At 69.3% G+C, this 56541-nt stretch carries 39 protein-coding genes and 1 pseudogene; 17 read left to right on the forward strand and 23 right to left on the reverse strand.

All coding sequences use genetic code 11. The features are described 5' to 3' along the window. The first annotated feature begins 1092 nt into the window (after positions 1-1092). Positions 1093-2127 carry an AAA domain-containing protein gene (locus tag FrCorBMG51_RS25135; RefSeq protein WP_086055401.1) on the forward strand — a complete coding sequence of 345 codons (1035 nt, stop codon included), beginning with the start codon at positions 1093-1095 and terminating at the stop codon, positions 2125-2127. A 17-nt stretch (positions 2128-2144) separates the two neighbouring features. On the opposite strand, the gene FrCorBMG51_RS11870 is transcribed toward FrCorBMG51_RS25135, so the two are convergent. The 7 genes from FrCorBMG51_RS11870 to FrCorBMG51_RS11900 form a co-directional block, all read right to left on the reverse strand. Next, entirely contained in the window at positions 2145-3635 is a 1491-nt protein-coding gene (locus FrCorBMG51_RS11870; RefSeq protein WP_047223144.1) for an FMN-binding glutamate synthase family protein, read from the reverse strand. A gap of 267 nt (positions 3636-3902) precedes the next feature. Continuing rightward, positions 3903-4586 carry a hypothetical protein gene (locus FrCorBMG51_RS11875; protein WP_047223145.1) on the reverse strand — a complete coding sequence of 228 codons (684 nt, stop codon included), beginning with the start codon at positions 4584-4586 and terminating at the stop codon, positions 3903-3905. A gap of 290 nt (positions 4587-4876) precedes the next feature. Then, the gene (locus FrCorBMG51_RS11880; RefSeq protein WP_047223146.1) at positions 4877-7069 is read right to left on the reverse strand and encodes a transglutaminase TgpA family protein; all 2193 of its coding nucleotides are present in this window, start codon (positions 7067-7069) and stop codon (positions 4877-4879) included. Between the two features lie 188 nt (positions 7070-7257). Beyond that, positions 7258-8466, reverse strand: a complete 1209-nt coding sequence (locus FrCorBMG51_RS11885; RefSeq protein WP_200902416.1) for a DUF58 domain-containing protein — start codon at positions 8464-8466, stop codon at positions 7258-7260. A gap of 38 nt (positions 8467-8504) precedes the next feature. Then, positions 8505-9497, reverse strand: a complete 993-nt coding sequence (locus tag FrCorBMG51_RS11890) for an AAA family ATPase (protein ID WP_047223184.1) — start codon at positions 9495-9497, stop codon at positions 8505-8507. Between the two features lie 28 nt (positions 9498-9525). After that, complete coding sequence (locus FrCorBMG51_RS25140) at positions 9526-11760, reverse strand: serine/threonine-protein kinase (protein WP_157180478.1); 2235 nt, start codon at positions 11758-11760, stop codon at positions 9526-9528. Positions 11761-12117: 357 nt separating this feature from the next. Continuing rightward, positions 12118-12828, reverse strand: coding sequence for an FHA domain-containing protein (locus FrCorBMG51_RS11900; protein ID WP_047223147.1), 711 nt, complete (start codon positions 12826-12828; stop codon positions 12118-12120). Positions 12829-12919: 91 nt separating this feature from the next. Here FrCorBMG51_RS11900 and FrCorBMG51_RS11905 point away from each other — a divergent pair, with 91 nt between their 5' ends. After that, positions 12920-15709, forward strand: a complete 2790-nt coding sequence (locus tag FrCorBMG51_RS11905; RefSeq protein ID WP_086055404.1) for a PASTA domain-containing protein — start codon at positions 12920-12922, stop codon at positions 15707-15709. A 55-nt stretch (positions 15710-15764) separates the two neighbouring features. Here FrCorBMG51_RS11905 and FrCorBMG51_RS34660 read toward each other — a convergent pair whose 3' ends face one another. From FrCorBMG51_RS34660 to FrCorBMG51_RS11930, 5 genes are all read right to left on the reverse strand, one after another. After that, positions 15765-15878 carry a ribbon-helix-helix protein, CopG family gene (locus FrCorBMG51_RS34660; protein WP_235433512.1) on the reverse strand — a complete coding sequence of 38 codons (114 nt, stop codon included), beginning with the start codon at positions 15876-15878 and terminating at the stop codon, positions 15765-15767. 189 nt (positions 15879-16067) lie between these two features. Then, positions 16068-16307 carry a hypothetical protein gene (locus FrCorBMG51_RS11915; RefSeq protein WP_047223149.1) on the reverse strand — a complete coding sequence of 80 codons (240 nt, stop codon included), beginning with the start codon at positions 16305-16307 and terminating at the stop codon, positions 16068-16070. A gap of 162 nt (positions 16308-16469) precedes the next feature. Continuing rightward, the gene (locus FrCorBMG51_RS11920) at positions 16470-17234 is read right to left on the reverse strand and encodes a hypothetical protein (RefSeq protein WP_047223150.1); all 765 of its coding nucleotides are present in this window, start codon (positions 17232-17234) and stop codon (positions 16470-16472) included. Beyond that, on the reverse strand, positions 17231-18409 hold the full coding sequence (locus FrCorBMG51_RS11925; protein ID WP_047223151.1) for a hypothetical protein: 1179 nt from the start codon (positions 18407-18409) through the stop codon (positions 17231-17233). The genes FrCorBMG51_RS11920 and FrCorBMG51_RS11925 overlap by 4 nt, the downstream gene beginning before the upstream one ends. Beyond that, complete coding sequence (locus FrCorBMG51_RS11930; protein WP_139342309.1) at positions 18406-18780, reverse strand: hypothetical protein; 375 nt, start codon at positions 18778-18780, stop codon at positions 18406-18408. The genes FrCorBMG51_RS11925 and FrCorBMG51_RS11930 overlap by 4 nt, the downstream gene beginning before the upstream one ends. A gap of 187 nt (positions 18781-18967) precedes the next feature. Between FrCorBMG51_RS11930 and FrCorBMG51_RS11935 the strand changes: the two genes are divergently transcribed. The 3 genes and pseudogenes from FrCorBMG51_RS11935 (at position 18968) to FrCorBMG51_RS34665 (ending at position 24061) form a co-directional block, all read left to right on the forward strand. After that, positions 18968-19318, forward strand: a complete 351-nt coding sequence (locus FrCorBMG51_RS11935; RefSeq protein WP_157180479.1) for a WXG100 family type VII secretion target — start codon at positions 18968-18970, stop codon at positions 19316-19318. Positions 19319-19712: 394 nt separating this feature from the next. After that, a pseudogene (locus FrCorBMG51_RS11940) lies at positions 19713-22811 on the forward strand (FtsK/SpoIIIE domain-containing protein); the annotation flags it as partial. Between the two features lie 140 nt (positions 22812-22951). Further along, entirely contained in the window at positions 22952-24061 is a 1110-nt protein-coding gene (locus FrCorBMG51_RS34665; RefSeq protein ID WP_476742149.1) for a hypothetical protein, read from the forward strand. Positions 24062-24234: 173 nt separating this feature from the next. Here FrCorBMG51_RS34665 and FrCorBMG51_RS11945 read toward each other — a convergent pair whose 3' ends face one another. Together FrCorBMG51_RS11945 and FrCorBMG51_RS11950 are read right to left on the reverse strand one after the other, a co-directional pair. Then, on the reverse strand, positions 24235-25845 hold the full coding sequence (locus FrCorBMG51_RS11945) for an acyl-CoA carboxylase subunit beta (RefSeq protein WP_047223154.1): 1611 nt from the start codon (positions 25843-25845) through the stop codon (positions 24235-24237). Between the two features lie 384 nt (positions 25846-26229). Next, positions 26230-26457, reverse strand: coding sequence for an acyl carrier protein (locus FrCorBMG51_RS11950; RefSeq protein ID WP_013873331.1), 228 nt, complete (start codon positions 26455-26457; stop codon positions 26230-26232). A gap of 447 nt (positions 26458-26904) precedes the next feature. On the opposite strand from FrCorBMG51_RS11950, the gene FrCorBMG51_RS11955 reads away from it, so the two are divergent. Further along, positions 26905-28875, forward strand: a complete 1971-nt coding sequence (locus tag FrCorBMG51_RS11955) for an HAD-IIIC family phosphatase (RefSeq protein WP_086055413.1) — start codon at positions 26905-26907, stop codon at positions 28873-28875. Positions 28876-28924: 49 nt separating this feature from the next. Here the strand turns inward: FrCorBMG51_RS11955 and FrCorBMG51_RS28205 are convergent, their stop codons facing one another. After that, positions 28925-29197: a hypothetical protein gene (locus FrCorBMG51_RS28205; protein WP_139342311.1), complete on the reverse strand. Its 273-nt coding sequence runs from the start codon at positions 29195-29197 to the stop codon at positions 28925-28927. 169 nt (positions 29198-29366) lie between these two features. On the opposite strand from FrCorBMG51_RS28205, the gene FrCorBMG51_RS11960 reads away from it, so the two are divergent. After that, positions 29367-29939 carry an allene oxide cyclase barrel-like domain-containing protein gene (locus FrCorBMG51_RS11960; protein WP_162233207.1) on the forward strand — a complete coding sequence of 191 codons (573 nt, stop codon included), beginning with the start codon at positions 29367-29369 and terminating at the stop codon, positions 29937-29939. A gap of 43 nt (positions 29940-29982) precedes the next feature. Here FrCorBMG51_RS11960 and FrCorBMG51_RS11965 read toward each other — a convergent pair whose 3' ends face one another. From FrCorBMG51_RS11965 to FrCorBMG51_RS11985, 4 genes are read right to left on the reverse strand one after another with little or no spacing between them, the layout of a single operon-like run. Then, a complete protein-coding gene (locus FrCorBMG51_RS11965; protein WP_083731087.1) occupies positions 29983-31044 on the reverse strand; it encodes an ABC transporter ATP-binding protein in 1062 nt (353 codons plus the stop codon). After that, entirely contained in the window at positions 31031-33124 is a 2094-nt protein-coding gene (locus tag FrCorBMG51_RS25145) for a dipeptide/oligopeptide/nickel ABC transporter permease/ATP-binding protein (RefSeq protein WP_052914602.1), read from the reverse strand. The genes FrCorBMG51_RS11965 and FrCorBMG51_RS25145 overlap by 14 nt, the downstream gene beginning before the upstream one ends. After that, positions 33121-34134 (reverse strand): ABC transporter permease, encoded by a 1014-nt coding sequence (locus FrCorBMG51_RS11980; RefSeq protein WP_047223155.1) that lies wholly within the window; start codon positions 34132-34134, stop codon positions 33121-33123. Before FrCorBMG51_RS11980 ends, FrCorBMG51_RS25145 begins: the two co-directional genes overlap by 4 nt. A gap of 16 nt (positions 34135-34150) precedes the next feature. Next, on the reverse strand, positions 34151-35722 hold the full coding sequence (locus FrCorBMG51_RS11985; RefSeq protein ID WP_047223156.1) for an ABC transporter substrate-binding protein: 1572 nt from the start codon (positions 35720-35722) through the stop codon (positions 34151-34153). A gap of 1238 nt (positions 35723-36960) precedes the next feature. Between FrCorBMG51_RS11985 and FrCorBMG51_RS11990 the strand changes: the two genes are divergently transcribed. Next, positions 36961-37662, forward strand: a complete 702-nt coding sequence (locus FrCorBMG51_RS11990; RefSeq protein ID WP_047223157.1) for an HAD family hydrolase — start codon at positions 36961-36963, stop codon at positions 37660-37662. Positions 37663-37672: 10 nt separating this feature from the next. Here the strand turns inward: FrCorBMG51_RS11990 and FrCorBMG51_RS11995 are convergent, their stop codons facing one another. Beyond that, a complete protein-coding gene (locus tag FrCorBMG51_RS11995) occupies positions 37673-38974 on the reverse strand; it encodes a helix-turn-helix domain-containing protein (RefSeq protein ID WP_235433513.1) in 1302 nt (433 codons plus the stop codon). A gap of 370 nt (positions 38975-39344) precedes the next feature. Between FrCorBMG51_RS11995 and FrCorBMG51_RS12000 the strand changes: the two genes are divergently transcribed. The 4 genes from FrCorBMG51_RS12000 to tmk are packed head-to-tail and all read left to right on the forward strand — an operon-like array spanning position 39345 to position 43115. Then, positions 39345-40184 carry an ATP-binding protein gene (locus FrCorBMG51_RS12000; RefSeq protein ID WP_235433514.1) on the forward strand — a complete coding sequence of 280 codons (840 nt, stop codon included), beginning with the start codon at positions 39345-39347 and terminating at the stop codon, positions 40182-40184. 45 nt (positions 40185-40229) lie between these two features. Then, the gene (locus FrCorBMG51_RS12005; protein WP_217699289.1) at positions 40230-41036 is read left to right on the forward strand and encodes a DNA glycosylase family protein; all 807 of its coding nucleotides are present in this window, start codon (positions 40230-40232) and stop codon (positions 41034-41036) included. Continuing rightward, positions 41020-42486, forward strand: a complete 1467-nt coding sequence (locus FrCorBMG51_RS12010) for a B12-binding domain-containing radical SAM protein (protein ID WP_047223159.1) — start codon at positions 41020-41022, stop codon at positions 42484-42486. Before FrCorBMG51_RS12005 ends, FrCorBMG51_RS12010 begins: the two co-directional genes overlap by 17 nt. Then, positions 42483-43115 (forward strand): dTMP kinase, encoded by a 633-nt coding sequence (tmk, locus tag FrCorBMG51_RS25150; protein WP_052914603.1) that lies wholly within the window; start codon positions 42483-42485, stop codon positions 43113-43115. Before FrCorBMG51_RS12010 ends, tmk begins: the two co-directional genes overlap by 4 nt. On the opposite strand, the gene cyaB is transcribed toward tmk, so the two are convergent. Both cyaB and FrCorBMG51_RS25155 read right to left on the reverse strand, forming a co-directional pair. Then, positions 43031-43642 carry a class IV adenylate cyclase gene (cyaB, locus tag FrCorBMG51_RS12020; protein WP_076843543.1) on the reverse strand — a complete coding sequence of 204 codons (612 nt, stop codon included), beginning with the start codon at positions 43640-43642 and terminating at the stop codon, positions 43031-43033. The genes tmk and cyaB overlap by 85 nt on opposite strands. A gap of 211 nt (positions 43643-43853) precedes the next feature. Next, on the reverse strand, positions 43854-44327 hold the full coding sequence (locus FrCorBMG51_RS25155) for a helix-turn-helix domain-containing protein (RefSeq protein ID WP_052914604.1): 474 nt from the start codon (positions 44325-44327) through the stop codon (positions 43854-43856). 443 nt (positions 44328-44770) lie between these two features. Between FrCorBMG51_RS25155 and FrCorBMG51_RS12030 the strand changes: the two genes are divergently transcribed. The 5 genes from FrCorBMG51_RS12030 to FrCorBMG51_RS12045 all read left to right on the forward strand — a co-directional run bounded on the left by FrCorBMG51_RS12030 (position 44771) and on the right by FrCorBMG51_RS12045 (position 54491). Beyond that, a complete protein-coding gene (locus tag FrCorBMG51_RS12030) occupies positions 44771-47830 on the forward strand; it encodes a BPTD_3080 family restriction endonuclease (RefSeq protein WP_052914605.1) in 3060 nt (1019 codons plus the stop codon). Between the two features lie 45 nt (positions 47831-47875). After that, positions 47876-48958 carry a DNA methyltransferase gene (locus FrCorBMG51_RS34670; RefSeq protein WP_200902417.1) on the forward strand — a complete coding sequence of 361 codons (1083 nt, stop codon included), beginning with the start codon at positions 47876-47878 and terminating at the stop codon, positions 48956-48958. Between the two features lie 62 nt (positions 48959-49020). After that, positions 49021-50571, forward strand: coding sequence for a DNA methyltransferase (locus tag FrCorBMG51_RS34675; RefSeq protein WP_268760555.1), 1551 nt, complete (start codon positions 49021-49023; stop codon positions 50569-50571). 23 nt (positions 50572-50594) lie between these two features. Further along, positions 50595-53363 (forward strand): ATP-dependent helicase, encoded by a 2769-nt coding sequence (locus tag FrCorBMG51_RS12040; protein WP_047223160.1) that lies wholly within the window; start codon positions 50595-50597, stop codon positions 53361-53363. 69 nt (positions 53364-53432) lie between these two features. Beyond that, on the forward strand, positions 53433-54491 hold the full coding sequence (locus FrCorBMG51_RS12045; RefSeq protein ID WP_157180480.1) for a hypothetical protein: 1059 nt from the start codon (positions 53433-53435) through the stop codon (positions 54489-54491). A 200-nt stretch (positions 54492-54691) separates the two neighbouring features. Here the strand turns inward: FrCorBMG51_RS12045 and FrCorBMG51_RS25160 are convergent, their stop codons facing one another. Then, the gene (locus FrCorBMG51_RS25160; protein ID WP_052914606.1) at positions 54692-56419 is read right to left on the reverse strand and encodes a wax ester/triacylglycerol synthase family O-acyltransferase; all 1728 of its coding nucleotides are present in this window, start codon (positions 56417-56419) and stop codon (positions 54692-54694) included. Between the last annotated feature and the right edge of the window lie 122 nt (positions 56420-56541).

Here is a 56541-nt window from a genome sequence, read left to right on the forward strand (position 1 = left end):
GCGGGCCGCCGCTGTCGGCCGACGACCCCGCGTTCGTACCGAGCCTGGAACACCACGTCGACCTGCTGCGCGACGCGATCGCATGGGAGATCACCGATGGGCCGGCGCTGCTGGACCGGCTACGCGCCGTCCTGCCCGGCACGCCCGCCCGGCCGACCGCCGCGCAGTTGGCCGCCGCGGGAGACATCCTGGAGGCGGCCGCGAAACGCGGGGAGGAGCGCCAGCTCACGGCATGGTTCGACAGATGGCGCGAATATCTCGGCGGCGGCGGTGGGCAGCCGGACCCGGGACCGTTGTGGGGGACGCTGCGCGACGTCCTCGACCGGCGTGACCGGCACGACCTCTCTGCCTGGACGGCCACGTGTGACGAGATCGAACGGCTCACCGAGCTGCGGCCGGCGCTGGACCGCCGCGACGCGCTCGCCGGCCGGCTCNNNGCGCTCGCCGGCCGGCTCGCCGCTGTCGCTCCCCTGTGGGCCGCAAAGATCATCGGCAGCGGTGGGGACACGGCCGTGTGCGGCTCGGCGCCGGACCTGCCCGAGCTGTGGCGCTGGCGTCAGGCCCAGACCTGGCTGGACGCCCTGCTCGAACGCGGTGACGCCGCCGTCCTCCAACGGCGGATCATCGAGGCGACGGCCGCTGTCCGCAGGCTCGTCCTCGACGTCGCCGTCCGCTCCGCCCGGCTCGGCATGAAGGCCAACCTGCGCGAGGAGCAGCGTCGCGCGCTGATGGGCTGGCTGCAGGCGCTGGCGAGGATCGGCAGGGGAACCGGCAAGTTCGCCCGCAGGTGGGAGGCGGACGCGCGCGAGCAGATGCCCGCCGCGATGGGCGCCGTCCCCGTCTGGATCATGCCGATCCACCGTGTGCTGCAGAGCTTCGACCCACGCCGGACGGATCTCTTCGACGTCGTCATCGTCGACGAGTCCAGCCAGTGCGACGTGCTGTCCATGGGAGTGCTGGCGCTGGGCCGCAAGGTCGTCGTCGTCGGGGACGACAAGCAGATCAGTCCGGCGGCGGTCGGTGTCGACCGGTCCCGGGTGTTCCAGCTGATCGAGACGCATCTTCCCGACCTCCAGCAGCGTTCCCTCCTGGATGTCGAGGCCAGCCTCTACGACACCGCCACCAGGGTGTTTCCCGACGTGGTGCTGCTACGCGAGCACTTCCGCTGCATGCCGGACATCATCGAGTTCTCGAACCGCTTCTACGCCGGCAGAATCCTCCCCCTGCGGGAGGGCACCGACCTCGGGATCGGCTCGNCACCCCGTCCGCGTGCCCGACGGGGTCCGTACCCGCGGACAGTACGGGGACGTCAACGAGCCCGAGGCGTCCGCCGTGGTCCAGCGGATTCTCGGCTGCCGGGACGACCCGGCGTACGACGGGATGACATTCGGCGTCGTCACACTGCTCGGGAACGCGCAGGGCCGCCTGATCGAACAGAAACTGCTCGCCGTGCTCGGCGGCGACGAATACGAACAACGGCGAATCCGGGTAGGTGACCCGTACAATTTCCAGGGCGACGAGCGGGACGTCATCTTCATTTCCGTCGTCGCCGACGACAACCGGTCGGCCGCGACGAAAAAGGCCGACCAGCAGCGGATCAACGTGGCGGCCAGCCGGGCCCGCAACCAGCTCTGGATCTTCCACAGCGTCGACCCGGGCGCGCTGCACGCCGACGACGTGCGTGGACACCTGCTCACCTACGCATACGCCGTCAACGACCCGCAGGCGCAGGCCGCCACCCTCGAGGAAAAATGCGAGAGCGATTTCGAGAAACGTGTCCTGCGGGATCTGCTGCGCCGAGGCTACCGGGTACGCCCGCAGCACGAGGCCGGCGGCTGCCGCATCGATTTCGTCGTGCAGGGTGAGCACGACCGGCTGGCCGTCGAATGCGACGGTGAGAAGTTCCACGGTCCGCAGCGGTGGGAGGCCGACCTCCGCCGCCAGCGAATGCTCCAGGATCAGGGATGGAAATTCTGGCGGGTCCGCGGCTCGGCCTACTACCGGCACCCGGAAGCTGCGCTCGCCTCCCTGTGGGAACGACTCGACGAACTCGGCATCCGCCCCGCCGTGACCGCCGCGGTACCCGAGCAGCAGTCCGCGTCACCCGTCATGTCCCCCCTGGAGTGATCGCCGGACCCGCGTCGTCACACCACCCGGTCGTCCCACTTTTTCGCGGTGCCGGCGCCGGGGGTGCTGAAGACCTCGCCGGCGGGTCGGGAGCCGAAGTGTCCGTCGAGGATCTCGAAGGAGTCGAGGGTGACCAGGGCCGGATGGCTGACCGCGCAGGCGTGCGCGAGCCGCAGCAGGTCGTGCCGCAGCCCACCGACGTAGTTGGCGACCCGGGCGGCCTTGTCCTGGGGGTCGAGCCCGCGGGTCAGCCAGCGGGACTGGGTGGCCACCCCGGTGGGGCAGCGGCCGGTGTGGCAGCGCTGCGCCTGGATGCAGCCCAGGGCCAGCATCGCCTCCCGGCCGACGTTGACCAGGTCGCAGCCCATGGCCATGGCCAGCAGCGCGGTCTCGGGGAAGCCGAGTTTGGCCGAGCCGACGAAGACGATCCGCTCATCGAGCCCGGCGGCGGCGAAGATACGGTGCACCCGGCTGAAGCCGAGCTTGAACGGGAGCGCGACATGGTCGCTGAAGGCCAGCGGTGCCGCGCCGGTGCCGCCCTCGCCCCCGTCGATGGTGATGAAGTCGACCCCACGGCCGGTGGACACCATCCGGTTGGCAAGGTCCTCCCAGAAGCCCAGCTCGCCCACGGCCGACTTGATCCCGACCGGTAGCCCGGTCGCCGCGGCGATCTCCTCGACGGTGTCGAGCAGGCTGTCCACGTCGCTGAACGCGGAATGGGTGGACGGGCTGACGCAGGTCTGCCCGACCGGCACCCCCCGGATGCGGGCGATCTCGGGCGTGACCTTCGCCGCGGGCAGGACACCGCCGAGGCCGGGTTTCGCCCCCTGGCTGAGTTTGATCTCCACCGCGCGGATCGGATGCCGGTCGACAAGCTCCACCAGGCGTTCGAGACTGAACCGGCCGTCGGGTGTGCGGCAGCCGAAATAGCCCGTGCCGATCTGGAAGACCAGGTCACCGCCGTGTAGGTGGTGTTCGGAGACGCCTCCTTCGCCGGTGTTGTGCAGGCAGCCAGCGATGGCGGCGCCCTTGTTGAGGGAGGCGATCGCCGGCGCGCTCAGCGCGCCGAAGCTCATCCCCGAGATGTTCACCACCGACGCCGGCCGGAACGCGCGGGCCCGGCCGCTCGCCGCGCCGAGCACCTTGCGGCATTCCAGCCGGTCGTCGTCGGGCGCGGGCGCCGGCAGCGGGAAGACCGCCGGTTTGACGATGAGGTAGTTCGCCGACAGCTCCAGGTCGTTGTCGGTGCCGAAGCCGAAGCTGGCGTTGGCCCGTTTGGCCGTGGCGTACACCCAGCGGCGCTGGTCGCGGCTGAACGGCCGCTCCTCGTCGTTGCCGGTCACGATGTACTGGCGCAGCTCCGGGCCGACATCCTCCAGCAGGAAGCGCAGATGCCCGATGACGGGAAAGGTGCGCAGGATCGAGTGCCGGCGCTGCAGGACGTCGTACAGCGCCACCACGCACACCAACAGGAGAATTCCGAACGCCACCCAGCCGACTACTGCCATACCCCTATTGAACCCACAACCGTTGCCTGTTTGGCCCAGCCCGGGGCACTCGCGCGTGGCGGTCACGGCTTCGTCAGCCATACCGGACCGTGCCAGCGCCACATCGGTGGGGGATGCAGTACACACCCGCGAAAGACAGCGCCCGCAACCGGGTGCGGAGTCCGCCCGGCCGACGGCTCCCAGCCCGGCATGTTTCCCAGTCCGACCGGTGTCATCGACCGTTGCCACTGACCGTTGTCCGTCAGGCCGGCCAGCGCGACGCGGCCCTTACCCGGTGCCTTTCCCACCCTTCGGGCCGGTCCGGACGGGCGGCCTGGTCGCCAGGACGGCTTCGAGACGGGAGGAACGCAGCGCCCAGGCGTGCACGTCGGGGTCGATCCAGCCGAGCAGGCGGTGGATGGTCTCCGTGTCCGCGCGGAGGTCGCGGCGGTGGACGGGCTCATGGTGGGCGATCCGGTTGCGTAACGTGTGCAGCCTGTCGACCGCCTGGTAGACATCGCCGCGGCGCTGACGCTTCATGTGCGGGAAGGCGTGCCGCAGGTGCCCGCTCCACAGGGTCGTCTCGTGGCGTTTCGCGAGCGGGAATTTCCAGAAGCCGAAGTTGAGCCCGGCCACCACGCGGTCGGGTGTCTCCGGTTGGCGCATCTCGCGGATCTGCGCTCGTACGGCTCCGATGTCCCTGCGGGCCCTCTCCGACAGGATGCCCACGGGGTCGTCGTACCAGTGGCCGGGCCGGGCGGCGTGGTAGTCGGTGAGCCTGTCGTGGAGCGCGTTGCGCAGGACGACCTCGACGATCCCGAGGGCCTCGTGGAAGGCACCCGAGACGGCGATGTTCCACTCGTACAGCTCGATGCCCGCGGCGAGATCCCTGTCGCGGGCCCGCAGATAGGAGGTGAGGCGTGCGGACGAGAGTGCGTCGGCGACCGGCGGCAGGTGCGCGTCGGTGCTCATGAGTGGCTTCGTGGTAGGATGACTGACGAAGACCCCGGAAGACCTCTGCCACGGCATGCCTCCGGGGTTACTGTTTTCGAAGTCGCTTTTTCCGGGACGACTGTTTCCGAGATTGTCGTTCCCGGAGTCGTTGTTCCCGGGGCCACTGCTTTCGGAGCTGTTGTCCTCCTGCTGTTTCCCGGTTTCGGTACCCCCGGCAGGCCGGCTGGCAGGCTCACGGCAGTGCCCGGGCCGGGAACCTTCTTTTTCATCCTGTTCTCCCCTGTGATTTTTATGCCGGTCACGACGAATTATCCTGAACGACGTGTCAGAGCAGTGATCCGTGCTGGCACGGTGGATTTTTTCTTGTTTTCTGACAGCTTCGTCCGATGGCCATGGTGGAATACGTGCGGCCGCGGCCCGTACCACAACGGCCGGGGATCGAAGAAAGCATGGATCCGGCGGCTGACCGACATACGGATATGAAGCTGCCGGCTGATGACGGTGGAGATCGCCCACGCCTCGGCCTGTTGTCCGGGGGCTGGTGTCTCGGGGGCGTAGCCGGCCTGGTCGACCAGGCCGGCCAACGGCCGCAGGCGGGGCAGGTGGTCCGCCAATTGGACCACCTCACCGGTGGTGAGCAGCGGTGTCGCCGGAATCCCCGCTTCGCGCAGCCGGTCCAGCGTTTCCCACCACGCGCCCAGCACGACACGGCGCGCTGAAGGATCCCGGCGTCGGCGGGCTCTGCGCAATGCTTTCGCGACCGGCACCACCGTGGGTATGAGAAGTACCAGAAGCACGACGGCGATGCTCGTCAGCACCGCGCGAAGAAGGGACGAGGGGCGGGCCGGGGCTGTCGCCGGCTTCTTGGCAAGGTCCGTCCCGCCTGTCGCGGAGGGTGGTGGCGCCGTCGCGCCGGCTTTTTTCAGGGGATCGTCCGCCTGCGGATTCTGCCCACTGAGTGGAGCCGGGTCCTGCCGGCTCCCGATCGGGTTGTCCCGTGGGCTCGGGTCCAGCGTGACCCAGCCGAGCCGGGCGAAACGGACCTCCACCCAGGCGTCGACGTCGCGTCCGGTGGCGACGAAGGAATTTCCGTCGTATTCGGGTCGGAATCCCATCACGACACGGGCGTCGAAGCCGAGCCAGCGGGCCATCGCGGCGTATGCGCTGGCGTATTGTTCGCTTGTTCCGCGACGGTCCTCAAGCAGGCGCTGGATCTGATAATATCCGTGCCCACCCGCCACTTTCTCGGCCTGATCATAACTGAACTTACGTCCACCGGCGAGCTCGCTGTTATTGGTGAACTGCTGGTAGAGCGCCAGGAGCTGTGCCGAACCCCGTGGTTTCCCGGCGATGGTGTTGTCGATGAAGGTGCGGACCAGTTGTGGTGGATCGGGGATGCGCGGCTCGGGCGCCGCCGCCGGTTCGTCCGTCAGAACCTCGTCCGCCCGGGCGTCGAGGATCGTGGATGTCGCGGAGTAGTCGCGCGGTGCTGTCCCCCCGGTGGGGACGGCCAGATCCCCGGTCGTCCCGTCCACCGCCAGCCCGGTGACGCTCATCCGGGTGGGCCGGCCGGCGACGGGCAGCCAGTCGGGATCACCGACGGCCAGATGGATCTGTTGCGTCACGGCGATCCTGCGTGTCGTGTCGGGCTCCGCGCTGTCGGCTCTGTCGCTGAGGGTGGTGCCAGCTCGGCGGAAGTCGCCGTCGACCGTCCAGTACCGGCCGTTGAAACGGGTCAGGGTGGCCATCCGCAGGAGGCTGCCGGGTCGGCTGACCGTGCCGGTGATCCTGAGCGGCCGGCTGTCGTCACGCAGGGCGAGGTACTGCTGCAACGGGCTGACCCCGCTACGGGGCTGGACCGGCGCCTGGACGAACGCCTGTGCCTCCAGCGGTTCCCGCAACCGGGCACCTGGGGCGTGCGGCCCGAGCGTGACGGCCGCCAGGACTGCGAGAACCACCGGCACCACGGCCAGGATGAGCCCGCCCGGCCGTGGCCGGCGGCCGGTGAGCACGAGCACACCGCCGAGCCCCACCAGCACCGGCCCGTACCAGGCCGGCAGCGGTTCGACCGAGGCGCCCAGGGCCAGCGCGGCGAGCAGCGTCACCAGGGGTGGCACGGCGCGGACAAGCGGGCCGGCGTTGTACGCGGCCAGCAGGCAGGCCGCGAGCGTGGTCCAGCCGGTCAGCAGGGCCACCGAGGCGAGCGCGGGGCCGCCGGGATCGGCCGGCAGCGCGGCGGTGAGCAGGTCCCACGGGCCGTGGACGACGCCGGCGCCGGTGCCGGTGGCCAGCGCCGCGGTGAGCGCCACGGCGGCGCTGCCCGCGAGCCCCGCCGTGGCGGCGGACAAGCGCGGCCGCAGCAGCACCGCGAGGGCGGCCAGGAAGGCCACCGTCGTCGAGCTGCCCACCGCGAGCAGGAAGGCGGCAGAACCGGGCACGCCACCGAAAACCGGCCCGAAGCCCCCACCGGCGAGGGTGCCGATGAGCCAGGTCAGCACCATCCCATACGGATTCGGTGATGTCCCGCGACGGGGGGTGCGCAGGCCGTGTCGCTCTGACGCCGAGGATTCCGGGCGGTGCCCCGGATATCCTGGGCGCCCCGGCGCGGTGCCGGCCGTTCGGGCGCCCGCTGGATGCCGGCCCTGGACAGGTGACCGCCGGGTACGCGGGCCGGTGCTCCGGCTGCCCTTCATGCCGTGCCCCCCGTGACCATCCTGTTCCAGGCGGCGGCCGCCTCGACGGCGGTGCGCGCGGTCAACGTCGTCATCCCCAGCTGGCGGCGGATACCGGGCCGGCCGGGCGTGCCGTCGCCAGGCAGCGAGACCACCACCACCGGGCTGAACCGGCGGCGTTGTCGGGCGAGCCGGGCCAGCACCGCAGTGTCCACCGCGCCGGTGACGACGACCAGGGCGCCTCCGGCGGACAGCCGTTCGAGGTCGCCGAACATGCCGACGGCCGCGGTGTCCTCGGTGCGCTGGGCAAGGGAGAGCCGGTCCAGCGTCGATGTCGCCCCGGCGGTCAGGATCTCGTCGAGGCGTTCACCGACGACGCGCAGCACGACAGGTCGGCCGAGACCGGCGACGCTGCCGACGACCGAGGCGGTGATTTCGACGGCCTCTTCGAAGGCCGCCGGGTCATATCTGTCCGCCCGCGTGTCGAGGAGCACGCTGGTGGCCGGCTCGGTCGTGTCGATGTACTCGCGGACGACCAGAGTCCCCAGCCTGGCCGTGGACCGCCAGTGGATGCGACGGGGGTCGTCACCAGGGACGTATTCCCGCAGGGCCGCGAAAGTGATCGTGCCGAGCCGGGCGTTGTCGTCGGTCCGGCCTTCGTGATCGAGTACCGTCCCGGCCGGAAGCGGGCGCAGGGGATGGGTCCGTGGATGCACCCACAGCACGCCGTCGGCGGTCTGCCGCTGGGCCCAGAGGAACAGCCCGAGCGGGTCCCGGCGTTCGACGGTCAGCGGTCCCAGCCGCATCCGCCCGCGGTGTTCGGTCGGTACGGCGTAGGACAGCGCGCGGGTCCGCCCTCGTGGGACGGGCGCCACGGACAGCTCCACGGCGACGTCGCCGACGTGGTCGACGGCGGTGAACGCGGGTGCGGGCCGCCGGGAGGGATTGCGCACCTCGATGCTGCCCTCGACCGGCTCACCCACGCTGACCCGTTCCCGGGGCAGCTTCCTGGACAGCACCACCACTGGCCGGACCAGTACGGCCGTCATCCCCCCGAGGAGCAGCGTGCATGTACCGACGGCGATCGTGGTGAGCAGCGGGTAGCCCAGTGCCACACCCGCCAGATAGGTGAGTACGGCGCCCCCGGCGAGGGCACGGCCGGTACGGGTGACGGAGAACCGTTGCACACCGTTGCGGCGGAAGGCTCCTCGCGCCGATTTCGTCACGGACCACGCGGCGGGGAACCGTATGGCAGGGAGCCGTTTCATGCCGTCGTGGCTGAGAGAGCGGGCACCCGGACGCTGTCCAGGACCTCGGCGAGGACACCGGCTGCCGTGTTGCCGTGCACCTCGGCATGGGCCGACAGCACGAGCCGGTGGGCGAGTACCGCCACCGCGGTGGCCCTGACGTCGTCCGGTGTCACGAAATGGCGCCCCAGGCAGGCGGCGTGCGCCTGGGCCGCGCGGACGAGGGCGAGGCTTCCCCGGGTGCTGATCCCCAGGTGCAGCGCCTCGTGCTCGCGGGTGGCGAAGGCCACCAACGCGATGTAGCGGGCGATCTCCGGGGAGACATGGACCGACGTCGTGATCTCCTGTCGCAGCCAGGAGACCTGTTCGAGACGGACGACCGGGTGCAGCGTCGGCGGCGCCGAGCGGGCTCGCCCGAGCAGGATCTTCTCCTCGACCGCCACGTCGGGGTGGCCGAGCGAGATCCGCATGAGGAAGCGGTCGAGCTGCGCCTCCGGCAGCCGGTAGGTCCCCTCCAGGTCGACGGGGTTCTGGGTGGCCACCACGAGGAACGGCGTGGGCACCGGGTAGGTGGTCCCGTCGACGGTCACCTGCCCCTCCTCCATCACCTCCAGCAGCGCCGACTGCGTCTTGGGGGAGGCCCGGTTGATCTCGTCGGCGATGACGACGTTGGTGAACACCGGGCCCTGGCGGAACCGGAAGGCCGCCGAACGCTCCTCCCAGACGGACACGCCGGTGATGTCGGTGGGCAGCAGGTCGGGGGTGAACTGGATGCGCTGGCAGTCGCCGCCGATGCTCGCGGCGAGCGCCTTGACCAGGGAGGTCTTGCCGGTGCCGGGCACGTCCTCGACGAGCAGGTGCCCGCCGGCGAACAGGCATGCCACCGCCAGGCGGGCCGCCTCTGTCTTGCCGTGCAGCACCTGCTCGATGTTGGCTACGACGGCGTCGGCGGCGGACCGCGCGCCATCGACGCCGGCCGGCGTCGGGGCGGCCGCCGGCTGGTGGGGCATCTGGTAGGGGCTGGTCACAGGTGTGTCCTCACGGTGTGGTGGGCGGGGCGATACAGGCCGGCTGCGGCAGTGGGGTCGGTGGCGGCGCGGTGACGCCGAAAGCGATCACCTGGAAACACGTCCGTCCGCCGGCCGGCACGGTGACGGAGAAGGAGGTCTGGCCCGCGGGTAGCAGTGACGGAACCGTGACCGGCTGATACTCCTGGCCGTCGCTCGAGCGAAGGACGAGATATCCCTCGAGGCCGGGCAGCCCCTCGGCGTCCCGTGCCCAGGTAACGGTGGCGGTACTGTTCTGCCCAGCGCTGATGGAGGTGGCAACGGGGTACTGCTGGGGGCCGGCTGGCGAGACGGTGGATCCGGGCGGGGAAGCGCGATGCTGGAGCAGCGCCACGCCGACGCCGACAGCCAGGCCGAGCAGGACCAGCGTCCCCGTGGCGGCCAGCGGCCCCCTGCCACGCCGCCGCGGCGCGGATTCTTCCGGACGCACCGGCAGCCGGCGGCTGCTCTCCCGCGTCTCCAGTTCGCCGCCACCAGCGCCTGCGCTGACGCCGGGACCGAGGAGGTCATCGGCATCGGACCTGTACCCGCTGTGCTCGTCCCCGGACGGGCGGCCGCTCGTCACCGGGACGACGGGCGCGATCAGCTCCGGCGCGTCGGTGAACTCGGCCCACCGGCGTGCCACCTCCACGGCGGTGGGCCGTGCGGCCGGACGATCGTCCAGACATGCCGCGAGCAGTTCCCAGATCTGTCCGTCGACCCCGTCCGGGTGAGGGAGCGGCCGTTGACGGGATCGGCGCCGGCCTGGAGCGCCCGGGGGCCCGCTGTCCGGTCGCCGGCCGATGAGCAGTTCGCAGGCGGTGACGCCGAGCGCGTAGATGTCCGCGGGCGTGCCCATCTCCTGGCCGGCGGGCGCCTCAGGGGCGATGTAGCCCGCGGTGCCCAGCGATGTGGTGTGCACCAGTCCGGCGATGTCACGGGCGATCCCGAAGTCGGCGAGCAGGGCCGCGGGCCGGCCTGCCCGCTCGGTGACGAGGATGTTCTCCGGTTTGATGTCGCGGTGCACCACCCCGGCGGCGTGCACCGCGCTGAGCGCGCTCGCGGTCTGGGCCATCAGACGGGCCACATCGCCCGCGGGGAGACGCGGCCCGTCAACCAGTCGCCGCAGGTTCCCCCCGGGGACGAAGTCCATCACGATGGCCCGTACCTCGCCCTCCGCCACCAGGTCGTGTACCCGGAGCAGATGATCATGCTGTAGGCGGGTCAGCGTCTCGTGCTCGCGCAGGAACCGTGCGGCGGTGCGGGACCGGTCGCCCGGGACGACCCGGAGCAGCTTCGCCGCCACGCGGCTGCCGTCGTCCACCCGACGGGCGGCCCACACGGTGCCGGCTGCGCCGCTGCCGATCTCCTCCTCCAGCAGGTAGCGACTGCCCAGCTGGCGGACGCCGGTACGGACGGGAACGGGTGCGGCTGGTGGCACCAGCGTGTCGTTGCCGGCGTCGGGCCGGGCCGCGTCCGCGAGCGCGTCGGCAAGGTCGTCCAGAGTGGCAGGGCGCCGTGCCGGGTCGGCGGCCATGGCATCCCGTAGAGCGGCGTGTAACCGGATCGGGATGCGTGGAGCGTGACCACCGGCGGGTGCCTGCCCGGCGGCCGCGTCCGCCAGGGCGGACCAGCCGGCCAGCAGGGACGCGTACGCATACACCCGCGCCCTGGCGGTCCAGACCGCCGGCGTGCGACCGGCTCGGATGATCTCAGGTGGTTCGTGGCCGAGCCACGGGCCCGACGCGGTGCGCAGACCGGCGAGGGTGGGGGGCAGCGGCGTGGCGAGGACGAATCCGCCGGTGGCCGTGATCCCGAGTTCCGGGGGTGCTCCGACGAAGCCCGCGGTGGTCAGCGCGCGCAGTCCGTCCGCGATCGTCCGGGCGGCTCGGGCGATCCGCTCGGCGTCGAGCCGGGCGGCCACGGCCGGCTCCGTGACCGGCCGCGCGTCCATCTGCCCCAACAGCAGGTACGGCCGGCCCTCCGCGTCCACGCCATGATCGATCAGCGGCTGGACGACGGTTTCGTCGACATCGGCGAGGATGGCCTCCAGTTCCGCGCACTCCACCCGGATCCGCCGCAGCCGCGCGGGGTCGAGCGTGGCCGTGACCAGCAGCAGTTCGACCCGCTGACCGTCGCGTTCACATACCGCGGGAATGCTGAGCAGCGGCCCGCCGGCAGGTACCGACGCGAGCAGCCGAAGGCCGGGAACTCCTGGCAGTGTCATGACCCGCGAATCCACTCCAACACGGTAAATATTCAAATGACGAACATCCGGCAATGGCGTGTGCGTATGTACACGCCGCCGGGCCCGCCGTATTCAGGCACGAAGGTCTCCCGCCCGGCTGGCCGTCTCCTGGTCCGTGGGACCGATCCGTGGAATTCTGTCGGCCGGGAAAGGCCGCCGATCCGGGTGCCCCCGGAGCCTAGCGAGCCGGCCGGCACGGCGGAACCGGAAGGTCTCCCCATACGACCTGCCGGATACACCTGACCGGACATGGCGGACCTGGAACCCGGCCCGAACCCGGCCCGCGGTGGCGGGAACGACGGCCAGGCCGGCGGCCGACAGCCTGGCCAGGCCCGGTCAGGTGGAATCCGGCCCAGGTTCCTGGCCGATGAGACGCAGATCCGCCGGGGTGATCAGGCCGGTGGTGAGCACGTACTCGGCGAGCGCCGACAGCGCGTTCCAGCCCTGAAGATTCGGTACGCCGTCGTCGGTTAGCCGGGTTCGCAGATATTCGATCCGCTTTATCAACGTGGTGCGGTTCCAGCCCAGTCGGGCGGCCGCCGCGGCGTACGACCGAGGGGCCGGATCGTAGCGGTCCCCGTCCTGGAGATAGCCCGCGAAGAGCGCGACCAGAGCGAGCCGGTCGGCGTCCTTGATCGTCACCTTCAGGCCGGCGGAGGTGGGTATCCCGGTGGGCGCCTTGGGCTGTCGGCCAGCGGCTGGCGGACCGTACATGATCAGTTCATGGCTGCGGGCCGCGCCGTCGACAATCACCCGGAGGCGTCCCTCGACCGGATCCCGCTTGCCAGGCCCGACCACCCTGCGTAGCCCGAACGGGTCGACGGTCGCGAAGTGCCGCGTCGCGCTGGGATTCGACAGCATCCACACCTCGCCGATCCATTCCACCAACCCGGCCAGTCTGGAGATCGCCTTGTCCTCGGGATCGAGACAGACGGTGCATCCGTCGTCCCGGCCGAATGTGAAGGTCTCACCGGGCACTGTCCGATGCTCCAGGCCATCTGTGACGACACGTAGGTCCACCCCGTCCACCTCGCGCTGCCTCCGCACCCGAACGTCGTTGGGGAAGCCTCCCCGTTTCCACCTTCTGTGGCGTTTTGTAGCCTAACGGACGCGCCAATCCATCGAGAGAGGAGCCAGGGTGAGCCGAGCCGGGCGTTTCGCGCCGCCACGCCTGTTCAGGAGACCTGCGAACCGGGCAGTCGGCGCGGTAACCGTGGTCTGTGTACTGGCCGCCGTCCTCGCCGTCGCCGTTGGTGTCGGATACACCGCCACCCGGCCCTTTCTTGATGACGGATCCACATATGCCGCGAATGGTTACACGCTCACCCATCTCAACGGTGAGACCGGCCAGGCGGACGCGACGGCACGACAGCCGATCGCCACCGGGCAGGAAAAGGTGCAGGTGATCCCCTCTCCGGACGGGCAGGTGATCGTGCACAACAGGAACACTGACACGGTCCAGTCCTTCGACGGCGCGACCCTGACGCCGAACGCGCCGCCGGTCAGCATTCCACGCGGCAGCGCGTTCGACAGCGTGGAGGTGGGTGTCACGCGGTCGGGAGGCTACGTCGTCAACCGGAAAACGGACAGCGTCGAGACGATCGGCACCCCGCAACGCGGGCCGACGCGTATCGCCATCCCGGACGGTATCCTCGCCCAGGCCGAGGCCAGCGGCTCGGTGCAGGTTCCGGTCGACGACTCGGTGTGGGTGCTCACCAAGAAGAACAGCGTCGCCGAGGTGACCGGCGGCCGGGTCGCGCGGACCGTGCCATTCGATGGCTCACCGGTCGGTCTCACCGTCGCGGACGGCCATCCCGTCGTGGTGGTCGCCGACGGCCGGGCATACGCCGTGGACGGCCGGGCCCCGCGCCAGCTCGGCAAGCTGTCCCTCGCCGGGTCGAATGGGTCGAATGTGGTGCTGGGCTCATGGCGGGGCGCCGGCCGTTACGTCGTGGCTGTCGACAAGGTCAAGGGAAACGTCGCGATCCTCGACCCGCGTGTCGGCACCGAGCGGGCCGTCCAGCTTACCGGCCCGACCCCGACCGACCTGGACTCGCCGGCCACGCTCGGTAGCTGGATCTATGTGCCGGACCGTAATGATCATAATGAGCGCGGCGGGCAGCGGCAGGGTGGGGACGCCAGGCCGAGGCTGTGGCGGATCAACCTTTCGACCGGTCTGGCTGAGGGCCGTCCCTTCGATGTGCCCGGTCAGCACGGCCCCTTCGATCTGTGGGTCGACGGCGGCCGGGTATGGGCCGGCCAGCAGTATGATCAGCGGACGCTCGTGGTGGACGCCGACGGGCACGAGCGGGACGCCGACAAGGGCGCTAGGTCCGAGGTGGTCGACAGCGAGTCACGCACCGGAACCGAAGGTCCGCGAGGTGCCCAGCCCACGCCGTCGGCACCACCACCTGTAGCGCCGTCGGCGCCGGCCGCACCGCCCACGGCCGTGCCGCGCCCGCCCGCGGACGCCGCGCCGCCGGCCCGGCGGGTCACCGTGCCGTCGTTCCCGAAGGGCACTCTCCACCAGCAGGCGTGTGACCGTCTCGAACAGAGCGGCCTGCGCTGCCAGCCGCTCCCCGCGGGAGACCAGGACGGCCTCGCGGCTGACGAAGTGATCAACACGAGTCCGCGGGCCGGCGCCTTGGTGCCCGAGGGCAGCCCGGTGACGGTCAGCTATGTCGGGCCGTTGCGGACCCCGAACGTGCTCGGACAGCCCGTGGACAGCGCCTGTGACTACCTGCGACAGGCGGGGCTGCTGTGCACGACGAAGCAGCCCAGCGGCACCCTGGCGCTGTCTCCCGAGCAACTCGGCCAGGTGTCCGGCCAGAGCCCCCGGGCCGGCGCGTCGGTCGCCAAGGGCAGCACGGTCACGCTCACCTACTACGACAGCATCGCCCTGCCCTCCTTCATTGGTCAGCCGCAGGGCACGGCCTGCGCCACCCTCGCCACCTATGGGCTGAAGTGTGACCCGAAGGAAGGCGGCACCGCTGTCGGCACCGGCCAGGCGCCCGGCACCGTTGGCGCGCAGGACCCGCCGCCGTCGACGGTGGTGAAAGCCGGCAGCACGGTCACCGTGACGTACTACTCCGGCCAGAACACCGTGGGGGACTATGTCAACCCGGTGCCGCAGACCTACCAGGACGCCTGCGCCAAGGTACGGGCCGCCGGTTTCACATGCACTCCTGTCGAAGGCGTGACCGCGGCCGGAACAGGCCAGCAGTCCGGCACGGTCTACGCCCAGAGTCTGGGGCCCGGGACCAAGGCGAAAATCGGCTCGACCATCGACATCACTTATTACAGTCCGAACAACACCCTATCAACAAGCTATGTCGGATGGGACATCAACGCAGCGTGCGCCGACATCAGCGCCCACGGGTTCACGTGCAATCCCGTACCGGATCTTTTCCCTGTCGCCAACCAGGTGGGGGCGCAGGACACGCCGGTTGGTAAGCAGCCGATAGGCTCACCCGTCACGCTGCGCTATTCCCCCTGGCAGCCCGTCGAGTACACGCTGTACCAGCACAACACCCTCGACGTCTGGGCGTTGCGGAAGACCCCTGACGGCCCACCCGACGGTTACGGCCGGCGATCCGTGCCGATCGGCCGCGCGTACGCGCCCCCAGGATCAGAGAACCTGCCGGGCGCACGGAATATCAACGGCTTCTACTGCACGGCTGGCAAAGGTCGGTGCAACGGGCTCGACGTCAATCACTTCTACTCGTACTCGCAGATTGGCAGCTATTCGCCTGCCGATTCAGGACCATGGAACGGGCCGAACCTGATAGCGAGGTTCATGCCGTGCGGCCTCGGCAGGGGGGAGCGGCCGGTCTGGCGCACCTGGACCGCCGGTACGCCGCGGTACTACAACCTCACCACGACCCAGCCCGCGGGGTCGACGAACGAGCTCCTCGGCTGTGTCTGGTGAGCCCACGTGGTGGGCCGGCTGTCACGCGACCCGGCCCACCACGAAACCGCTCCCGCTAGGCGACGTCGAGCCAGGCGCGCAGCGCCTGACGGATCACCTCGCTGGCGTTGGTGTGGTCGGCGTCCGCGCGGGCGGCCAGGGCCGCCCGCATGTCCGGGTCCAGCCGCACCGGTACGACCTCTCCCGGCGCCGATCCGATCGGACGCCGCCCGCCCCGGCGGCNCCCGGCGGCGCAGGAGTTCGACGTCATAGCCGGCCTCGGCCTCCGCTGCGAGCGTTGTCACGAGCTCGTCGGTCACCAGGACGCCTCCCGACGTACGGGTGTGCTCTGTCTCGCCGGTCATCTCGTCCCTCCTTGTCACGGCAGGAGACTGCGGTACTTCGGACGCATCCGCATCGCATGAATGATCAATTCGGTCCCGTCGTCGAGGAGCAGTACGACGATCTCCAGGAAGTTGCCTGCCCGGTCCGGCCCCAGCCGAAGCTCTCGCGGCGGCTTCTCACCGTCGAGGGGGTAGGCAACCAGGTAGCCCACGGCAGCGTGGGTGATGTCCCCGTCGGCCACGCCGTGCTTGCGGGCCGAACGGTGGATCTTCACGGCTACTATCGTAATACGAAACTTTGCGGCCGTCGTCGGGCCACTCGTCTCCGCCACCCGAAGCCGCTTCGTTCGTCCCGCCTCGCCTCACACCGCCCATCTCGAAGACCAGCCCGATGCGAGGGCCGATGGAGGGCATCACGGAACGCCGTCCCAAAGCGCTCACGCATGGTGGATGCTGGTGAACTCCCTGATGGCGGCGTCGACCCCGGCTGCCGAGACCGGGTCGGCGACCATCGTCAGCGCGGCGTTCCCATCAGCGGCGTCGGCGTCCTCGCAGTGCCCCAGCCAGAGCTCGCCCGGGCCGCCGTCGAAGACGGCCAGCAGCCCGTCGACCCGCGCGTCGTCCCCGGCGTCGTCGGTGCGGGCGAGCACGGTGACCCGCCGCCAGCCGTCCGCCGGTGCGGGGAGGGCGTCCGCCAGCCGGCGCTCCGTGGCCCGCAGCCTGCGCCGGCCAGGCCGCCCGGTGCCCGGGGAGGGATTGACAAGATCACTGAGTGTCACGCGTAGGCGAACGTCCAGCGCGTGTGTGTCAGGGTCGTGCTCGAGATCGTGCAGCGGCCCGTCGCTCCAGTGCCGTACCAGTCCGCGGTCACCCGCGACGAGGGCGCAGGCCCGTGTCGTACCGGGGTCACCGGCCGGCCTGATCTGCTCGACGGCGATGTGGACGCGGCCGGCCGCCACGGCGCCGACCACCGAGGCAAGCGGTCCCGCGAGCCGGAGCTCGCCGTCGGCATGGACGTCCACCAGACCACGAGCGGCCAGCCCGGCAAGCAATTCGTCGTCCAGGAGGGGGTGCAGCTCCTCGTCGATCTCGTTGTAGCCGCTGTACGGCACATGGGGAAACCGCCGGGCCCCGAGGCAACGGGCAATGGCGGTCAGCTCGTCACCGGTGAGCCGGACAGCGGTCGGTGGTTTCTTCGTCACAAGATTGACTCGAATATTTTTTTGGCGCTATTGCCAGCGGATTTGAGGCCGTTGCCCACGGCTTTGACGCCGTCGCCCACCGCGTCGGCGGCGTCGTCGACATGGTCGCCGACGAATTTGCCGCCGTCCAGACCGTAACCGATCCCCTCGCCGAGGATGACAGTCGGCGGGGTCGGAATGTTACCGATCAGGTGCGCTGTGTTGGCCGCGAAATCGACGGTATTACCAAGGCTCGGATCGTCCCAGAGTTTCTTGCCAGCCATGAAGGTGCTACTGGCATCGACGATGACGCCGGCCACCGGTATGGCACCGGCTGCCCGTCGGCTACCGGGGCTGTCCAGCAGCCGCCGGGCGTGCCCGGCCAGATTATCGGCCGTGGTCGCCCGTTTGGGGAAAAATGGGAGTATTTTTTCCGGCGTGTCACGGCCAGTCGGTATCCGACGGCTCTCGAAACGGCCGAGCGCTTGTTTCCCGAGCGCCTTCGGAAGGCTGTCCGCCTTGCGTATCGACTCGTGCCACTCCCTGGCAGTGAGAATATCTGCACTCACTTTCATACCGAGCGCACCCGACAGCTCCTTCAGTGCACGCAGGGAACGCTCATCCCATTTTGTGATATATCCCGCCGCTTGTAGCTCCCGGACATCCCGCCGCGTCAACCGCAGATCCTTCTCTGCCTTCCTCAGCAGCTTTCTGCGGGTCCTGATGTCACGTTGGAGACGTTGCGCCAGCGCGCTGTCACCGGCCCGGTGGGCGGCCTCCTGCCTGTTCTCCAGGTCCATCAGCAGCCGCGAGCTGCGACGTACGTCGTTCCGTAGCCGGAAGACGCGTCGCCTGCCCTGTCGACGGAGGAGTATCTCTGGGGCCTCGCCGAGGGCGATGGCGGAGAACGCCTTGACGCGGTCCAGCCAGCCGGGGGTGTCCGCCCGTTTCGCGTCGGCGCCGATCTGGCCGAAAGCCGTGGCCGCCGCGGTCAGGTCGTCAGCGGCGCGCTCGAGCCGGTCGCGCAGTGTTGCCAGCCCTGCGACGACTGTCTGTGCCTCCGGGGGCAGCCCGCCGGCGTCGATGGTCAGGGCGTTGGCCGCCTCGCGTACCAGGCGTGCCTGAGCGCGCAGGTCATGGTCGGTGTCGAAGAGTTCGGCGAAGACGAAGACGAACAGGCCCGCGAATCCCGTCACGGCCCCACCACGGACTGTTTCGTGACCGCCATGGCAAGCCGGCTCGTCGCCACTGTGAGGTCCGCCCGCGCCGCGTCGGCTTTCCGCTCGTACCTGCGGGCGATGTTCTGGAGTTCGTCCACCATGTCGGACACGTTGGCCCGGGCCGAGCCGACCGCGTTCCTGGCCGACTCGGCCCTCGTCCGGGCCCGGTCGATCCGTGCGGATTTCGAGCGCATGCCACGCACATCGATCGTCACGTCGGACAACCTGTCCAGCGGGGCCCGCAACCGGGCCGCCACGGCGCGGCACTCCCGCGCGTAACGATCGGCCTCGTCCAAGCTGTCCTGGAGCGCATCGGCCCTTGCCCGGAGGATGTCCACCTCACTCATGCTCATCAGCTTGGGGGAATGCTGCCTCCAGACGGTATCGGGAGCCCTTCCCAATAGGCTGGGGAGGGCTCCCGATGTCATTGTCGCTGTGCCACCCGTAGCGTTGGTCGTGATTTCAGTTGGCGACCGTGGCCATGGCTGTGATCGATGGCCGGTGACGGGACGATCGAATCGAACGGAGATGACGATGTATCAGCTCGACCCTGCCCAGGCACATGACCTGGGGCGTAAGTTCGGGCAGCAGGCGGACGTGGAGACCACCGCGCTCGTCCACGATATGAACAGCAGCGTCCACCGTATGCAAGGCATGATCAGCGTGCTCACCACCGGAGTGAAGAGCATGGACTGGAAAGGCCGGCGGGCGACGTCGTTCGACAATCTGTGGGAGAGCGAGTTCCGGCCGAACATGACACGCATGCAGCATGCGATCGAAGAATTCGTCCCCGTCCTGGAACGTATGAAAATGGCGCTGAAGGACGCGGAGGCCGCCATGCACGCGCACGCCCGCGACACCGAGGCCATCGACCACGCGGTCTGAACACGAAATACGCGGCCCGACACGAAGTGCGCCGACCCGAGGCGCTCCGACGCGAAGTACGAGGTCAGACGTGGAGTACGAGGTCACGGTCGTCGGCCCACGGGGCCGTGTGACACCGCTGCTGATCGAAGCGGACGCGACGGCCACCGTGGGCGAACTGCGTACCGCCGTTGCCGAGCTGCTCGCCGGCCACGCTGACACGACAGCCGGCCGGCCCGGTACGGCACGCGCCGATACGGCGGAGGGCGGCACGGCAAAAGCCGGTATCGCGGGCATCGGCGTCGCAAACGCTGATTCGGCGAATACCGATATGGCAGGCGCTGCCATGGCGGGTGGCGTGCTCTTCATCGACGGTGAGCTGGTCCCCGCCGGCCGGCGGCTGGCCGACATCGTCATGACTGCGGGTACCGCGTTCTCGTTCGCCCGTCCGGAGGATGTCCGGCTACCGGGAAAGTCAGTCTCACGGGACATTCCGGCCGAGCGTTCCAGCGCGGGAAACACGCCGGATCCGGGCCGCGAGGTGGCGGTGGTGGGCGGCCCGGTGGCGGGCGCCAGTGCGGCGCTGGCAGGCGAGGGCCACGCCGGCACACTTGTGCTCGGCCGTACCGCCGGCTGCGACCTGGTTCTCGACGATCCCGAGGTCAGCCGTAGACACGCCGAGATACGCACCGACCGCACCGGCGCCGTGCTGCTCGCCGACACCGGATCACGTAACGGTGTCGGGTGGCGCGGCTACCGGGCCACCGCCGACATCCGGCTTCGGGACGGCGACGTGGCGCAGCTCGGTGAGAGCATGATCACCGTCCGGCCGTACGCCGGAGCCGACGCCCGGCTGGAAGCCGACGCGGCGCACGGCGTGCGCCGGTTCAACCGGCCACCGAGGATCGTGCCACCGCGGCGTCGGCCCGAGATCGCCGTGCCGGCCGAGCCGGAGAAGCCGCGGGGCTTCCGTTTCCCGCTCGTTACGGTGTTGCTTCCTCTGCTGTTCGCGGCTGTGCTCTACGCGCTGCTGCCGAACGCCGGCTACTACCTGCTCTTCATGCTGCTCTCCCCGGTGATGGCCGTCGCCCACGCCATCACCGAACGGCGTGGCGGACACCGGGAGTATCGCCAGAAACTACGCGAGTACCAGGCCGAACTGGACGCGGTACGTACCCGGCTGGCCACTGCCGCGCTCGAGGAGGAACAGGCCGCCCGCGATGCGCTGCCCGACCCCGCGATGCTGGTGCGTTACGCGACCGGCCCGACCGGACGCCTGTTCGAGCGCCGCCCCACCGACGAGGACTTCGGACGGCTGCGCGTGGGGCTGACCGACCGCCCCGTCGACGTACGCCTGAGCGGCCCCGGCGCCGAGAACGAAGAACTTCCGACCGCGTACGCGGTGCCGGTGACGGTGGAGCTGACGCGTGCCGGTGTGCTCGGCGTCGCCGGACCCCGGAAGGCGGTCCTGCCCGTCACGCGGGCGCTGCTGGCCCAGGTGGCCACCCTGCACGCGCCGCACGACTTCGGGATCGTGCTGTTCACCGGCCAGGACGAGGCCGCGGACTGGGAGTGGGTGAGCTGGCTGCCGCACACCCTGCCGCACCGGACGGACCTGGCCTGCCGGCGGATGGTGGCCACCGACCGCGAGCAGGCCGAGGCCCGCATCGCCGAGCTGCGGCGCATCATGGACGAGCGCCGGGCGGATCAGCATGCCGGGCTGCGCGACCAGGCTCCACCGGGGCGCCGTCTGCTGCTCCTCCTCGACGGGGCACACCGGCTGCGCACCCTGCCGGGACTTGCCGACCTGCTTGCCGACGGGCCCGGGCTCGGCGTGTACGCGCTGTGCCTGGACAACACCGAGTCGAGCCTGCCGGACGAGTGCCGCGCCACCGTCGTGGTCACCAACGACTCCGGGAGCCGGGTCCGGGTGACCCATCCGCACCGGGACGCCGAGGCCGAGGTGCTCGTGGACGGCCTGCGGCATTCCCTGGCCGAGCGGGTCGCCCGCGCACTGGCCCCGGTCCGGGTGCTCGGGGCCCGTTTCGGCGACGACGGCGACCTGCCCGATCACGTACGTTTCCTCGACATCTGCGGGCTCGGCGCGGATCCCGGAGCCTGCGACATCGCCGCGCGTTGGGCCGCCGAACCCGGCGGACGCAGCACCCGGATACTGCTCGGCGCCGACGCGTCCGGCCCGGTCGCCGTGGACCTGCGCCGGGACGGGCCGCACGCGCTGATCGCCGGCACCAGCGGCGCGGGCAAGTCGGAGCTGCTGCAGACCCTGGTCGCGTCCCTTGCGCTCGGCAACACCCCCGAGGCGCTCACCATGGTCCTGGTCGACTACAAGGGCGGCAGCGCGTTCGCGGACTGCCGCGACCTGCCGCACTGTGTGGGTATGGTGACCGACCTGGACGGCCACCTGGCGGACCGCGCGCTCGCCTCGCTGTCGGCCGAGCTGCGCCGCCGGGAGACGATTCTCGCCGCGGCCGGTGCCAAGGAGATCGAGGACTACTGGGCGGGCGGCGGCAGCGGCCTGCCTCGGCTGGTCATCGTGGTCGACGAGTTCGCCACCCTGGTCGAGGAGGTGCCGCGGTTCGTCGACGGCGTGGTCGGCATCGGTATGCGGGGGCGCAGCCTCGGCGTCCACGTCGTCCTGGCCACCCAGCGGCCCGCCGGCGTGGTGAACGCCGAGATCCGGGCCAACGTCAACCTGCGGCTGTGCCTGCGGGTGACCCGTGCGGAGGAGAGCGCCGACGTGATCGAGGCGCCGGACGCGGCGCGCATCTCCCGGCTGCACCCCGGCCGCGCGTACCTGCGGACCGGGCACAGCGAGCTGACGGCCGTACAGTGCGCCCGGATCGGCTGGCCTCGTCCCGACACGGCAGCCGCATCGTCCACCGGCGAGACGGTGACGGTGACCCGACGCCGGATCACCGACCTCGGCCGGCCCCGGCGGGCGCGGACGGATCGGGCCACGGCCGCCCCCGGAGTGGGCCATGCGGGTGCCACCGACCTGACCGTCGTAGTGGCGGCCGTGCGGGCCGCGGCGGAGCGGATGGAGCTCCGCGCGCCGGCAAGCCCATGGCTGCCGCCCCTGCCGGAACGGATCACTATCTCCGATCTCGACATGATGCCGGCCGCGCCAACGCCGCCGGTCGGGTCCCCGGTGGCCGTGCGGCTCGGGCTGGCCGACCATCCGGCCCGACAGGCGCAGGAGCCGTTTGTGATCGACCTCGAACAGAGCGGACCGCTGCTGGTCGCCGGAATGGCGCGCAGCGGTCGTTCGACCCTCCTGCGTACCCTGGCGGCTTCCCTCGCCACCCACGCCAGCCCCGCCGACGTGCACCTGTACGCGCTGGACTACGGAAGCCGGGCGCTGGCCCCGCTGGCGTCGCTGCCGCACTGCGGTGCCTGGGTGACCGGTGACGAACCCGACCGCGTTGACCGGCTGCTGGACATGCTCACCACCGAGGTTTCCCGCCGTACCCGCCTGCTCGCCGCCGGCAGCCATGCATCGCTGGGCGAGCAGCGTGCCGCGGCGGCACCGGCGGACCGGCTGCCGTACCTNACCGGCTGCCGTACCTGGTCCTGCTGGTGGACCGGTACGAGACGTTTCTGGCCCGGCACGCCGAGACCGACGGCGGACGGCTGGTGGAGACACTGGACGGACTGCTCGGCCGCGGCCCCGCCGCCGGCATCCTGCCGGTGCTGGCCACCGACCGGACCGGCTTCACCCGTCGCCTTGCCAGCGCGGTCGCCACCCGTCTGGTGCTGCGCCAGGCCGAGCCCGACGACGTGACCGTCTTCGGGCTCAGCCCGCGAGATGTACCGCGAGCCATGCCAGCCGGCCGGATCGTGGCCGTACCGCACGCGGTGGAGGCACAGATCGCCCTACTGGCGGCGGATCCCGAGGGCGCGGCCCAGGCCGCGGCGGTCGAGGAGTTGGCCGACACGCTCACTTCCCGCTGGAAGGCTGTTGACAATGAACGCCTGCCACACCGGATCGACCCGCTACCAGATCTGATCACCGTGACCGACCTCGCGCGGCTGCGAACCGGACCGTCACCGAGCCTCCCGACGGTCTGCACGGTGGGTGTCGGCGGTGACCACCTCGCCCCGATCGACGTGGATCTCACCGGCACCGGTTCGGCGTTCCTCGTCAGCGGCCCACCGCGTTCGGGGCGCAGCACAGCCCTGGCCGCTGTCGTCACCTCGCTGACCGGCCGCGGCACCGGCGAGATGCCGGTGGTGATCTGCTGCCCACGCCCGTCGCCGTTGACGGGCCTCGGCAGCCTGCCCGGGGTGGCGCGGGTCCTGCACGGCACAGAGCTCGGCATGGAACTCGACGACATGATCGCCGAGCTGCCCGGCCCGGTGGCGGTTATCGTCGACGACGCCGAGCTGCTCGCCGACGGTCTCGCCGCCGACGTGCTCGAACGAGTGGTCCGCGGCGCCCGCGACGAAGGCAACCTGGTCGTCGCCGCCGGAACCACCGAGGATTTGGGGACTCAGCGTTACCGGGGCTGGCTCGCCATGCTCAGGCGCGACAGGCATGGCCTGCTGCTCAACCCGTCGTCGCACGTCGACGGTGAGGTCCTCGACGTCAAGCTGCCTCGGTCGACCAGGGGCGGCTGGCCGGCCGGGCGGGCCCTGCTGGTCGAAGGCGGCGTCACCGTGCCGGTGCAGATACCGTTGTACGATAAACCGGTTCGACCGGTCCGTCAGGAATCCCGGATCGCGGCCCGAATACCGTCATTCTGATCCGTCATCACCCTGATCAAATATCGTCATCCGGCGATATTGTCTTCTTGTCTGGCCGCCCGGGCTCCTTTCTTGTTTCCTGGCGGCTGTGCCGCCATGGTGCTTGCTTTGTTCGCCGACGCCGACGCCGACGCCGACGCCGCCGACGTGTCACAGGGATAACCGGGAGGCCGTCACAGGGGGATGTTGCCGTGGCGGCCGCGGCGGGCGGGCGCGTCGGCGAGGACCTGCGCGATGCGCCGGCGGGTGTCGGCGGGATCGATGACGGCGTCGATGACACCGAGGGCCAGCCCCCGGTCGACCCCGCCGGCGGTGCGGGCGTGGTCGTCGACGAGCCGGGCGAGCAGCGCCGGCCGCTCGTCGTCGGACACCGCCGCCAGGGCCCGGCGGTGCAGGATGCCGACCGCGGCCTCGGCACCCATGACGGCGACCTCCGCCTCGGGCCAGGCCAGGACGGCGGTGGCGCCCAGCGAGCGGGAGTTCATCGCGATGTACGCCCCGCCGAAGGACTTCCGGGTGACGAGCGTGACGCGCGGCACCGTGGCCTCCGCGAACGCGTAGAGCAGTTTGGCGCCGCGGCGCACCACCCCGTCCCATTCCTGGCGGACGCCCGGCAGGTAGCCGGGAACGTCGACGACCACGACCAGCGGGATACCGAAGGAGTCGCACATGCGGACGAACCGGGCGGCCTTCTCGGCGCTCAGCGAGTCCAGGCAGCCGCCCTTGCGCAGTGGGTTGTTCGCGATGACGCCGACGCTGTGGCCGTAGAGACGGCCGAGCCCGACGACGATGTTGGGCGCCCAGCGGGGCTGCAGCTCCTCGAAACCGTCGCCGGTGGGGTCGTCGTCGACGAGCCGGCGCACCAGCGGCCGGACGTCGTAGGCCCGCCGCGGCCGGTCCGGCAGCAGCGCCCGCAGATCCTCACCGACGTCGCTGGCACCCACCTCGGCGGTGCCGACCGTGCCGGTGCCGGGGCCGCTGACACTGAGCGTGCTGGCGCCGACCTCGATGGTGCTGACCTCTGTGGTGGAGCTGATCTCGTCGGCGCCGGGCTCGGTCCTGGGCCCGGGGAGGGCGGCGGCCAGGCCCCGGCCGACGCCAAGGTCGAAACGGCCCGGGTCGGCGAGCAGGGAGGTGATCCGGCGGGCCCGCTGGTAGGCGTCCCGCTCGGAACGGGCCAGCACGTGGACGACACCGGAGCGGCGGCCGTGCGCGTCGGCGCCGCCGAGCCCCTCCATGTCGATCTGCTCTCCGGTCACGCTGCGCACGACGTCGGGACCGGTCACGAACACGCGACCGGCCGGCGCCATGATCACGACGTCGGTCAGCGCCGGCCCGTACGCCGCGCCGCCCGCGGCCGGCCCGAGCACCACCGAGATCTGCGGCACCCGGCCGGAAGCGTGGATCATGGCGGCGAAGATCTGGCCGATGCCGTCGAGCGCTTCGACACCCTCGGCGAGGCTCGCCCCACCGGAGTGCCACAGCCCGATGACCGGGCTTGCGGTGCGGACCGCCTCCTCGATGGCGGCCACGACGTGCCTGGAACCCTCGGAACCGAGCGCCCCGCCCATCCGGCTGCCGTCCGTACAGTAGCCGATGACCGGGATGCCGCCTATCCGGCCCCGCCCGGCGAGTACCCGGCCGCTGCCGGTGGAGGGGAACGGGGCGAACGAATCGGGGTCGAACAGGTGGGACAGTCTGCGGCGGGGATCGCGGACGTCCTGCTCGGGGATACTGATACCGATACTGACGCCGGCCCGCGTGCCGTTGGCTACCTCCGTCATTCTTGCAAGGATGCCGGCCTGTTCTAAAGTTTTCCTGTACACCACTGTGACCGGTATCCACCGGCCATCCAGGTGCGGCTCGGGGAAGGTCACGCGGTCTTTGTCGGTAATCTCCGGAGCAAGGTCGTGGCGGTCCACGGAAACCCATGAACGTAACCGTCCGTCACGGCGTTTCCGGTCGGAGCTGGTTTGTGACAACAGTGTCCGTCCCGGTTGGCGGACGGCTCGCGCCCACCGTCAAAGCCCGACACAGGACCAGGCGGACCGCGGTACGCGGGCAACGGCGCCGCCTGACGCGGCCGGCGTGCCGGTGGGGTCCGGTGGGCCGGGGATCCCGGTTGAACCGCGGATCCGCGGTTCCGGTGAACCGTGGGACGCGCGGGCCTATCGGCCGGTGGTCAGCGCGTAGAGTCGCTCCAGGCTCGTCGCCTCCAGGACGTCCGGCAGGGACAGTCGCTGCCCGGTCGTCCGTTCCAGAATGGTCGCGAGGGTGAGCAGGTGCACCGAGTCCCAGCCGGGTATCTCGTCGAGTTCTCGACCGGCGTCGGTGGCCGACACCGGCAGGCCCAGTTCGTCGCGGACGAGCGTGACCAGATCCTCGATGCTGTCCATCCGTCGTCTCCATTCGTTGTGGTCATTCGTCGTGATCATTCATTGTGATTCTCGTCGCGGTCACCTTCATGACCATGCCTGTGGCCGTGCTGGGAGCGCGTCGTCGGTGCCGGGAGACCGTGGCCGGACCGCATCGGCCGTGGACGGTAAAAACCGCGTCCTACATCCTGCGGGACGCGCCTTGGACGGCGCTAATTCCGGCCCTGGGCCCGACCGGCAACGAAGCCGTACGGCATCACACCCGTACGACGTCGGCGATCACAACACTAGCGGAACTTTAGTCCCCGCTTTAGTCGCCGTCCGGATGATTTGACTGTGTGGCCGTGGCGTTCGGATGGCGTTCGGCTGGCATTCGGACGGCATTCGGACGATCCGAGGGCGGTCACGACGGTTGGCGAATTCCGCCCGTGGATCGACGTCGATCCACTCTTGAGAAAGGTCCCGGCGATGACGGTCTCCAGCACCACCGGTTCCGCGCGGCCCGCCCCCGGCGTTTCCCCGGCACCCGCCGACGGCCGGCGGGCCGNGGCCGCCACCGACCTGCTCGGCCTGCACCGTGACGGCCGGATAGCCGCCGAGTTCCCCCGGGTCCGCCAACTGCTGGCGGACGCCTCCGCGGAGGAACTGGCGCGGGCGGGGCGCCTGCTCGTCCAGGTCGACCCGGACGAGGTGCTGCGGGAGCATCCGTCGACCCCGGTCGTGCGGATCGCCGTCACCGCGCACGGCACGGTCTCCGCGCTGCTGCCGGCCCTGGCCGGGGAACTCGGCCGGCACGGTCTGCTGCTGCGCTCCCACCTGGGGACCTTCGACAGCTACGTGTTCGAGCTCACCGATCCCGGCAGCTCCCTGCACGCCCATGGAGCCGATCTCGTCCTGGCCCTGCTCGACCCGACGATCGTCTTCGACGAGGTGCCGCTCCCGTGGGATCCCGACGCGGTCGAACGGGTCCTGGACGCCAAGATCTCCCTGCTCGAGACGCTGGTCACCCGCTTCACCGAGATCAGCCGGGGAACCCTGGTGCTCAACACGCTGCCGTTGCCACGCCGGTTCACCGCCCAGCTCGTCGACCATCGGTCGCGGGCCCGGCTGGGGGCGGTGTGGCGACGGGCGAACGCCCGGCTGCTCGGCCTCACCGAACGCTTTCCCGCGCTGGTGGTGCTCGACCTGGACCCGCTCGTCGCCGAGGGCGTGCCGGTCACCGACTCCCGGCTGACGGTCTACGCCAAGGCCCACCTGTCCGCCGGCCTGCTCGCCGCCTACGCCCGGGAGGTCGGCCACCTCGCCCGCAACATCACCGGGCGCACCAGCAAGGCCCTGGTGCTCGACCTGGACAACACCCTGTGGGGCGGGATCGTCGGTGACGACGGGGTGGAGGGTATCGAGGTCGCAGGCTCCTACCGGGGTGAGGCGTTCCGGGCCGTGCAGAAGGTCGTGAAGCAGATCGGGGCGCAGGGCGTGCTGCTCGCCGCGGTCAGCAAGAACGAGGCCGACGTGGTGCGCGACGCGCTCGCCGGGCATCCGGAGATGACGCTGCGCCCGGACGACTTCGTGCGGGTCATCGCCAACTGGCGGCCCAAGCACGAGAACCTCCTCGACCTTGCCAGCTCGCTCAACCTCGGGGTCGACAGCTTCGTCTTCGTCGACGACTCCGCCTACGAGCGCGGCCTCGTCCGGGCCGAACTGCCCGACGTCGCCGTGGTCGCGGTCGACGAGGACCCCGCCGGTCACCTGGACGCGGTGCTGCGCGACGGATGGTTCGACACCCGGGAGCTGACCGCCGAGGACCGTGTCCGGGTGCGTCGCTACCGGGAGGAACTCGACCGCCGAGACTTTCAGGAGGGCTTCGCCTCGATCGAGGAGTACCTCAGCGGCCTGGGGATCGTGGTGCGGCTGGGGGTGGCCCGGGAGGCCGATGTGCCCCGGGTCAGCCAGCTCACCCTGCGGACGAACCAGTTCAACACCACGACCCGCCGGCTGCCCGCGCCGGACCTGCGTGATCTGCTCGACCGGCCGGAGCACACGGTGCTCACGATCCGTTCCGAGGACCGTTTCGGTGACAACGGCCTGGTCGGCGCGGTTTTCCTGCGCCGGCTGGAGGAGGTCGTGCACATCGACAACTTCCTGCTGAGCTGCCGGGTGTTCTCCCGGGGGATCGAGCAGGCCTGCCTGGCGACCGTGCTCGAACGTGCCCGTGACACGGGTGCGCACGCCGTCGCCGCCACCTACCGGCCGACGGCGAAGAACCGCATCGTGGCCGACTTCTACCCCCGGCACGGGTTCGTCCCGGCCGAGCCGGGCCCCGCGGACGGGCGGGACGGCGGCGAGGATGTGACGGCGTTCCGGCACGACCTGACGTCGGTCACGCAGGTGCCCGCGTACGTCACCCTGCTCGACGAGACCCTGGTGGCTGGCTCATAGGTGGCTGGCTCGTAACGGGTGGCCGGCAGGTACAGACAGCTACCAACAGCTACCAACAGCTACACAGGCTACTGCAGACAGCAGTACGGCCCGCCGTGACCGTGACGGCGGGCCGTATTCGCGTGGCGCGAACTGTAGCTGGTGGGCAGGAGCGGGAGCAGGTGGCGGGCGGGGGCAGGGCCCGCTCACACGACCGGATGCGGTCCAGCAGGATGATCGGCACGAGGATGCCGGTGGCGTAGCCGCTGTCGTTGCCGAGACGGCTGAGCCAGAACAGCGCCAGGGCCATCACTGTTGCGGGCACGTCAGCACCGGGGGTCATCTGCTCTCCTTGTCGGGTGACGTCTTGTCCGGTGACGGCAGGGGGTTTCCCGCCTGTGTCGCGGGCTTCCCAGCCACGGCACAAGGTTCGGTTCAGCGGCTCTTCCTACCGTCGAAGACGGATCCCGATCCCGGTCCCATCCGTCCGAACAGCAGCGAGGAGAACCGCCATGCCCTCTCTCCGTCCCCCGCAGGGACTCCGTCTCCCGTCGGCCGGCCGTCTCCCGTCGGCGCTCGCTCCGGTGCGGACGGCCGTGACGTCCGGGGTGCTCGCGACTCTCGCGGTGCCGCCGCTCGCGCCTCCTCGGGGCACGACCATCGCTGACCCGAAGAACGCCCTGCTGCTGTTCGACCTGGTGGAGAAGGTACTGGCCTACGACTCCAACAACGAGGACCCGAACGGGGAGAACCCGACCCTGGACGACGTGGCCGAGGTCGCCTACGAGTTCGTCGGCGCCGACGGCAGGACGATCGGGACGACCAAGGGCTACGGCCGGATGTTGTACCAGCGTCCGGACGGTGGCTTCGTGGCCTACTTCTCGGAGGAGATAAAGCTCCAGGACGGCAACGTCATCCGCACGGGCGGGCTCGTCGACGACAGCCGGCTGACCGCGGGGGAGCAGGCGACGATCAACGCCGTCGGTGTCGCGGGCCCGTTCCGGGGCGCCGTGGGCTTCCGGCAGTTCCGACCGGTCGTCCCGCACAAGGAGTACCAGTCCAACATCGTGCTCTACCGGCGGTAGACCGCCCGCGGGCCTGCCCCGCGCGGCCGTCCGCGATCCGGGGTTACCGGCCTTGGCCGGCCACGTTGTTCCCGGGCCCCGGCCGGGCCGTGGCCGGGCCGAGGTCACGGCCGTCGCGCTCGGAGCCGTCGCGCTCGGGGCCGTCGTGGTCACGGCCGGGGCCGTGGTCGGCGCCGGCGCCCGAGCCAGGGTCGCGGGCCGTACGCGGGCTGGATGCGATGAGTAGCTGGGTGTACGGGTGCGCGGGTGCCGCGAACACCCGCGCGGTCGGCCCCTCCTCGACGATCCGGCCGTTGTGGAGGACCGCGACCCGGTCCGCGACGTCCGCCATGCTCGCGAGGTCGTGCGAGATGATCAGCATGGCTATCGCCTGGTCGTCGCGCAGCCGCGCGAGCAGCCGCAGGATGTGCGTGCGGTTCGCGGCGTCCAGGGCGCTGACCGGTTCGTCGCAGATCAGCAGCCGGGGGTGGGTGACGATCCCGCGGGCGATCGCGACCCGCTGGCGCTGGCCGCCGGAGATCTCGCCGGGCAGACGGTCGAGGAACTCCGGGCCGAGGCCGACGGCGACGAGGGCCTCGGCGGCGCGCTGACGGCGTCCCGCGGGATCGAGCTCCCGACGGATCGCGAGCCCTTCCGTGACGATGTCGGTGACCCGCTGGTCGGGGTCGAGCGAGCGCAGCGGGTCCTGGAAGATGAACTGGATCCGGCCGCGGCGGCGCAGCGCCCGCCGGTGCCGACCGCGCAGGCCCTGGATCTGCGCCCCCTCGAACCGGATCGTGCCAGCGGTGGGGCGCACGAGGCCGACGATGGCCCGGCCCAGGGTCGTCTTGCCCGATCCCGTCTCCCCGATCAGCCCGACGATCTCGCCGGGGGAGATCGTGAGGTCGACGCCGTCGAGGACGGTGTGGGTGATCCCGTCCGGGCCGTGGAAACCGGCCCGCAGGCCGGCCACCCGCAGCAACGGCTCGTCGTCCGCGAGAGACAGGTCGTGGGACGGGCCGGTGCTGGCCGCTGGGCCGGCGTCGGCCGGCAGCTGGGCGGTGATCGGTTCGCCGGCCGCGTCGGAGTGCTTGCGGGCGGCGGGCACGAGCTCAGACCCGGACAACTGGCACCTCCTGAGCGGACCCGGGAGAGGCGGCCGGCACAGCGCCTGCCGAGGCCGCCGCGACCAGGGAACGGGTGTAGGGGTGGGAAGGCCGGTGGACGATCTCGTCGGCCGGCCCGGTCTCGACGATGCGGCCGCGGTGGAACACGGCGATCCGGTCGCACACGCCCGCCACGATGTCGAGGTCGTGGGTGACGAACAGCAGGGACATGTTCAGCCGTGCCCGCAGGGCCGCCAGCAACGCCAGTACCTCGGCCTGGGTGCGCACGTCGAGCGCCGTGGTCGGCTCGTCGGCGACGAGCAGGTCCGGCTCGCACGAGACAGCGACGGCGAGCATGACCCGCTGCTGCATCCCGCCGGAGAGCCGGCTGGGGATCTGCCGGGCGACCTTCGCCGGATCCCGGATCTCCACCGCGGAGAGCAGTTCGAGGGCCCGCTGCCGGGCCTCCTGTCGGCCCAGCCCGCCGTGGCGGCGCAGGACCTCGGTGAGCTGCCGGCCGACGGTGAGCGACGGGTTGAGGTAGGACGCCGGATCCTGGAACACCGTCCCGATCCGGGCGCCACGCAGTGGGCGCCACTGCTTCTCGGTCAGCGCGGTCACGTCCTGGCCGTCGAAGACGATCGTTCCGCCGCTGACGGCGCAGCCTTCCGGCAGGGCGCCGAGCAGCGCGCGGCAGGTGAGGGTCTTCCCGCTGCCGGACTCGCCGACGAGCCCGAGAGCCTCACCACGGCCAAGGGTGAAGCTGACCGCGCGCACCACACCGCCCCGGTGGCCAGTGGCCGTGTCGCCATGATGGCCGGTGGCCGTGTGGGTGGGCGCGGTCACCCACAGGTCCGTCACCCGCAGCAGCACGGCGCCGGAGCCTTCCTGGAACGACGGGTCGTCAGGAATATCCGCAACGTTCCTGACACCCGTGCTGTCAGCTGTGTCCGCACCCGGTGTGTCCGCATCCGTTATATCCGTATCCGGCAGATTTGTATCCGGCACATCTGAATCCGGCACATCTGAATCCAGCACATCTGAATCCAGCGCGCCTGTATCCGGTACGTCCGCGGTTGCCGGGCCGGACGGGCCGGCCTGGTCAGCCGGCCCGTCCGCCGGGCTGGCGGGGTCGGGGCCAGTCGTGGTGAGGCCCACCAGCAGGCTCCCCGGCCCTGTCCCGACCTGTTCGGGCAAGGCGGGCGAGGTGACGGGGGAGGGCGTGGCGGTGCGGGACGGGCTGGGGCGCGAGTGCCTCGGATTCCTCGCGTTCCTCGGGTTCCTTGCGTCAAGGCCCTCGCGTAGCCCGTCCGCGAGGGTGTGGAACGACCAGATCGTCAGGACGATGATCAGCCCGGGCCACAGCGGCGCGAGCGGGTCCTCCCACAGATGGCTGGTTGTCACCGCGAGCATGCCGCCCCAGGTCGGCGCGGGAGGCTGGCTGCCCAGGCCGATGAAGTTCAGGCTCGAGCTGGTGAACACCGCGCCGCCCAGCGTGATCGAGGTGGTGACAGCGATCGTCGGCAGGACCTTGCGCCCGACATGCCGGCGGATGATCCACCATCGAGAGGCGCCCAGCAGGGCGGCCGACTCGACGTACTGGGTGCGGCTGAAACCGAGCGCCTCGGCCCGGACGATGCGGAAGAAGCGTGGCGCCATCAGGAACCCGATCGCGATGACCAGGGCGGCCGGGCCGTTCGAGAACAGCCCGCCGACCGCGACCGCGAAGATCACGGTGGGCAGTGTGAGCAGCGCGTCGACCGTCCGCAGGGCGGCGAACGCGGACCAGCGGCCGAGCAGTGCGGAGGCGATGCCCGGCAGCACGCCGAGCAGGGCGCCGAGGGCCGTCATCGCCACGGCGCTTAAGATCGTCTCGCGGGTGCCAGCGACGAGCCGGCTGAGGGTGTCCCGTCCCAGGTAGTCGGTTCCCAGCCAGTGGCTTCCGCCGGGAGCGGCCAGGGCCGAGTCGAGGTCCTGGGCCAGGGGGTCGTGGGGGGCCAGCGTCTCACCGGTCACCGCGACCGTGAGGATCACGATGATGAACAGGCCCGCCGCCCGGGTGGGCAGCGAGGAGAAGACGGCCCGCAGGGCGTGTCTCATCGGTGCTCCTCCCTGGTGGCCGGCCGCAGCCGGGACAGCAGCGTGTCGACGGTGATGTTGGAGATCAGGACGAACGCGACCGTCACCAGCAGCACTCCCTGAATGACTGGCACGTCATGGCTGGTGGCGCCCTGCAACGCGTATCGTCCGATCCCCGGCAGGCCGAACACCGTCTCCACGACGACGGCCCCGCCGAGCAGGTCGGGCAGTTCGAGGCCGAGCGTGGCCAGGGCGGGCCCGGCGGCGTTGCGCAACGTGTGGCCGAACAGGATGTGGGCCGGGGACAGCCCGCGCAGCCTTGCCCCGACGACGTAGTTCTCCCCGAGCGAGCTCACCAGGGAGGTGCGCAGCTGCCGGGCCACGACGGCGCCGGGCAGCAGGCTGAGCGTGAATCCCGGCATGATCACATGGCGGAGCCAGTCGAGGGGATCCTTCGCGATCGGCACGTACCCGCTCGCCGGCAGCCATCGCCAGGTCACCGCGAACAGGACGACCAGCATGACCCCGACCAGGAACACCGGGACGGTGAGCGCGAGCGAGGACACCGCCGTCACCAGTCGGTCGACGACGCTTCCCCGCCACACCGCCGCCGCGATACCGGCCGCGGCGCCGAACAGCACGGCCAGCACCACGGCGACGCTCACGATCGACAGGTCGACCGCGAGCCGCTGCCCCAGGCTCTGGGCGACCGGGATGTCGGAGAAGTACGACCTGCCGAGATCCCCGCTGACGGCGTCGCCCAGCCAGCTGAAGTACTGGACGACGAAGGGGCGGTCGAGTCCCCACAGGTGCCGCAGCTCGACGACCTGTTCCAGGGTCGCGTTCTGGCCGAGTTTCTGCGCGGCCGGGTCGCTGGGCGACAGGAAGGTCAGGGCGAAGATGACCAGGCTGCTGATCAGTGCCACGATCAGCGCCGTGGCCAGCAACGCCGCCACGCGGCGGACGGCGGGCAGGAGGACCCTGGTCGCTCCCGCCCGCCGGCCCCGCGGGCCGAGTGTGATCTCGGTCATGGGATAGCGGGTCCGCCTACGCGGCCAGCCGGACGCCCTCGAGCCGTGGCGAGGTGAGATACCCGACCAGGCCCGTCAGCTTCTTCGAATGGGCGAGCAGCCAGGGCTGGGAGAACACCAGGACGTCCGAGCCCTTTGTAGCGGCTATCTTCGTGGCCTCCTGCAGGGCGGGGGCGTAGCCCGGGTCGTCGATCGGGAACCGGGCGACGTTCTTCAGCGCTTCGGTGAGTGCCGCCGGGTCGTAGCTGCTGTACTGCGTGGCGGTGGTCGCGAGCTGCTGGGCCGGGGCCTCGCGGCCGAAGGTCCCGCTCAGCAGCAGGCCGACCTCACGCTTGACGTAGAAGCGTTCGGCGACCTGCCCGAACGGGATCTTTTCCAGTTTGACCGTCAGCCCGATCGCCTCGAACTGGGCCTGCAACAGCTGGGCCTCCACCTCGCGGTCCACCCCGCCCGGGCTGGTGAAGTAGCTGATGACGACCGGTGTGCCGTCGTATCCCGCCTCGGTCAGCAGCGCCTTGGCCTTCGCCGGATCGTGAGCATAGAGGTTCTCAAGGGACGGGTTGTAACCGACATAGCCGCGGGGGAAGGGCTGGTAGACCACTTCGCCGTGGCCGGCGTTGAGCTTGTCCAGCAGTTCCTGCCGGTTGACGGCGTGGTTCAGCGCTTCGACAATCTTCGGATTGTCGAACGGCTTGATCGTCCGGTTGATGGCGAGGTTGGAGATCTGCAGGCTGCGGAACTCCTCCACCTGGAGGCCCGCCGCGGTCAGCGCCTTGGCCTGCGGTGGGGAGATGTAGTTGGCCAGCTGTATCTCGTCGCTCTGCAGCGCCGCCGCGATGGTGGCCGGGTCGGAGAGGAACTTCAGGGTCACCCCGGCGAGGTGGATGTTCGCCGCGTCCCAGTAGGTGGGGTTGCGCGCCAGCTCGGCCTGGCCGTCCGGCACGTAGTTGGTGAGGGAGAACGGACCGGCTCCCACGGGCTTCGTGGCCAGCGCCTTCACGTCACCGGCCAGCGCCCGGGGGCTTACGATCATGCCGCTGCGCCCGCCGAGGACGAGGGGCAGTGCGTAGTCCTGGCGGCTGAGGTGGAAGACGGCCTCGGTCGGGGTGGTCGCGTCCACCGAGGCGATCGCGGCGAGGGACGGCGCGACCTGCGAGCCCGTCTGGCTCTTGCCCCGTTCCACGTTCTGTTTGATCGCCGTGGCGTCGACCGGTGCGCCGTCGGAGAACGTCTGGCCGGGGCGGAGGGTGAAGGTGAGCGTGAGTCCGTCAGGGGAGAACTTCCACTCGGTCGCAAGTCCCGGCCCGGCATCACCGTTGGGCATCAGCCGTGTCAGAGAGGCGTAGGCGAGGCTCAGCGGGGTGACGTCGATACCGGAGTTGGAGGCGACGGGATCCCAGGTTGACAGTGGCGGTATCGACCAGCTCAGCACACCGCTGGCGGCGGAGGGGTCCGAGGACGCCGTGTCGTCGCTGCCGCAGGCGGCGGCGGTCAGCGCGACCGCCGCTACTACGACGGCGGCGAGAACGGGGCGTCGACCGCGCCGGTGGCGGCGCCGACGGCTGACAGCGGATAAGACGTTCTGCACCGTGTTCCATTCATACGGGTACGGCGGGCCGCGAGCGGCGTNGGCGGGCCGCGAGCGGCGTCCGCCGAATCTTGTGATGACCGGATTCTTTTGTGGTGTGTCGTATAATTGTGTGTCTGTTGCCGTGTCGACGTGGATGCCGTGTCGACACGGATGAAGTGTCGGCATGGACGACGTGCCGCCGTGACATTCCTGAGGTGGACGCCTCGGCGTTTGTTTGTGAGATGTCGAGGCGAAGGGACTGTTACGGTGGGTACGCAAAATCGTCGGAACCGCGGGTCCGGCGGGTCCGGGAACAGTGGAACATCGAGAACATGACCGGCGCTGGGCCACGACTGGCACAGACGTGACCGGGCCGTGACGATTTCATCGGTCGGTACGGAAGATGGGGCAGGAGAGCTTCCGTCGCGGAGGACATGGGGCGGTTTCTGGAAACGTCCGGCGATACGGGAGCGGAGGGTACCGGATGGCTGGTGCCAGAGTCCCTGACTCGTCGTCCCTGATCTGTTCGGAAACGACTACCGACTGTTCGGCCTGTGGCGGGCCGAGATTTCACGGGATGTCCGGTTGAACGATCCGCCCGGACCCGGACAGGATGCGGTCACAACGACACCGAAGTCGACATGGCGCCGACGGAAGAAGATCATCCGCCGAATCCTCACGCCCCTGTACACACCGTCGAGGGTAACCAGAGCGGGACACACGGGAACGCGGTCGTCCATTGTGCCCCTTCCTCTGAGATCATCATATGTCGCATCCGACACCGTACCGGCACGGTACTCCGGTTAGCAAGGCCCCCACCAGGAGCTCGCTCCTCGCAGGCGTGCGCTGCCCACCAGTTCCCATGGTCAGCGATGTGGCCGGTGGCGCGGAGCGCTCACCCGGTTACATTGTCGGCCGTCGGCGCCTTCACCGGCTTCGCCTTCGGCGGCTTCGCCACGACCAGCGCCCACGGCGCCTGACCCAGGAAACGGGCCCGCGGCCGTACCCCCGACACGAACCGGGCAGCCTTCTTCGGCAGGGGGAATTCCGGCACGAACTTGTGTCCCGGATAAACGACATCACGCCTGGCGGCTTCCGGCTTCCGGCCGACGCCGAGTGCGCTCTCGTCCGCGTAGAACCGAATCGTGCTATTCGCAATAGGGGGCCGCTCTGGTTCTCGGGGCCGCACCGAACGTCGAGGTCCAAGCGGAAAACCAGTCGATTCACATACGGGTCGGCTGTGAGATCATGGTGAGGTGACCGCACCCGCCCTCATCCTGTGGGACATAGACTGCACCCTCGTCACCATTGACCTGGTCAGCCGGGAGATCTACGCCCGCGCCTTCCAGTTCGTGACCGGCCGTCCCCTGCGGGAGCTGGCCGACATGACCGGCCGCACCGAGCGCGCGATCCTGCTGGACACGCTCCGGCTCAACGGCGTGCCGGACGACGAGCCGACCTTTGACGCCTTCTACGAGGCTCTTGGTCAGGCCGCCCACCAGCTCGAAGGCCGGATGAAGGAGTCCGGCCGTCGCCTGCCCGGTGCGAAGGAGGCTGTCGCGAGCCTGGTGGCCAAGGACACGGTGCAGTCCGTGGTGACCGGCAACATCCGCTCCATCGCGGCCACCAAACTTCACGCCTTCGACCTGGAAGACCACGTTGACCTGGAAGTTGGCGGCTTCGGGGATGACGACAGCGACCGAACCGTACTGGTACGGCTCGCGATCAAGCGGGCCGAGGCCAAGTACGGCGTGACCTTCCCACCGAACCGGACCGTCGTCATCGGTGACACGCCGCACGACGTGAAAGGCGCCCACGATGCTGGCGTGCGGGCGGTGGGAGTTGCCACCGGCAGTAGTACCGCGGTGGATCTTGAGGCTTCCGGGGCTGATGCTGTCCTGCCAGATCTCACCCGGCCCCGCGCCCTACGGGCGGCTGTCTTCGGCCTCGTTGGTTAAAGCCGCTGGGTCAGGTCGTCGCCAGGCGGAACCGCTCTGCGAAGTCCCGGGCCGCGGGCACTGCGCCGAACGGCGCCAAGCCGTCTGCAAACTCTTTCAGGCGCAGGGCCACCCGGGTGGATCCGATGGCTTCGCTCACCTCCAGGGCGTTGCCGGCTGTCTGGCAGGCCTGCTCGACGTTGCCAGCCAGCAACTGGCACTTGGCCAGCCGGGACAGGTAGTGCACCCGGTCCCGCACCCGGTAGGGCGCCCGTCGGGTGAGCAGATCAATGGCTTCCGTCAGCGCCGTCGAGGCCTCGGTCGTCAAGCCCAGTTCGAGGAAGCAGGCACCCTCCTGGGCCGCTACTTCCACCTCGTCGACGTAGGATACCCACAGTGGTTCATCGCGGTGGCCGGCGCGCTCAAAGTCGGCGCGGGCTGTGTCAAGGCTTCGCAGACAGCCGTCCTGGTCACCCACCCCGGCTTGGGCACGGGCCAGGCGGGTGCCCAGCATCGTCCTGGTCAGCGGCGTGAGGTTCGTGGTCCCCGAGGCCAGCGCGGTTTGCGCCAGTGACAGTGCCGGCCCTCGCCGCCCCCGGTAGGTCTCCTGCAAGCTCATGTACGCTAGGGCGCTGGCGGCCAAGCCCGGTTCGTCGCCCTCGTGCGCTACGTAGATCGTGGTGGTGAAGTAGCGGCGGGCCGTCCCGTGGTGGTCGGCGTCGAGCGCCAGCCAGCCGGCCATCTGGGACAACTGTCCGAAGGGCACGAGCCCGTCGCCCGAGTCCTGCTCTACGGTCACTGCCATCCGGGCGACGTAACGAGACAAGGGCAGATACAGACTGTCACCACCTAGTTCGTCGTCGAGCTGCAAGAACAACTTCAGCAGCAACTCGGCACTCTGGCCGTTGGTCATGCCGTCGAAGGCCGAGATCCCGATGGTGGGTGTGCGTCTCTCGCCAGCGGCCAGGGGCAGCCGGCCAGATGTCAGGCTTCCGAGTAAGGCGGGCAGATCCGGCCCCACGGGCACGGCCGCCGCCGCCGGGGCGGACTCGACCGGTTCGCTGCGCTGCTCGGGGAGCTGAAACCACAGGAAGCGTCCCGGGATGCGCAGGGTCCGTGCCCACATCACAAGCCGGTCCAGGTCCTTGATCGGCGGGCCCGACTCGATGCGGGACAGCTGCACCTGGGAGATACCGACCCATCCTCCGACCAGCTCCTGGGACAGCACCCGGCCGTGCCACGGATTGCGTCGGTAGGCGGCGACGACCCGGCCGATATGCCAGCTGGCCAAGGCATCGCGCAGCTCGTCCGTCTGCCAGAAATGATCTGGCACCACCGGGGCTTGGAGACGCAGTTCCTGCCGTTTGCGCTGGCACGCCGCACAGGATCCGGTGGCGTTGTAGCGGGCCAGTCGGCTCCCGCAGGAACGGCAGTACCGGCCCGGTGCGACGTTCATATTTTCCCCGACCTGTCCCCATTCGCGGCCGTCCCGGCGCGCTCGGCAACAGTGTAAACACACGCCCGTCACCCCGGGTCAAATCCTGGAAACATCACGTATAGGCGTCATACATCCCTGGGCATGGTGGGGTCCGGGATGCTCGTTCACGCTTGAGCCCAGGCGCCCGGGGCCGGGTCGAGGTACGGCTCCCCGGTTCCGGGCGTTGTCCACATCGGGTGATCTTCATATCAGGACGGGAGGGCCGGTGGACGCAAACACCGGAGGGCAGGACTCCGCACTGGGACCGCCGGGCGCTGCGGCGTTGCACCGCATCGCCGCTGGGTTCGCGGCCGCGTGGGGACATCTGGAAGCCATTGGCGTCGCCCTCGCTTGCGCCGTAGACGAGCTACCCACCACGGCCGTGGGGCAGGCGGTCATCGAAGAGCGGACGGAAGCGGTTGCGGCCGAGCTACGCCGCTTGGGCGGTTCAGCCGGCATGAACCTGCCGTCCGCAGTGGCTCCGCAGCCAGCCGCCCATCTGCGGTCGAGCGTCCATCAGTTCGCCGCGACCACCACGGCCCCGGCGCTGACCCGACATGAGGTAGCCCAGTTACTCCAGACCCGGGGACTTGGGGATCTCATCGACACCGCCGGTCTCTTGGTTTCGGAGCTCATCACGAATGCGGTCCGGGCCACCCAGGCGCTGGACAGTAATCCGAAATCCATCGTGACCATGCGCCTCAGCTGGGCCGCCGCAAGCCTCATCATCGAAGTCTGGGACCGCAGTCCACAACTGCCCGTACTCCAAGATCAATGCCTCGATGGCGAGGGTGGTCGGGGCCTTCACATCGTGGAAGCCCTGAGCCTCGCTGCAGCCTATTACCCGTCGCCCACCGGCCAGGGCAAAGTCACCTGGTGCCAGATCGAGGCGCCGATACCCGCTGAAGCTGAGGCGCCAACACCTCTTCTTCCATACCGCCGGCCGAGTGTCGCCCGCACCGATCCCGGTCTGGTTTTCGATGATCTAGTGGTATTACGGCGAGTCCTGGACGGCCTGCGCGCCCTTGACACCAGTCTGCCTCGGGGTGACGCTGTGAGATACTAGCGTTCCACTTTTCGCCCACGCATACCGTAACCCGGAGTTTTACTCATGCCGCTTGTCGCAGATAGCTGGATGACCGAACACCCCGCCTGGCTCCCCACCGAAAAAGGGGCGCGCCGCGTATTTGCATTGCCGGGTGGCCCGGTCCTGGCAGAGGTGGAAGGCGACAGCCTCACCCTCACCGCGCTCGGTGGAGACGACACCGAGCCGGCGGCAGACGTCTTCAGCCTGCCGGACGGTGCCGCCGCCGAGGTGCCGCAGTTGGCGAAGGAACTGTCCGGACTTGGGCGGGTGGGGCGCTTCCGCAACCCGTCGCTGTGGGAAGCGCTGGGTACTGCCATCCTGCGCCAGGTCATCCGGGCGGGGCAGTCCAAGAGGCTCTTCCGCGAGCTGTGCGCGGCTCACGGGGAGCAGGTACCGCTGCCGGATGGTGACGCTTACGCGCTGTTTCCTACGCCGGAGACCATCCTTGCTCTGACGGATGAGCGGTTCGCCGAACTTGGCCTTGCCTTCAAACGGGCTGCCTTGCGGGCTGCCGCCACGGCATATCTGAAGCATGGTGTCGGCTGGAGCCGTCTTTCCCTCCCCGTCCTCGTCGACGAGTTGCAAGGCGTTCAGCGCATCGGCCCGTGGACGGCCGGCGCGGCGATCGCTGACTACACAAATGACTGGAGCCTGTATCCCTACGCCGACCTGGCGGTGCGGACCTGGGCGGGACGGGCCGCCCCGTCACACCTTTGGCTCCACCACGAGCGCGCTTTCGGCGCCCAGTGGCGCCATCTAGCCAGCGAACACCTTTCTACGCTCACCCTTCTGACCCTTGCTTGGGGATCGCAGTATGGAGATATCGGATGACGGCGCCGTTCGGGGCGCCGACCTGAGCCGTCCGCTCGACGCGGTATTTGTCAATGCCCCGCTGCGGGACTATAGTCTGCGGCCCCGGGTCAATGATTTCACCCTGCCGGTTCTGGGCATGGCCTACATCGCCACGTATGCGGCAGCGCAAGGCTTCAACGTCGGGATTGTCGACGCCGAAGCCCTCGGGCTTGGCGTCAAGGAAACCTGCCAGCTTGTGAACCGCCTCGGTCCACGCTGGGCCGGCTTCAACCTGCTGGCACCGACGTACGAGATCAGCGCGGAGATCGCCTCCGGTCTGGACCGGGACATCTACGTCATGGTGGGCGGCCATCAGGCCAAAGCCATGCCCGAGACCATCATCACCGACCCCCGCTTCGGGGCTCTCGAAGCTTTGGTGCTCGGCGAGGGCGAGACCCGGGTGGCGGAGCTGCTGAGAGACAGGCGCGCACGGGCCGACCTGCCCGGTGTCATGTGGCTCGACCCAATTCTGCACCAGCCCGTCACCGGCGGCAGGCCAGGCGCGGGCCACCACCTGGCACCCGACGTGGACCGCCTGCCCTTCGTCGACCGCCGCTTCCTGGCGAACGACCCGTACGAGGCGCCGGACGGCCGGATAGAGGCCAACATGGTCGGCGCCCGCGGCTGCCCCTACGATTGCTCCTTCTGCGGCGCCGCCGTCAGCGCCAACCCCGACATCACCATCCGCACCCGCACACCTGCGGGGATCATCGCCGAGATGGAGGCGCTGCACGAGGCCTACGGCGTAACCGCCTTCCGCTTCGTCGACGATCTCTTTCTGGGCTACGAACGATTCATCCGCCGCTGCATGGACGCCTTCACAGCCCACGGCATCGGTGGCCGCTATGTCTGGGACGCCACCGGCCGTATCAACATTCTGCACCGGGCCGACGACGCCTTGCTCGATCTGCTCGCAGCCAACGGCCTGCGCGAGGTGGCTCTGGGCGTCGAGTCCGGCAGCGAACGGCTCCTCGGGTACATGGGCAAACGCATCATGCCGGACATGACCCGCTCCGCGGTCCGCCGCCTCACCGAGCGCGGCATCTCGGTGAAGGGCTACTTCATCCTCGGCTTCCCCACCGAGACGCGCGACGAGTTGGCCGCCACCGTCCGTCATGTCAGGGAGCTGTGGGAAGTGGCCGATCCACATCCGGGGAGCTTCCGGGCCTCCGTCTTCGAGTTCCGGCCGTATCCGGGCACACCGGAGTGGAGCCGGCTGTTGGCCACCGGCCGCTACCAGCCGTCACAGTTGCTGGCCTACACCGCCGTGGACCTCACCAAAGGCGGCGTCGACGAAGCCATGCGGGGGCGCGATGAATTCAACTTCTCGGTGAATATTCAGTTCGGGGAGGCCAATGTGGAGGAGGTACGAGCCGCCCTCATCGAGCTATCCCGCGAGCAGCACGCCCGTTCCAGCATCCGCCGATGAACAGGGGCTTTTTCGTCGCCATCGACGGCCCCAGCGGCATCGGTAAGAGCACGGTCACCGCGGCCCTGGCCCGGCAGTTCGCGGGACAGGGCCTGCCTGTGCTGGCTACCAAAGAACCCACGGCCAGTCCCCTGGGTAGCCTCACGCGTTTTGGCACGGACGACTACGAGGGTCTGGCTCTGGCCTGCCTCGTGGCCGCCGACCGCTACCAGCACCTCGAAACCGAGATCCGTCCCGCCCTCGCCAGCGGCACCGTGGTGGTCTGCGACCGCTACGTCGCTTCATCCCTCGTGTTGCAACGCCTCGACGGTGTACCAGCCAAGTTTCTATGGACGCTAACCGAGCAAGCCGACCGGCCCGACCTGACCGTCATCCTCACCGGCGATCCCATCCGCTCCCGCGAGCGGGCGGCCCGGCGCGGCCTCTACAGCCGCTTCCACCGCGGCGGCCCGGAAGCCGGTGCAGCCGAGGCCGAGGCATACCGGGCCGTCGCCGCCGAACTCCAAGCCGCCGGCTACGCCGTCGTGGTACACGACATCGGGACTCAGACGGCCGAAGAGGTGGCCGCCGTACTGGCAGCTTCGGTGCTCTCCCGGCGGGAAGGTAGCCGGACCACCGCTCCTTCCTGAGCCGCCCGCACGAGGGAGTCATACGTCTCGGTCGTGCGGGCGGCCGGGACACCCAGCGCCGTGACGAAGGCTGCCAGCTCCTCTTGGATCTGGGCGGCGGGCTCGTCGTCGGGCACCATCCGTTCGAGTTCCAGGAAGGTCCCGACCCCTTCCAACTCGTCCAGGCACAGCGACACGTCGCCGTGCTGGCCGGTGCGCCGCGTCTTCGCCACGCGGACGGTCGCGCGGTACCCCATACGCAGGATGGCCTCGTGCATCTGCCGGCGGTCCGCGACCTCCGTCTCGTATTCCAAGCAGTCCTGAGCATTGACGCCCGGCTCCTTCAGCGTGAGCCAGTGGCGCCCGTCCACTGTGCGAAGCCGCAGGAACGAAACTCCAAGCCTGCTGTCCCCGAAGGACCAGCCCACCGGGGCAAATGCCTGGTCATCCTGGTAGGCCGGTTTGCCAACATGAATACCCCGCGCCCTGAGGGCGACGAGCAGCGCCTCCGGGTCTGCCACGGAATACTTGACCTCGACCTCGCGCACCGGCTACCTCCATAGTTGGAACGACTGCAACCAGTTTAGCGAGACGTCATCCAGGCGCGAGAGCGGGGTTGTCCCCGCATGTCCACCACGAAGGAAAAAATCTGTTACGCATGACATAACGAGCGTTATTCATAGCCCATTGACCAGGAGGCATGGACTTCCTCAGTCGCAAAAACGCGCGCGATGGTCATGGCGGCGGTCCGGTATGTTGTCAGTCGGCTGGGAGATACAGGTCGGCGTCTATCATGTCGTTCATGGCGGTGGCCAGTGCTCGACGCCGTTTCGTCTTTCGCGCCGCATACTCCTCCAGATCGGCCACTGCGACCCGCCGGTGGCGACTGCCGGGAAGGGCCCGGGCCGGAATGGTCCCGTCGTCGAGAAGTTTCAGCAGCAACGGGCGTGAGATCCCCAGGTAGGCCGCTGCCTGGTTCGGAGTCAGTTCGCCGGTGGAGTCGGGGGAGAGGATCCGCACGCGATGCCCGGCCGCCTGCTCATAAGCCGTGTGGAGCAGGGCGCGCAGCACGGCCACGGGCGCGTCGACCTGTACGCCGCCCACGACGAGCACCACCGACCCGGAGTCTGATGACGCGATCGCCTGTTCCACGGCCGATGCGAGGTCCGACGACGCCCGTCGGGTCGGGGCGTCCGGGCTGTTCAGCTCAAGAACCGCCGGATGGGACGTCATGCTTCCTCCCGCGTCACCGGTTCCACTATCGATGATCATAGTAGCTTCTATCTGAAGCATCTGTAAATCTACTCGATCTCGATCTCGATCGCGGGACGCAGTCGGATCATTGGGATCTCTCGAGCCCGGAAGCCGGTCGGCAGGGGAGTCTCGACGAACTCGCCTCACTGGTGGGTGGACGGCGATGAATTCCGCGCCGCAGCCCGGCTTGCGGTGAACCGGCTCGCGGGCCGTGACAGTATCCGGTATGTAACGCTATGCGCTGCCCGGCCGCATAGCGGACCTGTCGGGCCCGATCGCTACGCTGTGCTGGTTGTCCGTCCGGCCATGCTGTCGTTACCCGGGGCAGGGTGGTCGGCCGGCATGTGTCGGCCGGGCGCTGCCTGGCCAGTGGGGGCAGGCCAGGCGCTGCCTGGCCAGTGGGGGGAGGTGACACCGTCGTCATGAGTGCGGTGATCGAAAATCCGATCATCAACTCGCCGTACGCCGAGCCGAGACGGCACTGGCAGTTCGACGAGCAGGGCCTGATCACCGACGAGCTCGCCGCCGTCCGGCGGCCCAGCGAGTCGTGGATCCCGGTTCCCACCCCTCGCAAGGGCCGGGGGAAGGCGGTGCAGACCGAGCTCGACATCCTCGACGTGGCGGAACGGCGCCGTCGTAACGAGCAGGTCGACCAGATCCGGGACCGGGTCGCCATCTGGCGGCAGCGGCGTTATCCGAACGTCACCCCGACGACCCGCCGTCTGCTGGAGTACTGGTCGGACGAGGAGCGGGAGAACCGCGTCCTGTTCTGCCAGCGGGAGGCGGCCGAGACGGCCGTCTTCATCGCCGAGGCCGCGCCGAAGCAGGGCGACGAGTGGGTCCGCAACGCCCTGGCCGAGCAGAATCTCGACCACAATGACGGGCTGCCGCGGGTCGCGTTCAAGATGGCGACCGGCGCGGGCAAGACGGTCGTGATGGCGATGCTGATCGCCTGGCAGACCCTGAACAAGGTCGCGAGCCCGAACGACGCCCGTTTCACCCGACGCTTTCTGATCGTGACACCCGGCGTCACGATCAGGGACCGGCTGCGGGTGCTGCTCCCCGCGGACGAGGAGAACTACTACAAGCAGCGCGATCTCGTCCCGGCAGATCTGTGGGGCCCGCTGCGCCAGGCCGAGATCGTCGTCACGAACTTCCACTCCTTCCTGCCGCGCGCGACGAAGGAGGGCAGGGGGATCTCGGCCAACACCAAGCTTCTGCTGACCGCGGGCGGGGCGGACGACCCGTTCGTCGAGACCCCGGACCAGATGGTCAACCGGGTGCTGCGGGAGTTCTCCAGCTCCCGCTCCTCCGAGATCATCGTGCTCAACGACGAGGCGCACCACTGCTACCGGGGCCGGGCGGCCGCGGTCGGCGAGAACGCCACGACCGAGGACGACCTGGCCGGAGAGGAGAAGAAGGAGGCGCACAGCCGCAACGCCGAGGCCGGGGTGTGGTTCTCCGGGCTGCGCCACATCGCCCGCAAGATCGGTATCAAGACGGTGTACGACCTGTCCGCGACACCGTTCTTCCTCAAGGGATCCGGTTATCCGGAGGGCTACCTGTTCCCCTGGGTCGTCAGCGACTTCTCCCTGATGGACGCGATCGAAGCCGGCATTGTCAAGATCCCACGGGTGCCGGTGGACGATGACGCCATCGGTGACGAGGTGGCCTACCTGCACCTGTGGTCGAAGGTCGGCACCGAGCTGCCGAAACGGCTCCCGAAGGGCACGACGCTGGCCGGCCAGGGCCTGCCCGGCGCGCTGGAGGGGGCGCTGCGCAGCCTGTACGGCAACTACGCCAAGGCGTTCGCCCGCTGGGAGTCCTCCGACGCGGCCGCCCGCGGTGAGACGCCGCCGGTGTTCATCGTGGTCTGCAACAACACGACCGTCTCCAAGCTGGTCTACGACTTCGTCTCGGGTTTCGAGCAGGCCATGGGCCGGGTGAGCGCCCTGGTGCCGGGGGCACTGCCGTTGTTCTCGAACGTCGGGGACGGGCATTGGCTCGCGCGTCCCCGCACGATCCTGGTCGACTCCATCCAGTTGGAGTCCGGCGAGGGCCTGAAGGAGGACTTCAAGAAGATCGCGGCCGCGGAGATCGAGGCGTTCAGGGCCGAGCACGCCGCCCGCACCGGCCGGCCGGGCGAGGAGCTGGACGACGCCACCATCCTGCGCGAGGTCATGAACACCGTCGGCAAGGCGGGCCGGCTCGGTGAAGGCGTGCGCTGCGTCGTGTCGGTGTCGATGCTCACCGAAGGATGGGACGCGAACACGGTCACGCACATCCTCGGGGTGCGCGCGTTCGGGTCGCAGCTGCTGTGCGAGCAGGTGGTCGGGCGCGGCCTGCGTCGACGCTCGTACACGGTGAACGAGGACGGGATGTTCGAGCCGGAATACGCCGAGGTCTACGGCGTGCCGTTCTCCTTCATCCGGGTCTCACCGGAGAACGCCGACCCGCGGCCGCGCCGGCCGCAGACGCAGGTGAAGGCGGTCGAGGACCGGGCGGACGCGCGGATCGTCTTCCCGAAACTCGACGGCTACCGGATCGAGATCCCCGACGGTCGGCTCACCGCCGACTTCGGCAGGGAGCACCATTTCGAGGTGCCGTTCGACATCGCGAGCTGGACGGAGATCCGTGGGGTCGTCGGCGAGCAGGAGGTCCACGATCTCAGCGAGCTGGCCGGGAAACGACCGCAGGAGGTCGCCTTCCGGCTCGCGCACACGATGCTCAACCGCTTCTTCAATGACGCCGGCGGGCAGCCCCGGCGCTGGCTGTTCCCGGATCTCGTCCGGATCGCCCGGCAGTGGCTGGACGAGTGCGTGACCTACGCGCCGGGAGCGCGCGTCGGTCATCTCACGCTCGCCGAGCTGCGGGAGATCGCGGCCGAGCAGATCTGGCACGCGATCACCCCGGAAAGCGGCCCCGGGGAGGAACGGGTCACCCCGATCTTCCGCCGGTACGACCCGTGGGGCTCGACCGATGCCGTCGACTTCTTCACCACGAAGCGGACGATGCGGACCGACCCGCGGAAGTGCCACGTCAACCATGTCGTGCTCGACGGCTTCGACGGCAACACCTGGGAGCAGATCATGGCCCAGACGCTGGAGTCCCTGCCGCGGGTCGCGGCCTACGTGAAGAACGACCATCTGGAGTTCGACATCCCCTACGTGCACGGCGCGCGGACCCGCCGCTATCTGCCGGACTTCCTGGTGCGGCTGGTCCGACGGGACGGCGACGTGCCTCGGCACCTGATCGTGGAGGTGTCCGGCTCGTTCAAGACGCACAACGCCGCGATGCGGGCGATGACCTCCAGCAAGGCGGACACCGCCCGCAACCTGTGGTGCGCCGCGGTGAACAACCACGGTGGGTACGGCCGCTGGGGCTATATCGAGATCACCGATCCGGTGACCACCCGGGAGAAGCTCGACGAGGCGATCGACCTGCTCCACGCGGACGCGCCGATCACCGGGCTGCCGACATGACCGTTCCCAGCGGTGTGACCGGTTCCAGGAGAGGGGAAGACAAGCATGCCGCCGCGTAGGAAGGCGCCCGCGCCGGCGGGCCCGGTTCCGGTGACGTCGATCCGCCACGACGACAAGCGGGTCAACATCCCCACCGCGGACGCGCACGACTTCGTCCCCGACGAGGTCGAGCAGCCGGTCACCGTCGTGTACCAGCGGGATCCGTCACTCGACCCGCAGCTGGTCTGGAAGGGCAAGGACGCGCAGGACTCGGCCGACCTCGCGGTGACCGCCCCGCCCGTCTACATCCAGGAGAAGATCGACCCGCTGGTGCTGGTCGAGGAGGTCCGCAAGGCGTCCGCCCGGGGTGCCCGGCAGGATGAGCTCGACCTGTTCGCCGACTTCGACGGCCTGGACGACTTCGACGCGGTCGACTACTACCGGCACGCGGCGAACTGGTCCAACCGGATGATCCTCGGGGATTCGCTTGAGGTCATGGCGTCGCTCGCCGAGCGCGAGGACCTCCGCGGCAAGGTTCAGATGATCTATCTGGACCCCCCCTACGGCATCAGGTTCGGCTCGAACTGGCAGGTCTCCACCCGCAAACGGGACGTCAAGGACGGCAAGCTGGAGGACGCCACCCGCGAGGTCGAGCAGATCAAGGCGTTCCGCGATACCTGGGAGCTGGGCATCCACTCCTACCTGTCGTACCTGCGCGACCGCCTGACGGTCGCCCGCGACCTGCTCACCGACTCCGGCAGCATCTTCGTCCAGATCGGCGACGAAAACGTCCACCTCGTCCGCAGCCTGCTGGATGAGGTATTTGGCAGTGAGAATTTTATTTCCATGATTACCTATGGAAAAACATCGGGGCAAACGGCCGACTTTATCTCAGCCACGAACGATTTTCTGCTTTGGTATGTTCGCGACACAAGTAAGGCAAAGTTTCGAAGGCTTTACCTTCGGCGCGATCTCGGGGCGTGGGATCCGACAAGTATGATCAAGTTGAGCTCGGGAGTGGCAGAAGAATCAGTGCTTCTGAAGCTGTCCGCGAAGAGCTACATGGTCGAGCATTTCGACTGGATAACCTTACAAGTCAGAGTGTGGGGCGTGCAAAAGGTGAGGGTGCATCCTCCTGGTTTCCGGTAAGGGTCGGCGAACGGGAATTTCGTCCGACGTTGCAGTCGCGATGGAAAACCAACGAAAGAGGAATGAAGCTACTACAAATTGCGGGTAGAGTTCAGCCTACGCGCAATACTCTTGCATACGTTCGCTATCATGACGATTTCCCTGCTTATCCATTGTCTTCAAGTTGGACGGACATCGGCGGAATCCAAAGTCGGGTAGATCCAAAGATCTACGTTGTTCAAACTGCTACGCGTGCAATCGAACGCTGCATGTTGATGGCCACCGATCCGGGGGATCTGGTGCTCGATCCGACGTGCGGGTCGGGGACGACGGCACTGGTCGCTGAGCAGTGGGGGCGGCGGTGGATCACTATTGACACGTCCCGGGTGGCGATCGCGTTGGCGCGGCAGCGGGTGATGGGGGCGAAGCTGCCCTACTATCTGCTCGCGGACTCCCCGGAGGGACGGGCGAAGGATGCCGAGGTCACCGGGACGCCCCGGCCCATCGGCGGCACGAAGGGGGACATCCGCAAGGGTTTCGTCTACGAGCGGGTCCCGCACGTCACCTTGAAGTCGATCGCGAACAACCCGGACATCGTCGAGGGCATGACCCGCGACGAGATCGACGCGGCGATCAGACGGCATGCCGAGAGCGAGCTGCTCTACGACCGTCCGTACGAGGACAGGCGGAAGATCCGGGTGTCCGGCCGGTTCACGGTGGAGAGCCTGTCACCGCATCGGGCCCTCGGCCTCGAGGTGGACCTGCCCCGCACCGAGCGAGCGGCGGCGGAGTCCTCGGAGGCCGCCTCGTACGAGTCAACGATCCTGGAGAACCTGCGGGCCGCGGGCGTCCAGAACGGGCTGCGGCGGGAACGGCTCGTCTTCGACACCCTCGAGCCGCACGCCGGCCGGTACGTGCAGGCCGTCGGCACCCGCCGGGACGCCGACGCCGGCACCCCGCAGCACGTCGCCGTCGCGATCGGCCCGCAGTACGGCACGGTCAGCCCGGCGCTGATCAAGGACGCCGCCCGGGAGGCGCTGCGCGGCCAGGGCCATGACCTGCTGCTCGTCCTCGGGTTCGCCTTCGACGCCCAGGCAGGCGAGGTGGTCGGGGAGTTCCGCCCGTCCAACGGCGCGGACTTCGCCTCCGTCACCGCCGAACGCCAGCTCGGACGGCTGCCGATCCTGCTGGTCCGCATGAACCCGGATCTGGCCATGGGCGACGAACTGCTGAAGAAAACCGGCGCGGCGAACCTGTTCACCGTGTTCGGCGAGCCGGACATCGACATCGAGCACACCCCCGACGGGCTCGTGATCGACATCCGGGGCATCGACGTGTACGACCCGACCACCGGCCAGATCCGCTCGCACGACCCGTCCAGCATCGCGCTGTGGATGGTGGACACGGCGTACAACGGGGAGTCGTTCTTCGTCCGCCACTGCTACTTCTCCGGGGCTGGCAACGACCCCTACGCCCGGCTGAAGAAGGCGCTGAAGGCCGATATCGACGAGGCCGCCTGGGCGACTCTCTACACGACCCGTTCCCGGCCGTTCCCCAAACCCGACACGGGCCGGATCGCGGTCAAGGCCATCAACCACTACGGCGACGAAGTCCTCAAAATCTACGAAGTGTGACGGGACTGAACGGGGGACCGGCAATGGACTACACGGCCGCGCAGCGGGCAGCGATCAGCACCCTGGACGACCCGCTGCTCATCATCGCGTGCGCCGGGTCCGGCAAGACGCAGGTCATCTCCCAGCGGATCGTCGAAATCCTGCGCCGGCCGGGCGTCCGCCCGGAGAACGTGGTGGCGTTCACCTTCACCGAGAAGGCCGCCGCCGAGCTGAAGAACCGGACCCTCGAGCTGATCGAGCACGACCTCGGCCCGATCCACGGCCTGGCCGACATGTACATCGGCACGATGCACGGCTTCGCCCGGTCGGTGTTACAGACCTGGGTTCCCGAAACCTTCAAGTACGCGGTCCTGAACGAGATCCAGAACCGGCTGCTGGTCGACCGCAACAGCAACAAGTGCGGGCTGACCACGGCGAAGGCCATGGTCAAGGGGACATCGAGACCGCTGTGGAGGTACAAGGAGTCGGGACTGTTCATGCAGGTGGTCGGCATCCTGCGTGAGGACGACATCGACCAGGAAAAAATCCCCGAGGACCTCGACGAGGCGCTTGGGATGTACCGCACGGTGCTGCACAGCCTCCGGTATTTCGACTACACCGAACTGCTCCGCACCACGGTCGACATGCTCGAGTCCGATCCGGGCGACTCCATGGCCGGCCCGCTGGTCCGTCATGTCCGGGACGCGGTGCGCTATGTCGTCGTCGACGAGTACCAGGACACCAACCACATCCAGGAACGGATGATTCAGGGCCTGTGCCGGTTCGGGGCGAACCTGTGCGTGGTCGGCGACGACGACCAGACGATCTACCAGTGGCGCGGCAGCGCGGTCAGGAACATCCAGACCTTCACCCGCCGTTACCCCGGGGTCCGCAGCGTCACCCTGGATGACAACTTCCGGTCCAGCCCCGCGGTGGTGTCGCTGGCGCAGACGGTCGCCGAGACCCTTGTCGACGACAGGCTGGCCAAGAACATGGTCGCGTCCGGCCACCAGGAGTTCGACCGCGGCGATCTGCTCGCGGTCGAGTTCAGCGGCGCCGACGACGAGGCGGTGTGGATATGCGACCGGATCGCAGCCCTGCGGGGAACCCCTTTCCGGGACGACCGGGACGAGGCGCCGCGCGGCCTGAGCTGGTCGGACATGGCCGTCCTGTTCCGCAGCGTCGCCAAGGACGCCGACCCACTCGTCGCCGAACTGAAACGGCGGGACATTCCCTACGTCATCAAAGGTCTCGCCCGGCTGTTCGACGCGCCGGAGATCCAGGCCTGTGTGACGGCGTTCAGCTACATCATCGGTGAATCCGGCGCGGACGATGTGCGCGATTCCTGGAATGCCGCTGATATCGGTCTCGACGCCGCGGATCTGACCGCCGGGCTGAAAGTTCTCGACGAGGCGAAGAACTGGCAGCCGGGCGCCCGCTGGGGTTCCTACACCCTGCAGCGGACCTACCTCGACTTCCTCGAGGCCGTCGGCCTGCGGGAGGACACCGTCCCGTCGGCGGACGGCACGGTGCGCGGCGAGCTGGTGTTCTACAACCTCGGCAAGTTCAGCCAGGCGATCTCGGACTTCGAGCAGATCCACTTCCAGTCCGACCCGGCCAGGAAATACGAGGGCTTCGTGCGGTGGCTGACCCACCATGCCCCCGGCTACTACGCGGAAAGCGACGCCGACGTCGGATACGCCACCCCCGACGCGGTGACCATCGCCACCGTCCACCAGGCCAAGGGGATGCAGTGGCCGGCGGTGTTCGTCCCCGCCCTGCGGAAGAACCGCTTTCCGTCGAAGCGGCAGGGCGGGATAAACGTCTTCCACGTCATACCCGAGAACGCGGTGCCGGACGCGGAACGCTACCGGGGCACCGAAGCCGACGAGGCCCGGCTGTTCTATGTTGCCGTCACCCGGGCGCAGAAATACCTGGCGCTGTCCTTCTCGCCCGGAGGGTCATCCATGTACGCCAGGCGATCGGTGTTCTTCGATCTGGCGACCCGCAACCCGAACGTGCTCACCGCGGCACCCCCGGTGCGGACGGTCGCGCGGCTGGAACCGCGCCCGCGGCACGAGCTGCCGGATGTCACCCTGAGCTTCAGCGAGCTGAAATATCTGTTCGAGTGCCCGTACCAGTTCAAGTTGCGTTTCCTCTATGGATTCAACCCGCCGATCCATGAGGCGCTCGGCTACGGCAAGTCCGTCCACGACGTCATGGCGGAAATCCACAAGCGGGCCATCGACGGTGATCTGGCCTCGGCCGCCGAGGTCGCGGACCTGGTTGACCGGCACCTGAACGTCCCGTTCGCCTATCCGGCGCTGCGGGAGCAGCTCCGCGATGCCGCCCGCAAGGCCGTCAGCCGCTACCTCGCCGAGAACCGGGGAATCCTCGGGCAGACCCTGCACAGCGAGCAGCAGGTACAGGTACGGGTCGCCCCGGGCATCACGGTGGACGGCCGGATCGACCTCATCCGCCGCCTGGACACCAACGAGACCTCGATCGTGGACTTCAAGTCCACCGAGCGGGCCCAGGCCGAGGAGGTCACCCGCGACCAGCTGCACGTCTACGTCCTCGGCTACCAGGAGCTCACCGGCCGGCGGGCCGACCTGGTGGAGGTGCTCAACCTCGACGAGCGTTCCCGGAGCACCCGCGAAGTCGTCGACGAGTCCCTGCTCGGCGACATCCAGAACAAGATCCGGAACGCGGGGGAGGCGCTGCGCGCCAACGACCTGCCACGCCACCGGCACTGGTGCAAGGCATGCGCTACCTGCGACCTCGCCGGCATCTGCCGCGACAAGCCTGCCTGACGGAGGCCGGACAAGAATCAGTAAAATCATCTGTACCTTCTGGTATCCAGATATGTCCAGATATCGCGAGTGACGATTCCGAGAGATGACGGGGGCGGGATGGCACTGTCCAGGGCTGCGGCACGGCTGTACGCGGAGATCGGCCCCACCTGGTCCAACTGCGGTCCGTTGCAGAACCGCCTGAAGATACGGGGTGACACGCAGTTCGCCGCCGTCGTGGAGGAGCTTGTCACGGCCGGGCTGGCGGTCCTGGAGGGACGGCGGATTCGCCGAGCGGACGCCGGCGACGGCAACGCCCGCCTCCAGCCGGAGATGTCCGCCGACGCACAGCAGATCTTCGACCGGCTTCCGCCGGACGGCAGCGCCATCGGTGGTCTGCAGCTCCGCGGCCTGGTCAGGCTTACCAACGATCGTTATCGGGCGGCCGTGGAGGAGCTCAAGGCCGCTGGCCTCGTCCGCCCGGGACGGGGCCGTGGCGGCACGCTCGCCCGCGCGGACGACGCGCTCCAGTCACCGGACGCCGAGGTGCCCGCAACCTCGCTGGACGACGCCAGGCTCACGCCCGCGGGCCCCGGGCAGCTGGTTCACCGGGAGTCCGAGCTGTACCAGCCGTTCGTCGACTGGTACCGGAGCGACCTCGACACCAGAACGCTCACGTTCGGCCACGTGCGCGAGACCGCGACCGCGCGTGGCCGGGCCCGGGCCAGCGGTCAGTGGTCCCGGCCCGACGTGGCCGCGGTTGAGGTGTGGAGCTCACCCCTGCTGCCCGACGTCGAACTCACGATCTCGTCCTTCGAGATCAAAAGGGCGTCGGAGGCCAACCGGCTGGAATCGCTCTATGAGGCGGCGGCGCACGGCCGGTGGGCGCACTACCCGAGTCTCGTCGTCGAAACGGCTTCTCCCGAGGCTGAACTGGCACTACGCGAGGACATCTGGCCGGAACTCGACAGGCTGAAGCTGGGTCTGTACACGATGTACAACCTTGGCGACGGGACCTTCCAGATAGAGAAGCACCTCTTTCCGCCGCGGCAGACGCCCGAGCTAGGTTACCTGGATGAGTTGCTGGAGCATTTCTTCTCGGAGGACAAAGCGTTGCGGGAGAAGTACCAGCAGGCGATCGGACGGTAGCCGGCCGCCTAAGAAGATCGGCACGAGTTTGTCGCTGTGTACGCTGACACAGCCAAAAAGCGTACACAGCGACAAACTCGTGCCAATCATGGTCTGCGTGGGTGGTTATCTCGCCTCGTCAAGCGGGGAAAGGGCCGTGGGCGGAGCCGTGACGGGGAAACGTGAAGTGCGAGAGGTCGGAAAGTACGTCACCGCTCCGTTCACGTACTTGTCCGGCCGTTCGATGGTGCTGCCGCGGATGGTACGGACAGGCTGGACGGCGTGGGGGCGGATGGATCGGATGCGGCGGGGGCGGCCGGTAGCGGTATCGCCGGAGGTGTTGTGGCCGGGTGGGATCTGTCCGGGGGGGCGGTGCGGGGGGNNNNGGGGGTGGGTACGGGGGGAGGCGGCGGGGCGAGGTCGGCCAGGGCGGCTGGCAGGGCGCGGCTGAGGCCGGTGATGTCCGGCTGGATGGTCGGATCGCTGTACAGGGCGACGCCGATGAAGTCGCGGCTGCTGGTCACGGCGACGCTGAGCCCGTGCCCGCGGGCGAGCGGCACGATGCCGTAGAGCTCCCGCATCGGGGCACCGGCCAGCCGCGGGGTTCTGTTCGATCCCGGGATGTTGCTCACCACGATGTCGAACAGCAGGTTGGCGCCGCGTCCGGCCAGCGGCGCGACGAGATGGTGCACCGCGGCGGGCAGCGAATGGGCCAGCAGCGGGAAGGCGCCGGCTCCGCGGTACGGGCCGGCGGCCTTGTTGCGTTCCATGGCGACGCGGACGGCCCGCAGCCGCCGTACCGGGTCCGGTTCGGACACCGGCAGATCACACAGGTATCCGGACAGGTTGTTGCCCTGCCCCAGCCCCGCGGTGTCGACACGCAGAGCGACCGGGATGAGCGCCCGCGGCACGGCCCCGCCGAGCCCACGGTCGCCGGAGTCCAGCCAGTCCCGCAACGCGCCGGCGAGCACGGCGAGCACGACCTCGTGGGCCATGACCCGGTGCCGCTGCCGGATCCGCCGGACCGCGCCCGCATCCAGCTGGACGAGGGTCAGCCGCCGTTGCGGTGGCGTTCCCGGCTGCTTCCCTGGCAGGGACAGCACCCCCGGCAGGGACGGCTTTCCCGTCAGGGTGGACACCGCGGACAGACGTGTCCTGCGCAGTACCGACGCCGCGATGCCCAGTTCGCGTGTGGTCCGGCGGCCGGTCTCGATCAGTTGTCCGGTGATCAGGGAGGGGCCGGCGACCAGCGTGGGGATCGCGTTGAGCCACTGGTCCGGCCGGAGCACCGAGCGCCATGCCCCACCCCCACCCGCCCCCGGCCCGCCCGCGACCGCCGGTTCGGCCGCGGAGGAGCCAGCCGCGAAGGATGTGGAGGACACGGAGGAACTGGTCGTGGAGGAGGGGCTGGCCGTGGCTGGCGGAGCCGTTGCGGCGTTGCCGGCCGGAATGTTCCCGCCGCGGCGGCCGGGCACGGTGAACTCGTCGTATATCGCGGAGAAGAGGCGGACGCCGCTCTGGCCGTCGGTGAAGGCGTGGTGTGCTTTGAGCAGGAGCGCGAAACGCCCGTCGGACAACCCGGTGATCACATGCGCTTCCCACAGCGGCCGGACGGGATTGAGCTGGGACGCCATCGCGCCCGCGGCGTACTCGGTGAGCTGGTCGTGGGTGCCGGGGGGCGGCAGACAGCAGACCCGGATATGTGCCTCCACCTGGAACTGCGGGTCCCCGACCCATTCCGCGGCGGCGGGCGGTAGCGTCGTCGACCGGAGGCGCTGCCGGAACTGAGGGAAAGCGCCCATCCGCTCGCTGAGCAGACGGACCAGTTGCTCGATACCGACGGGGTGGGCCGGCTCGAATATCATCAGCGCGCCGATGTTCATCGGGGCCGCCGGGTCGTCCAGTTTCAGAAATGCCACGTCCAGTCCGCTCAACCGCTCGCCGGCCATCCGGCCTTCCTCTCCGTATCTTGTTTGTCTCGGTTCCGTGTCTTGTCTCGGTGTCTCGTCCGTCGTGTCCCGATGTCGGTTCCGTGTCCGTGGATCGGTCGTGCGGCGGCTGCCGCCGTCTG

Origin of the sequence: Protofrankia coriariae (assembly GCF_001017755.1) — a bacterium.
Lineage (GTDB): Bacteria > Actinomycetota > Actinomycetes > Frankiales > Frankiaceae > Protofrankia > Protofrankia coriariae.

Excerpts from the sequence above, each read along its gene's own strand:
- FrCorBMG51_RS12030 (WP_052914605.1), top strand. The coding sequence starts at position 44,771 with ATGAGTGCGGTGATCGAAAATCCGATCATCAACTCGCCGTACGCCGAG.
- FrCorBMG51_RS11950 (WP_013873331.1), bottom strand. The coding sequence starts at position 26,457 with ATGGACAGCATCGAGGATCTGGTCACGCTCGTCCGCGACGAACTGGGC.
- FrCorBMG51_RS11880 (WP_047223146.1), bottom strand. The coding sequence starts at position 7,069 with ATGGTGCTGACCTGGCTCATCGGCACCCTCGCCGGTGGGGGCTTCGGG.
- FrCorBMG51_RS34675 (WP_268760555.1), top strand. The coding sequence starts at position 49,021 with ATGAAGCTACTACAAATTGCGGGTAGAGTTCAGCCTACGCGCAATACT.
- FrCorBMG51_RS25140 (WP_157180478.1), bottom strand. The coding sequence starts at position 11,760 with ATGACACTGCCAGGAGTTCCCGGCCTTCGGCTGCTCGCGTCGGTACCT.
- FrCorBMG51_RS11945 (WP_047223154.1), bottom strand. The coding sequence starts at position 25,845 with ATGACGGAGGTAGCCAACGGCACGCGGGCCGGCGTCAGTATCGGTATC.
- FrCorBMG51_RS11875 (WP_047223145.1), bottom strand. The coding sequence starts at position 4,586 with ATGAGCACCGACGCGCACCTGCCGCCGGTCGCCGACGCACTCTCGTCC.
- FrCorBMG51_RS11930 (WP_139342309.1), bottom strand. The coding sequence starts at position 18,780 with ATGAGTGAGGTGGACATCCTCCGGGCAAGGGCCGATGCGCTCCAGGAC.
- FrCorBMG51_RS11960 (WP_162233207.1), top strand. The coding sequence starts at position 29,367 with ATGCCCTCTCTCCGTCCCCCGCAGGGACTCCGTCTCCCGTCGGCCGGC.
- FrCorBMG51_RS12005 (WP_217699289.1), top strand. The coding sequence starts at position 40,230 with ATGCCGCTTGTCGCAGATAGCTGGATGACCGAACACCCCGCCTGGCTC.
- FrCorBMG51_RS25145 (WP_052914602.1), bottom strand. The coding sequence starts at position 33,124 with ATGAGACACGCCCTGCGGGCCGTCTTCTCCTCGCTGCCCACCCGGGCG.
- FrCorBMG51_RS12010 (WP_047223159.1), top strand. The coding sequence starts at position 41,020 with ATGGAGATATCGGATGACGGCGCCGTTCGGGGCGCCGACCTGAGCCGT.
- FrCorBMG51_RS12040 (WP_047223160.1), top strand. The coding sequence starts at position 50,595 with ATGGACTACACGGCCGCGCAGCGGGCAGCGATCAGCACCCTGGACGAC.
- FrCorBMG51_RS11980 (WP_047223155.1), bottom strand. The coding sequence starts at position 34,134 with ATGACCGAGATCACACTCGGCCCGCGGGGCCGGCGGGCGGGAGCGACC.
- FrCorBMG51_RS28205 (WP_139342311.1), bottom strand. The coding sequence starts at position 29,197 with ATGACCCCCGGTGCTGACGTGCCCGCAACAGTGATGGCCCTGGCGCTG.
- FrCorBMG51_RS11890 (WP_047223184.1), bottom strand. The coding sequence starts at position 9,497 with ATGCCCCACCAGCCGGCGGCCGCCCCGACGCCGGCCGGCGTCGATGGC.
- FrCorBMG51_RS34670 (WP_200902417.1), top strand. The coding sequence starts at position 47,876 with ATGCCGCCGCGTAGGAAGGCGCCCGCGCCGGCGGGCCCGGTTCCGGTG.
- tmk (WP_052914603.1), top strand. The coding sequence starts at position 42,483 with ATGAACAGGGGCTTTTTCGTCGCCATCGACGGCCCCAGCGGCATCGGT.
- FrCorBMG51_RS25155 (WP_052914604.1), bottom strand. The coding sequence starts at position 44,327 with ATGACGTCCCATCCGGCGGTTCTTGAGCTGAACAGCCCGGACGCCCCG.
- FrCorBMG51_RS11935 (WP_157180479.1), top strand. The coding sequence starts at position 18,968 with ATGTATCAGCTCGACCCTGCCCAGGCACATGACCTGGGGCGTAAGTTC.
- FrCorBMG51_RS11870 (WP_047223144.1), bottom strand. The coding sequence starts at position 3,635 with ATGGCAGTAGTCGGCTGGGTGGCGTTCGGAATTCTCCTGTTGGTGTGC.